This is a genomic window from Frigoribacterium sp. 9N, from assembly GCF_902506305.1.
Taxonomy (GTDB): domain Bacteria; phylum Actinomycetota; class Actinomycetes; order Actinomycetales; family Microbacteriaceae; genus Frigoribacterium.
Map to the genome: position 1 here is coordinate 844489 of NZ_LR733392.1, position 56292 is coordinate 900780.

The following is a 56292-nucleotide window of genomic DNA, read 5'->3' on the forward strand; positions in this document are numbered from 1 at the left end:
GGAGGGGACGGGGACGCGGGCCGCGCCTCCTCGGGGGATGACGGCGACGGGGTCGACGGGACCCGCGCCTCCTCGGCTGACGGGGAGACGGCCGGCGACGTGCTCGACGAGTGGTCGTCGCGGATCGGGTTCCGCACCGTCGAGGTGCGGGTCGAGCCCGACGACATCGGCACGAGCTTCACGGTGGTGGTGAACGGTGAGCCGCTGTGGATCAAGGGGGCGAACTGTATCCCCGACGACGCGTTCCCGCACCGCATCGGACGCGACCGCTACCGGGAGCGCATCGAGCAGGCCGAGTTCGGCAACGTGAACCTGCTGCGGGTGTGGGGTGGCGGCATCTTCGAGTCCGACGACTTCTACGAGCTGTGTGACGAGCGCGGCATGCTCACCTGGCAGGACTTCCTCTTCGCCTGTGCCGCCTACGCGGAGGAGGACCCGCTGCGCGGCGAGGTCGAGGCCGAGGTGCGCGACAACGTGACGCGGCTCATGACCCACCCGAGCCTGGTGCTGTGGACGGGCAACAACGAGAACATCTGGGGCCACGACGAGTGGGGCTGGGAGCGCCGGCTCGACGGGGCGACCTGGGGGCTGGGCTACTACCTCGACCTGCTGCCGGCGCTGGTGGGCGAGCTCGACCCGGGGCGTCCGTACGCAGCGGGCAGCCCCTGGTCGGGCAGCCTCGACGTGGCGCAGAGCGACCCCGACCACGGGTCGGTCCACCTGTGGGAGCAGTGGAACCGCAAGGACTACCCGACGTACCGCGACGTCGTGCCGCGCTTCGTGGCCGAGTTCGGCTGGCAGGGGCCGCCCACCTGGTCGGCGATGACCCGGGCGATCCACGACGAGCCGCTGACGCCCGAGTCGCCCGGCATGATCGTGCACCAGAAGGCCATGCAGGGCAACGACAAGCTGACCGACGGCCTGCTGGCGCACTACCGGCTGCCCGACGAGATCGAGGCGTGGCACTGGGCGATGCAGCTGAACCAGGCGAACGCGGTGCAGGTGGCGCTCGAGCACTTCCGCTCGCACGCCCCGCGGTGCAGGGGAGCCGTGGTGTGGCAGATCAACGACTGCTGGCCGGTGACGTCGTGGGCCGCCGTCGACGGCGACGGGCAGCGCAAGCCGCTGCTCTACGCGATGCGGCACGCGTTCGCCGACCGGCTCGTGACGATCCAGCCCCGGGACGGCGGCCTCGCGGTGGTCGTGGTCAACGACACCGAGGAGGCGCTGGCCGGCCCGCTCACGGTGCGTCGCGTCGCGTACGACGGTCGCGTCCTCGCCTCGGAGCAGGTGTCGCTCACGGTGGCGGCCCGCGACACGGTGACCGTGCCGGTGCCCCCGGCCGTGGCGGCGTTCGGCGCTCCGGAGTCGGAGCTGCTCGTGGCGTCGGTGGACGGGGTGGCCCGCGGGCTGTGGTTCCCGGTCGAGCCGCGGGACTCGGCGCTCGCCGCGGCGTCGCTGTCGACGTCGGTGACCGCGCTGGCCGAGGGATCGGGCTACCGGGTCGAGGTGACGGCGGGTTCGCTCGTACGCGACCTGGCCCTGCTCGTCGACAAGGTCGACCCTGCCGCGACGGTGGACGAGATGCTCGTGACGCTGCTGCCGGGCGAGGCGGCCGTGTTCACGGTGGCGTCCGAGGTGGTGGGCGTGGGGGAGGAGTTCGTCGCGCAACGGGTGTTGCGTACCGCGAACGAGTTGGTCGGGTGAGGGAGGCCGTCGTCCGGGGCGGGGGAGTCCGGCGAGGAATCGTCGGCTCCTTGTTATAGTCAGGTGCGCTGTGGCCGAGATCCGTGACCGAGTGCTAGGGGAGCGAGCCGCATGAGCGACATCTTCACGCTGACGCCGGACGAGGGCGACGGTGGCGAGCCGACGCCGGAGAAGAAGCGCGGGCGGCGTCGTTCGAAGCCGGTCATCGCTCTGATCACGCTGGCGTCGGTGCTGGTGGGGGTCATCGTGATCGTCGGGGTCGTGGGCGGCGTCTACGCGTCCCGGCTGGCGAACTCGTTCAACGACAACGCGACGAAGATCGAGCAGGCCTTCCCCGAGGAGTCGACGCGTCCGGCGCCGGCACCCGACGGGGCGATGAACATCCTGTTGATGGGTTCGGACTCCCGGGCCGACGCGACGACCATCGACGATCCGTCGTCGTCGGACCAGCGGACCGACTCGATGATGCTCGTGCACGTCGACGCCGACCGCGAGAACGTCTACGTGATGTCGATCATGCGCGACCTCTACGTGCCGATCCCCGGCCACGGCTCGAACAAGATCAACGCCGCCTTCGCCTACGGCGGTTCACCCCTGACAGTCCAGACGGTCGAGCAGCTGCTCGGCGTCCGCATCGACCACGTGGCCATCATCGACTTCGAGGGCTTCAAGGGCATGACGACGGCGCTGGGCGGGGTCGACGTGTTCTCGCCGCAGGCGTTCAGCGCGGGTCAGTTCTCGTACGTGGCCGGCGCGAACAAACTTGAGGGTGACGCTGCTCTTGCCTTCGTTCGTGAGCGCTACGCGTTCGCCGACGCCGACTTCACGCGCGTCAAGAACCAGCAGGCGTTTGTCAAGGGTCTGGCGAACACCGTTCTGAGCCGATCGACGTTGACCGACCCGGGCAAGGTGTCGGCCTTCGTGACGGCCATGTCGCCGTACCTGACCGTCGACAAAGAGTTCGACGTCGGCACGATCGCGTCTCTCGGCGCCAGCCTGCGGTCGATCAACCCGTCGAGCCTGCACTTCTTCACCGTCCCGACGGCCGGCACCGGCTCGGTCGGCGGTCAGTCGATCGTTAACGTCGACCAACCCGGCCTCGACGCCGTTAGGGCCGCGCTGGCCAATGACTCGTTGAACACCCTGCCAGTCGCCCAGTAGCGCAAACAGATGTGGGCGCCTCAACCCCGAACGCCTAACCCTCAACCCTCAACCCGCGTCTGCGCAGCTGTACCCGCGTAGCTGCCTCTACAGAGAGCAAACAATCAATGAAGACAGTCGTCGTAGGTCAGGGTTACGTCGGGCTGCCCGTCGCCATGAGGTCCGTAGAGGTCGGCCATGACGTTGTGGGCATCGATCTCGACAGCAACCGCATCGGGCTGCTCAAGTCCGGCTCGTCGTACGTCGACGACATCTCGGACGAAGCCCTCGCTGAGGCGGCTGCAAGCGGTCGGTACCTCGCGACCATGGACTACAGCGACACCGAAGGTTTTGACGTCGCGGTCATCACCGTGCCGACCCCACTGCGCGACTCACTGCCGGACTTGAGCTTCATCGAGCAGTCGGCCGCGTCGTTGGCCCCCTACGTGCGCATTGGGACCACTGTTGTGCTGGAGTCAACCACCTACCCCGGCACAACCGACGAACTGCTCGTGCCGATCCTCGAAGCTGGGTCGGGTCTGACCGCTGGCGTTGATTTTTTCGTGGGCTATAGCCCGGAGCGCATTGACCCCGGCAACAAGACGTGGGGCTTTCGCGAGACGCCCAAGGTCGTCTCGGGCATGGACGCGGCTTCGCTGCTGAGAGTGCAAGGTTTTTACGACGAGCTCGTCGAGACAACAGTGCCTGTATCGGGCACCAAGGAAGCTGAGCTGACGAAGTTGCTCGAGAACACCTTCCGCCATGTCAACATCGCGCTGGTGAACGAGCTCGCGATCTTCGCCCACCAGCTGGGGGTAGACGTCTGGGAAAGTATCGAGGCGGCGTCATCCAAGCCCTTCGGCTTCATGAAGTTCACCCCGGGGCCCGGCGTGGGTGGACACTGCCTGCCTGTGGACCCAAGCTACTTGTCGTGGCAGGTGCGCAAGCAGCTGGGCAAAAGCTTTCGCTTCGTCGAATTGGCGAATGACGTGAACGACCACATGCCCGACTACGTCGTGCAGCGAGCCATGACAATGTTGAATGACCGCTCAAAGGCGGTTCGGGGCGCGCGCATCTCGCTCGTCGGGCTTGCGTACAAACCGAACACGGGTGACATCCGAGAAGCCCCGTCAGCCCGAGTCATTGAATTGCTGGACGAATTGGGCGCTGAAATTCGGGGGCTAGATTCACACGTCGAGGAACACCGCTGGCCGTCCGGAGTGGTCCGTGTGGACTCGCTAGCGGATGCCCAGGATGGTGCGGATCTCGTCATCGTGCTGACAAATCATGCCGATGTCGATCTCGAAGCCTTGACCTCGTCGCACGTGCCCGTCTTCGATGCCCGCCACGTCGTTGCCGGCCGCAACATCGAGACGCTCTGACACATGAAGATCGTTTATCTGCACCAGTATTTCAAGACGCCGAAAGAAAACGGTGGAGTCCGTTCATATCACTTTGCAAGAGCGCTCACGTCGCGCGGTCACGACGTTCATGTCGTCACATCCGACACCGCTCCCGCAGGCCGTCTGGGCACGAGCCATGAGGTCGTTGACGGGATCGACGTTCATAGGATTGCCGTGGCTTACGACAACACCATGGGCGTATCGAGACGCGTCGTCGCCTTCATTCACTTCGCTCTTTCTTCCGCCAAGCTTGCTCGGCGATTGCGGGCCGATGTCGTGGTTGCCACGAGCACGCCGCTGACGATCGCGATACCAGCCATGTGGGCAGTCGCCGGTCGACGACACGCGCGATTTGTATTCGAGGTACGGGATCTCTGGCCCGAGGTACCGATTGCCATGGGCTATTTGAAGAATCCCTTCATGGTTAGGGCGGCCCGTTGGCTCGAGCGACGGACGTACGATCGCGCTGACCGGATCATCGCCCTGTCTCATGGCATGGCCGATGGGGTTGCCCGAGCAGGTGGCGAGCGGCAGAAACTCGCGGTAGTCCCCAACATCGCCGACATCGAGACTTTCCAGGCGGTCGACTCAGCTCAAAAGACGGTCTTGGACGACATTCCAGCCCTAGGCCGACGTCCAATTGCCCTGTATTGCGGTACCTTCGGGCGGGTCAATGGTCTTCACTACATGGTAGATCTCGCGATCGAGGCGGTTCGGCAAGAGTCAGACATCGCATTCGTGGCCGTGGGCACGGGGGTCCAATTTGACGAGGTCATCCAGTACGCGCGTCGCTATGGCGTCCTGAACAAGAGCTTCTTCGCGCTTCCTCCCGTGCCGAAGGCCGCGTTGCCTGGGCTGTTGGCTCGTGCGACCTTTGGCAGTTCGTGGGTGATCGACGTCGAGGCCCTTGAGCACAACAGTGCGAACAAGTTCTTCGACACGTTGGCTTCAGGACGCCCCATGCTGGTGAACCATGGCGGATGGCAAGCAGACGTCCTCCACGAGCGCGGAGCTGGGTGGGAGCTTTCGCGCAACGCCCGTAAGGCGGTCGAACAACTCGATGGAATATTGGAAGATGAAGCTTCGATCAAGCGGGCAGGAGAAGCCGCTTTCAAACTTGCAATCGAAAAATACTCATTGGAAGTTTTATCGCGATCATTCGTTGATATTGTGACAAATCCTTGACGACGGCACAGCCGGTGGTCTTGTCGCGTTCTTGGGCCGGCACCAGCGTGCAAGTGGTGGAGTTGCCGGTCAATGTTCATCCTTAGTGAGGAAACCCTGCTGAGGCTCCTAAATCATCTAGCTTATGAGGATTTAGCCCGCCTACAGGGATGGCGTCCGGGTCCGCATCCTCGATGTAAAACTTTCGGCAGGCCTTTGTTCACCTCGCGCCGAAGCATGATGCGCTGCCCGTTTATTCGCGCGAGAGTTCGGGTTCAGCGCGGGCATGCCGACCAATTGGCTCAAGCGTGCCGGGGGAGAAGAGAATGCGGTGCCTGGTCCGAAGCAGGCCGACGCAGCGGAGCGTCGTGATCCGGAACAGCGCCGTTAGTTGCTTGAGCAGGAGTACGAGCGTCTTCGGTGGGCCCGGAGCTTTCCGCCGGGGAGCCGCCCCAAAATGGTCTACCTGCTGGTTCGGGGCCTTGGCCCTGAGGGGTCCCCGTGAAAGTAGTTTCGGAAACCTCCCGCCAGCGGCTACTGGCAGGGTGATGCGCGCTCAGGTTCCTCGTCCCCGATATACAACACGTCGCGCCGAGTCCCCGACTCGCAATGGGACTCGTACAACACCTGCCTGACAAACCTGGCGTGAAACATCCGTCTTCCGAGTCCGAGCCCGGATACTAGTTGGTGTCCGACGGAATCGCCGACCATCGTGTCACAGCATTTGGGCCACAAATGTGGGTATTCCGTTCGGTTCAGGGACACTATCCCCTGCTTGCCAAAGAGCCCGGGCTGACAAGCAAGACCGGACCGCCAATGCACGACGACCTCGTGCTTCGACCGTTCTCAGTCGACCAGGCCAACCAGCTGTCGCTCGCCCAGATAACTGAGCGTAGGACGGATGATGACAAGCTTTATCTCTCCCGATCAGGGAAAAGTATTCGCGTCGGAGACTTGGCAGGGGTGCAAGAACCTTCCGAGACGCGGACTCCGGTGCTGGCGTAAGCCCGTTCTAGTCGTTGTTTTACCCAGGTTTCTGCCTGAACAGGAATGTCTATTCGTGCGCCTTGGCTTGGTGGTGGTCTCGAGCGAGGCAAGGCGCGCAACTGGCATGGTTCCAGTGTTGGTTCAGCACGCGCCCGCGTCGCTGTTGCCGCACGTTCGGTATTGCTGGGTCACGATGTCGCGAGACGGATGCCGCTGCGAAGACACCGAACGCGATCGCTGCGAGGTGGGACGACATTACGCCGGTGAGTGCGTCCTGGACCGTTCCAGAAACCAAAACGGAGAGCAGAACAAAGAATGCCCAGTTGCTTACGACAGCGATGGTGTCTGGTACGCCTGGCTCTCGAAGTTGTCGAAGGGCTACTACGAGTGCAACTACAAAGACCGTGATGAATAACGGTCCAACTATGAGGCCGTAGTCAGCAACTGCCCTTATATAGATATTATGGGCCTCGATCGGTAAAGGGGCGACGAGTCCGCCAGGTCCGACTCCGAGAAGAGGGTTTTGAAGAGAAGCTCTCCAAGCTACGTCCCAGATGCCGTTGGCGCGAACACCGACGCCGGCCTCAATACCGTTGGCGCTGAGACGACCGGACAAGTGCGGAATGATAAGTAAGGCCCCAACCGCGCCTATGAGTGCGGTGATGGTGACTGCGAAAGGGTTCAAGAGGGCGCGTCCCCGGCCAAGAACGAAAAGTAGCAGCGCCGCCAGTAGAATTGCGCCAAGACTGATGCGGGAGTTGGCAAGGTAGGCTCCCAGGGCACCAACGGCAAGCAGCGCAATGGCCCCAGGACGGTTGCCGGCCCGAACGCGAAGTTGCGCGATGCCAAATGCTGCGACCGCAGCAAAATATTGTCCAGTTCCGAAGGCGGACGGTTCACCAACGAGTTTCGGCCCGTAAGACTCCACAGTTTCACTCACTGCGTTGCCGAGCAACGTCCCGACCGTGCCGGTTGCGAATTGGTATGCCACCCAAATCATGTTCAGTCCTGCACCCACATAAACGGACCGCGATAGTGATGGCAACGCTCGCTCGTCAGCCCGAAGCCACAGGCCAGCGATCGAAGCAGCTATAACGAAGAGCTCCATGCCCCGCCCGTAAAAGGCTACTCGGCGAACTAGCGAAATTTCGGGCATGAGGATGATGGACGCAGCCGTAACCAAGCCGGCGAGGAGAGCGACAACGGGGACAAGCCAACGCGTCACCGCTCTAATAGGGCGAGAAGAGTCTTTGCGCCGGGCGATGAACAGGTACGCCACTACCGGGATAAGGAGCAGGTCTTGGAGACGTATGTCTGCTGTCGTCTCACCGCCAATTAAGCGAATCCTGGGGCTGATGGCAACTACGAGCACAAAGGCGAACAGAAGAAAAGCCGCGGTGCGGCTGCCCGCCGTGCGGTTGCCCGCCATGCGGTATTGGTTTCTATTAGAACCCATAATGTTCATCCTATGAGACGTGATTTAAACTGCCGAATAGTTCATGCATTTGATTTCTGGCTCCGATTGCTGACCTGTGGTAGTCACTGCCCATGATTTCTTGATTCGCGTATTTAGACCGACAGCTACGATGCAGCTGCGGCTTTGAATGGCTCGAACGACGACTTCATTCCACTACCTTTTTCAGTCGACGGCATGGGCGGAGTTAGCCAGCTTTCTCTCTGAGTCGGGTAATCCGTAAAGTTTTATACTTTAATGCTGGCCGCTCGACGAAACGATACGACAGCCACGCGAGGGGAATGGTCAACACGACAGACATAAGGGCAAATAGAAGAGGCTCGTTGATTGATGGCAGAGCGATATGGATCAACTGCTGAACGGGAAAGCCGTAGATGTACGTGCCGTAACTGAGGTCGTTGCGGGCGCCAAGCCACTGGAGCGGCAGCTTGACTCCAGTCCACATGAGCAGCAGCGCCAATGGAAGGGGGGCAAAGATCGCGTCTATTTTGAGTACGATTGTGATTCCGAGGAAGACTGCGACGGGAAGAAGGAGGGGCCAACGCATGGTAATCCTCGACCGGCCTAGGTAGAGGAAGGCGCCGGCAGCGAAGTATGAGCCAAGTTGTAAGCCCTTTATGACGACAACGGGTATGGATATAAGGCCGCCCGAAGCTAGAACTAGGAAGATCGAGCATGCGACGCCAGTCACTATCACCGTAGCAAGTCGCAATTTAGGTGGAATGACCGTGAAAGTTACCCCGATGAGAGCGTAACAGGCCGTTTCGTAAGCGAGGGTCCAGAGGGGATTGTTCCAAGAGTTTGCCACGGGCGAGTCTGTAAGGGTCGACCCGATACCGGGAGTGGTTATGAGCAGTGTCAGGTTTCGCCACACGTAGGTAAAGGAGTCTGTGGCCCGCCAAGGTTCACCCGTGAACACCGTCGAAAGGGGAGCTGCGATAAATGCAACGGCAAGCAAGGCACAGAAAAAACCTGGATATATTCTCAGGAATCGTTTCCATGCGAAGACCCGGAGTTGCGCGGTGGAATCGCGACTGGCGGTTATCAGGTAACCAGATATTGCAAAGAAGCCGCCTACTGCCCAATCGCCCCAATCCTGGCCGCCTAGTAAAGGATCCTCTCCGGCGCCAGTGACGGGCCACGAATGGGACAAAATAACGACCGTTGCCAGGGCCAAACGGATCGCGTTTAGCGAGTTGGCTTTCGGGTTGAAAACCCGAGCCAAGGACCGAGCGTTCAGTTCGCGTTCCATGGGGTCGATCCTTGTCGTTAAGAAACTTAGTGCAATTACGTAGTTGCATAGTGGATATGAAACGAGAGCGTGGATTGCAAGAATCTTATTTTAATTGCCGGCAGCCTTATTTGCATTCTTGGCCGCCTGCAGTGCAAATCGCGTCGCTTCTCCTGACATACGAAGAAGAGACCGGGACCGTCGGATTCCCATCGTGCCGTGCTCGACATGTCTCATTGTTATGGCTGGGATGTGGACGGTCTTGAGGCCGACTTTGCGGGCGTGCTCGGCGATATAGACTTCCTCGCCAAATAGAAAAAGTGGATGACGGAAATCGCCTGATGTTTCGAAAAACCTCCGCGTGAGGTACATAAAGGACCCGTGGGCCGCATATATGGTTCTCGGCTCCTTGGGGGTAGTTCGCGAGGATGGTTTGCGCCGTTTTCTCGCAGATGAAACGAACAGAGCCATTTGAGCGAGCCAAGGCGTGGCCGTTGCCCAGCGTCTTCTAGTTGCTGCCCGCACCGAGGGTCGCGAGACTAGATGCGGATTTTGATCACTGTTCGTCCGATCGCTCATAATGGCAGGTGCTAGCACCCCGACGCTTTGTCGGCTGATCGATTCGTCTCTGAGCTGCCGAAGAACTGTGGGACTCCCGAAGACGATGTCGGTGTTCATTACGACGACGTCCTCCGTCCCCTTCATCCTGTCAAAGGCGTATTGGGCCGCACCGAAGTAGCCGAGGTTGCTACCTGGCGAGACGATCTCGATTCTTCGGTCTCGGCTCGATATAAGCAGCAGGCTTTGCTGTTCGTCGTCACTTCCAGAATTGTCGACAATGAATAGACGCCAGCTGTCGAAGTCCTGAGTGAGAACCGAATCGACAAGGAGTCCCGCATCAGCTGATCCGAAGTAAGAAACGGCGATGATTGAAATAGCAGGGCTAGACAAGCTGGCTCCCTCTCCGAAGGCGAGTACCGAGGCAGTGCGTGGTCAATGTGTATGCCGCCGCGCCAGAGGCGAAGACCGCGGCGGGCCCGACGACGCCTGCCCGGCCCGTAAATAGGACGTTCGCGATGGCGCTAAGCACTGAGATTGAGACGATCAAAATTGCCATGAGCCGGGTCCTGTTCTCGACTTCAAGCTCTTTATGTGTCATCAAACCGAGCTGCCAAAGAGCGGCTCCGACAAGTAGCAATGGAACAAGAAGGGGGTCGTTGATGCGTATTCCTAGGATCAGCTCAAGCAGCACCCGACCGAACGCGCAGCCAGCGACGACGATGATGATTGAAATCCATATCAAATATCGCTTGAAGGTGCGATTAATTTCTATCGCGGTTGCCGCCTCTCCGCGGTTCCAGGCGCCCATGATGAGTGGGTGACTGACCATGGTTAGAGGAAAGCTCACCATGGCGAATCCCCGGACGATTACGTCCGAGGCGGCAGCGTATTCTCCGGCCGCTGAAGCGCCTAGAATCGATCCAATGATGACTCGGTCTTGATACAGCAGAAGCGAAGACGCTGCCAGCCAGATCGCCATGGGCCAGCCGTAGCGCCAGAATGTCGCCAGGGCTACATGGCCTGTTGGGGTCTCCCGCGTGCGAGTCAAACGGGCAGGGGCGGCTGTGCGTCGCCACCTGAGCAGGCCCATTGCGCCCGATGTGCTTAGGCAGAAACCGATCAGAATGGATGTTCCGCCCTCGACACCTCCCGAGGCGTGAATGAGAAGACTGGCTAGAACGGCCACGCCAACCCTGAAGACCTCAGCGAGCGTGTACGTCCCTGAACGGCCTTCTCGCTGGGCTGCCGCCTGGTATACGGTATATGTCGAGTTGATCACCGCGAAAAAAATTGCTGAGATGACGAATGGAGCTGGGTCTCCTACGGTCTGAAGCTGTAGGAAGACGAGAGCGGCGACTGGCAACGATGAAAAGAGGCTCGAAGTCGGGATCGTCCAGCGCGGCAAGGACTGCAGTGTTGCAGCGTCATTGCCCGTATGCCTGAGAAGGGCCTGGCGAATCCACCCAGTGAAAAGGGACCCCGAGAAAAGGGCGACGCTCCAAGCGATTGAATAAAAGCCGTATTGCTCGGATCCGAAAGTTCTGGTCCAAAGGGGAACGGCCAAGAAGAGCAGAATCCCGGGAATGACCTTGCCGGCGCCGTAGGCAACTAGGCTTCGTCGACCAATAGCTGGTGATCGGTCGGTCATCGGGCCGGAACACCCTTTACAGTCACGCCGCTCGGGACGTCGCGGACGACGCAGGCCGATGCACCGACAACGACATCCCGTGCCAAGGACAGTCCCTGGAGGATCGTCGCGTTGGCGCCTACGAGGGTTCGGGGCCCAATGTGCACGTCGCCGCTCACCACAGCGCCGGGATTGATCGAGACCCAGTCTTGCAGGCGGGTGTCATGTCCGATGAGGCTGCCCGCATTGACGTGCGTGTGGCGACCCAAGGTGACGTTGGTCGAGATCTGAGCGCCGGCACAGATCACCGATCCAGGCCCTATACGGCTCATGGAGCCGACCGTTGCGGCGGGATGAATGGCAATGAAGGCATCGCGCTGCGATTTGTCGAGACGTTCCGCGACAGCTGCCCTCACCGGCGGAGAACCAATTCCGATGAGGTACCTGACTTCCTGCGGCTGCGTCATCAATACATCGAGCTTGCCGAGCAGAGGAATGCCTCGAGCAGTCAGAAGCCCGACGTTCTGGTCTGTCGGGGCATCGTCGACAACGCCTAGCAAACGGATTCTGCCGGGCTCGGTAAGTCCAATGGCTTCAACAACGTCAAGGGTTTCACGACCGAAGCCACCAGCCCCTACGACAATGAGGTTCGTCGTCATGATGACCCGAACCCCGAGCCGTGAAACTCGCTCACCGTTGCGGAACCAGCTTCAGTGATGTCTTGACGACGGACAACCTTAATGGCCGTGAGGGCCAGGATGCGCAGGTCGCCGACGAAGGATTTCGTTTGGACGTACTGGACGTCGAGCTCGAGCTTGGCGTCCCACGAGATGGCGTTGCGTCCGCTGATCTGAGCGAGGCCCGTGACGCCCGGGCGCACATCGTGGCGATGCGCTTGCCGGGGCGAGTAACGATCTAGATAGCGAACGAGCAAGGGGCGCGGCCCGACGAGGCTCATGTCGCCCCGCAGGACGTTCCACAACGTGGGCAGTTCGTCGAGGCTCGTCGAGCGCAGGGTGGCTCCGAAAGCGGTCATGCGGTCCTCGTCCGTCACCAGGCCGCGAGACTCGTCGACGGGCAACATGGTGCGGAACTTGACGAGGTGGAATACCTTGGCACCCTTGCCCGGGCGCGCCTGGACGAACAGCACCGGCCGCCCCAGGCGTCGGGCGATGACGGCGGCCAACACGAGTTGGACGGGGGCGGTGACGAGCAGCCCGACACCGGCGACGGCGACGTCGAGCGCCCGCTTGGCGATTCGATCCGCGAGCCCTGCCTTCATGCGGCGTCCAAGAAGGACTGGATGCGGGCGTGGACGCGTTCCCGCTGCCCGGCGTCGAGAGCCGAACCGCTCGGCAACGTCAGCCCGCGCTCGAAAAGTCGCTCTGAGGCGCCCGTCACCCGCGCACGAGCCGACGCGAAGACCGGCTGCAGGTGCATGGGCTTCCACAACGGTCGCGACTCGATCTGCACCACGGCCAACCAGGCCGACAGATCGGCAGGCGCCCATCCGGTGACCGAACGGTCGACGAGGATCGACGTCAGCCAGACGTTGTCGAGTTCGTCTCCGTCGCGACCGAAGATCTCGACACCCTCGACCCCGGCGAAGACCGAGGCGTACAGCTCACGCATCTCGCGGCGCCGGGCGATCATCTCGTCGAGCCGGGTCAGCTGTGCGCGCCCAAGGGCCGCCAAGAGGTTGCTGAGACGGTAGTTGTAGCCGATCTCGGTGTGCTCGTAATGGGCGACGGGCTGTCGGGCCTGCGTCGACAGGTAGCGCACGCGCTGTGCCAGGTCGCCGTCGTCGGTCAGCAACATGCCGCCGCCCGACGTCGTCATGATCTTGTTGCCGTTGAAAGAGACCACGGACGCATCACCGAACGACCCAGCGGCACGTCCTCGATGGGATGCGCCGAGCGACTCCGCTGCGTCGGCGAGCAGTCGGACGCCGTGTCGATCGGTGAGCTCGGTGATGGCGGTGTAGTCGACGGCCTTGCCGAGCAGGTCGACGGGCACGACCGCGCCCACTCGTTCGCCCGAGGCCATGAGCTCGTCGAGAACGCTGGCGAGCAGGCCGGGGTCCATGTTGCCGGTCTCGGGGTCACAGTCGACGAAGTACGGCTCGGCGCCCGTGTATGCGATGGCGTTCGCCGTCGCGGCGAAGGTCATCGACGACGTGGGCACGACGTCGCCCGGCCCCACGCCCCAGGCGACGAGAGCGACGTGCAGGGCCGATGTGCCCGAACTGAGGGCGACGCCGTGCCCGACCCCGACCCGCTCCGCGACGTCGCGCTCGAAGGCGTCGACGTCGGGCCCCAGGGGCGCGATCCAACCGCCCGCCATGGCCGCCAGGACGTATTGCTGTTCGAGCTCGCCCACGTCGGGCGAGCTCATGTAGATCCGTTCGGTCACTCGGGGACTTCCTGTTTCGGGTCGAGGGCGAGCTCCGCCGTCCACGGGCCCACGTGGGCGTGCACGCCCTCGAGCTGCGACGGGTGCAGCGCGGGCACGGTGGTGTGCGAGATCTTCGGGTGCACGGGCCGGTTGTCGCTCTCGCCGAGGCCGACGAGCTCCTCGTGCATCTTCTCGCCCTCGCGCAGGCCCGTGTAGACGATGCCGATGTCCCGGCCCGACATGGCGATCATGCGTTCGGCGATGTCGAGGATGCGCACGGGCTCGCCCATGTCGAGGATGAGCACCTCGCTGGGCGAGCCGATCCCGCCCGCCTGCACCACGAGGTGGCACGCCTCGGGGATGGTCATGAAGAACCGCGTCACGTCGGGGTGCGTGATCGTCAGCGGGCCACCGGCCTCGATCAGCGAGGTGAACACCGGCAGCATCGACCCGCGGCTGCCCAGCACGTTGCCGAACCGCACCGACAGGTAGCGGGCACCGGTCTCGTCGGCGGTCCAGGCCGTGAGCCGTTCGGCCAGGCGCTTCGAGTGCCCGAGCACGCTCGTCGGGTTCGCCGCCTTGTCGGTCGAGATGTTGACGAACGTCGTCACCCCGACGGCCTTGCTCGCGTCGAGCACGTTCTGGGTGCCGAGCACGTTCGTCTTCCACGCCTCGTCGGGGTACTGCTCGAGCATCGGCAGGTGCTTCAGCGCCGCCGCATGGAAGACCACCTCGGGTCGACGGTCCTCGAAGATCGCTCGCAGCGCCTCCGGGTCCCTGATGTCGGCCAGCACGACCTCCTTGGTGTCGAGCAGGCCGTTGCCCGAGATCGACAGCTGCGACTGCTGCAGGCCGGTCTCGTCACGGTCGAGCATGATCAGCTCGGCAGGGCCGAACTTGGCGATCTGACGGCACAACTCGCTGCCGATCGACCCGCCGGCTCCCGTGACGAGGACGCGCTTGCCCGCCAGGTAGCCCGCGATCGACTCGACCTGCGTGTCGACCGGGTGACGGCCGATGATGTCCTCGATGGCGATGTCGCGCACGTCGCCGAGCCGCGACTTGCCCTCGAGGATCTCGTCGAGCAGCGGGAGGACCATCACGCGGAGTCCGGCCTCGGCGGCCCGGTCGGTGACGTCCTGCAGCAGGGGGGCGTCGGCCTTCGCGATGCCGATGATGATCGCCTTCGCCCCGCTCCGCTCGGCGGCGGCGACGAGGTCCTGTCTCGTCCCGAGGACGCGGACGCCCTCGATGCGCAGGCTCGACCGCGTGCGGTCGTCGTCGATCAGGCCGACGGGGAGGTACGGCGAGGCCGGGTCGGTCAGCATGCGGCGGACGAGGTGGTTGGCGAGACGACCCGCTCCGAAGATGAGCGTCGGTTGGGCGCTCTCGCCGGGCCGGTTCTTGGTCTCGACGTAGAGCCGGGCCACGTAGCGCAGGGCACCCATGAAGACGAAGACGACCGGCATGGCGATGAACACGGTGCTGCGCGCCAACATGATCTCCGTGCCGATCGCGAGGACGGGGATGCCGACGATCAGGCCCGTCCCGACGACCACCGCGACGATGGTGCGCACCTCGGCGAAGCTGCCCGGCACGAACCGGCGACGGTAGAGCCCCGTCGCGTAGCCGAGTGCCGCCCCGACGACGACCGTCACGGCGGCGACGCCGAAGACGGCCGACCAGGTGACGTCGCCGTACCAGAAGTCGTAGCGCAGCGACACGGCGAAGAAGATCGCGACGACCCACGAGAGGGCGTCGAGCCCCACCTGCAGGGCGGTCCGTCGCGCCGGCGAGGCCATGAACCGGTCGATCACCAGGTCACCCCGCCGTCCGTCGACACCGACACGACGTCGTCGGCCCAGAGCCAGACCGCCGCCGCCGAGGCCGAGAGCGCGATCGCTCCGGGCGTCTCGGACGACGCCGGCGCGCAGCCCACGGTCGTCGCGGCCGCGCCCGACGCGGTCGGCGGCGTCACGACGGCCGTGCCGTCGCAGTCGGCGGCACCGGTCGAGGCGACGAGGTAGGAGCCCGAGGCGGCGGTGACGGCGACGGCACCGTCGACGACGGTGCCCGCGTCCCAGGTGGTCGCGCCGTCACCGGTGCGGAAGAACGTCCGGTCGCTGCACAGCACACCGGCCTCGGCGTCGCTCACGACCGCGAGGTCGACGACGGTCGGGCACGGGGCCGCACGGTCACCCGAGGGGGAGTGAACGGTGCCGGGCGCGGTCCGGGCGACGTACCACGACGCCGCCAGTCGCTCGGGGTAGTCGCGGTACTCGGCACCCCCGCTGAAGGTCTGGGCGAACGCCGGCGCGCAGTCGTCCCCGGCGGGGCCGACGACGAAGGCCGACGACGCGTCCGTCGCCTGCAGGCGGTCCAGGCCGGCGAGGGAGCCACCGGTCTCGACCGACGTGGCCGACCAGGTGGCGCCTCCCGACGTCGTCTGCTCGACGACGGGCGCCGACGCGACGGTGCCGGGGGTGCAGCTCGCGGCCTGCGCGCGCCACGCGGTGCCCGCGTCGACGACCGACAGGAGGCGCGTCGGCGTCACGGCCTCGGCGGCGGTGGTGGGGGTCGCGGTGGGCGACGGCGTGCTCTCGGTCTCGACCGGGCGAGGCGTCGACGTGGCGGCGGGCTCGGCGTCGGCAGCCAGACCAGACGGTTCGCGGTTCAGGGCCAGGGCGACGAGTCCGAGGTCGACGAGGACGAAGGCCCCGATCCCGATGATGGCCAGGCGGCGGCGGGCGCGTGCTCGCGAGCCCCTCTTGCGGCGTGCGTCGGGCATCAGCGGTCACCCCCGTCGAGGGCGGCGGCGCGGGTCAGCACGTCGACGAGCACGTCGGCCGCGGGCACCAGCTGGCGACCCGACTCGGTGAACGTCTCGTCCGACCGGCGGTAGGGATCGACGACGTCGTCGTCCAGTGCGTCGTCCGGTGCCTCGACCGTGCCACGGCGGGAGGCCAGCAGGGCCACGGTCGCACGCAGTCGGTCGGCCACGGTGGACGCGTCGGCGGGCAGGGCGTCGACCAGCTCGGCGTCGGTCACGTCGCGGGCGAGGCGGGCGGCCTCGCGCAGGGTGAACGTGTATCGGCTGGCGCGGGGGTGCATCGAGACGACGGCCCGGCGGTGTTCGCGGGCGAGCGCCACGACGAGGTCGGCGTCGCGGACGTCGCGCTCGAACAGGAACCGGGCCCGGTGGTCGTCGGGCTCCAGGTCGAAGGACCGGGCGAGGGCCCGGGCCTGGTCGGGCATGACGTCGTCGTCGACGGCCATGGTGCCGGCGCTCGACACGGTCACGTCGTCCCACGACGAGAGACCGCGGCGGAGGTACAGCTCGGCCAGGGGTGACCGGCAGATGTTGCCGGTGCAGACGGTCAGCAGCGAGAAGGTGGTCGAGGTGCGGCGGGGGATCACGAAAGACACGGGGCCGCCTACTTCGCCGAGCGCGAGCTCGTCTTCGGGGCCACGGGCAGGTCACCGACGCCTGCCTCGGGGGCGTCCTGCTCCATGCCGTAGTACGCCCCGTAGTTGCCGTAGCCGTAGGCGTCCGGCCCCTTCGTCGGCAGCATGGTCAGCACGATGCCGTGCACCTTGCTGCCGATGTGCTCGAGGTTGCGCAGCGCGGACTGCAGCTCGTTGCGGGTCGTGCGGCCCGCGGCCGACACGACGATCGCCCCGCCGGTCAGCTTGCTGAGGATGGCCGCGTCGGTCACCGGCAGCAGCGGAGGCGCGTCGATCAGCACGTAGTCGAACGACGTCGTCAGCGATTCGATCAGCGACGACATCGCCTTCGAGCCGAGCAGCTCGCTCGGGTTCGGGGGAACGCGGCCGGCCGGCAGCACGTACATCGTGCCGCGGCCCCAAGGCTGCAGGACGTCCTGGAGGTCGGCCCGACCGATCAACACGTCGGTCAGGCCGACGACGCCCTCGAGCCCGAGGGTGTCGGCCAGGCGCGGCAGGCGGAGGTCGCCGTCGACGACGGCCACCGTGGCACCGGTCTCGGCGAGGGCCACCGCGAGGTTGGCCGTCGTGGTCGTCTTGCCCTCGCCGGGCAGCGACGAGGTGACGACGAAGCAGCGGCTGGCCGACTCGACGTTGACGAACTGCAGGTTGGTCCGCAGGGTGCGGAACGACTCGGCGCGCGGGTTGCGCGGGTCGACGTGCACGATCAGCGGGTGCTTCTTCGCCCCGGGGTCGTAGCTGATGCCACCGACGATCGGTGCGTCGGTGACGAGCTCGACGTCGTGCGAGCCGTGGATGCGGGTGTCGAGGGTGCTGCGCAGCACCGCGGCTCCGACGCCGAGGGCGAGGCCGATCAGGAGGCCCAGGCCGAGGTTCAGCGTGGTGCGCGGGGTCGAGGGGGCCGAGGCGACCGACCCGGGGACGATCGTCGCGATCTTGACCAGGCTCGCGCCTCCACCGGTCGGCGTCTCGAGCTCGTTGACGACGACGTCCGTGAGGGAGGCGCCCACCGCGTTGGCGACGTCGGCCGCGCGCTGGGCGTCGGTGTCGGTGACCGTGATGTTGATCAAGACGGTGTTCAGGGGCGACTCGGCCGTGATCTTCGAGGCGAGGCCCGCGGCCGTGGTGTCGAGGCCGAGTTGGTCGATCACCGGGTCGAGCACCGCGTCGCTCGTCACGACGTCGACGTACGACCGGACCTTCTGCTGGGCCGCGCTGCTGCCCTGCACCGCGTCGACCGTGGTCGACGAGTCCTGCGCCTGCACCGAGACGAACAGCCGGGTCGACGACACGTAGGTCGGCGTGGCCAGGATCGAGCTCAGCGCCCCGGCGGCGAGGCCGACGAGCGTGAGGGCGGCGATGAAGATCCAGCCCTTGCGGAGAATGCGGATGTAGTCACGGAGTTCCACGTGGCTGAGGTCCTGTCCTGATCGGGTGCGGGCACCGCGGCAGGCACCCCGGCAGTCGTCGCACGGACCATGCCTCCCGGCACCCTGATGGCTCCCCGCGACTCTGCGCCGTGACCAATACTCACACACGGGACGGCCAGACGGGGTACATATGTTGCCCGATCCGGCGAAGTGGCCCCCGAACGGGGGTGCACCGGGCCGTACCGCGACACCCGTCGCTGATCGTCCGCCTGAACGCTGGCTGTGATTCGGGCGCACCGCCCGACCCGCGCAATAGCCTGCCGACGACGGGCACGTCCCGTGCTCGCTCGTGATCAAGGAGGATCACCATGGCAACGAATCACGCGGTCGCCTACAAGGGCCCCGGCCAGGTCGAGGTCATCGACGTCGACTACCCGACCTTCGAGCTCAAGGACGGCCCCGGCGTCAACCCGGCCAACGTCGGGCGCAAGGTCAACCACGGCGCGATCCTGCGCACGGTCGCCACCAACATCTGCGGTTCCGACCAGCACATGGTCCGCGGCCGCACCACCGCCCCGACGAACCTCGTGCTCGGCCACGAGATCACCGGCGAGGTCGTCGAGGTCGGCCCCGACGTCGAGTTCATCAAGGTCGGCGACATCGTCTCGGTGCCGTTCAACATCGCCTGCGGCCGGTGCCGCAACTGCAAGGAACGCAAGACCGGCATCTGCCTCAACGTCAACCCCGACCGCCCCGGCAGCGCCTACGGCTACGTCGACATGGGCGGCTGGGTCGGCGGCCAGGCCGAGTACGTGCTCGTGCCCTACGCCGACTGGAACCTCCTCAAGTTCCCCGACGCCGACCAGGCCATGGAGAAGATCCTCGACCTGGCGATGCTGTCCGACATCTTCCCGACCGGCTTCCACGGTGCCGTCACCGCGGGCGTCGAGGTCGGCTCGACCGTCTACGTCGCCGGAGCCGGCCCCGTCGGCCTCGCCGCCGCCACCGGAGCCCTGCTGCTCGGTGCCAGCGTCGTCATCGTCGGCGACATGAACGCCGACCGCCTCGCCCAGGCGCGCAGCTTCGGCTGCGAGACCGTCGACCTGACCAAGGGCGAACCGGGCGAGCAGATCGACCAGATCCTCGGCGAACCCCTCGTCGACTGCGCCGTCGACGCGGTCGGCTTCGAGGCCAAGGGCCACGGAGGCGGTTCGGGCGAAGAAGCACCGGCCACCGTGCTGAACTCGCTGATGGACATCACCGCGGCCGGTGGCGCCATGGGCATCCCGGGGCTCTACGTCACCGGCGACCCGGGCGGCATCGACGCCGCCGCGCAGAAGGGCTCGCTGTCGCTCAGCCTCGGCACCGGCTGGGCCAAGTCGCTGTCGTTCACCACGGGCCAGTGCCCGGTGATGAAGTACAACCGGCAGCTGATGATGGCGATCCTCCACGACCGCACGAGCATCGCGAAGAACGTCCACGCCCAGGCGATCAGCCTCGAGGACGCCCCGCGCGGCTACGCCGAGTTCGACCAGGGCGCGGCCACCAAGTACGTCCTCAACCCGAACGGCCTGATCAAGGCGGCCTGACCGTCGTCGCCACCCGCGCCTCCTCGGCTCTCGGTTCCCCCGACCGACAGAGCCCGGGAGGCGCGGGTCGGCGCCCCCGCGCCCCTCGCGTTCCGCAGGCACCCGCGTCGTTGCAGGCCGTGCACGGTGTATGACGGAACGATCCCATGACGAAGACATCCGACACCCCTGCCCCGGGAGGCGCCGACGCCGCCCGCCCCGCCTCCGGCCGCGCCGCCCGCTCCGACGAAGAACGCCAGAAGTGGCGCGCCTTCGCCGTCTGCGTCGGCGTCGCCGCCCTGACGATCCTCGACCTGTCGAAGGTCAACGTCGGCCTGCCCAGCATCGAGGCGTCGCTCGGCGCCGGCCCCACCGCCCTGCAGCTGATCGTCGCCGGCTACGCGCTCGCCTTCGGCCTCTCGCTCGTGCCGTCCGGCCGACTCGGCGACCTCAAGTCGCGCCGCATGATGTTCGTCATCGGCCTGACCTCGTTCACCGTCGCGAGCCTGCTCTGCGCCCTCGCGCCGACCATCGAGTTGCTCGTCGCCGCGCGCATCCTGCAGGGCGTCGCCGCCGGAATCCAGATGCCGCAGGTGCTCGGGCTCATCCAGCAGCTCTTCCAGGGCAAGGAGCGCGGTCGCGCGTTCGGCTTCTTCGGCGCCATCATCGGCGTCAGCACGGCGTTCGGCCCGACCCTCGGTGGCCTGCTCATCGCGATCGGCGGCCCGGAGGACGGCTGGCGCCTGCTGTTCTGGATGAACATCCCCCTCGGCCTGATCGCCATCTTCTTCGCCCTCAAGCTGCTGCCGAAGACGCGGACGGCCTCCAACGGCCACAACGAGCTCGACCTGTTCGGCATCGTGCTGCTCGGCCTGACGATCTTCACCCTGATGCTGCCGTTCGTGCTGACCACGGGACAGGGCGACGACCCGCTGCGCTGGCTCTTCCTGATCGGCTTCGTCGGTTTCGGCGCCGCCTTCGTCTGGTGGGAGCAGCGCTACAAGGCCCGGGGCAAGTCGCCGGTCGTGCACTTCAGCCTGTTCTCGCTCGCGTCGTACCGCAACGGCACCCTGATCGCGACGGTCTACTTCTGCGCCCTGCCCGCGACCTTCCTGCTGACGACCCTGTACCTGCAGCAGGGGCTCGGCCTCGAACCCGTCTACGCCGGCATGGTCACCATCCCGTTCGCCCTGACCAGTGCCGTCGCGGCGTTCTACGGCGGACGCCTCGTCGACCGGTTCGGCCGCAGCCTGGTCGTCCTCGGGCTGGTCCTGGTCGCGGTGGGCTTCGTCGCCCTGCTGCTCGCGGCCGTGCTCACTCCGCGCGACATCACGCCCTATGCCATGGGCATCGGCATGCTGATCGCCGGCACCGGCGGCGGCTTCGTCATCTCGCCCAACCAGACGCTGACGCTGGCCGAGGTGCCCGTCGAGATGGGCGGCGTCGCCGGTTCGATGGGGCAGGTCGGCCAGCGGGCCGGCACGGCCATCGGCACGGCGGCGGCGGTCTCGACGTTCTACTCGGTCATCGCCGGCTCCGGGGGAGCGGACGGGGCGAACCTCGACGTCTACCACGAGGCGTACCGCAACGGCTTCTTCGTCACGATCGCCCTGGTGTCCGTGGCGCTCGTGCTCGGGCTGATGGACCTGCGCGCCCGCAAGAAGGGGCGCGTGGGCGAGGGGGCCGCGGCCTCGTAGCCGGCGACCGCTGTCGGGGAAGCGACCCGCGCCTCCCGGGGGACGCGCCTCCCGGGTCGTCGAACCGTCGGGCGGCGGATCGTCGGGCGGCGGACCGTCGGGCGTCGAACCGTCGGGTGGCGGTCGGGTCAGAGGCGGGCGAAGGCCTCGACGACGTAGCTCGTGACGTCGACCTGGCGCGTGGTCGGCAGGGCGATCGAGGCGGGGTCGATCGAGCCGGCGACCGTGCTGGTGGTGGCGGAGACGGAGACGGCGGGCGTGACGAACATGATGGGCCTTTCGATCGGCTGTTGACGCGGTCGGTGACGCGGTTGGCGAGGCCCGGCCGCCCGTGCAGGGACACGGGCGGCGGAGCCCCTGACGACCCTGCCCGAGCTGCTCGGTGCCCCTGTGCGGAGCCGGTGACGTCGTGTGATCAGTCAAGCCGTCCGCACGTTGCGTGAACATAAGCGCAGGGCTGAGTCGCCCTCCGTCGCAGGGATGAACCTCGTCCGCCGGTGCCGATCAGGCAGGAGGCGCGGCCACGACCCCGAGGACGCTTTCGTGCAGCAGTCCGTTCGTCGCCATCGCGGTGCCGTGCCAGGGCCCCGGCCGGCCGTCGGCACTGGTGAAGCGTCCGCCGGCCTCCTCGACGACGACCGCCACGGCGGCCATGTCGTAGGGCTGCAGGTCGAACTCGCCCGCGACGTCGAGCGCGCCCTCGGCGACGAGCATGTACGACCAGAAGTCGCCGTAGGCCCTCGTCCGCCAGACGCGGCTCGTCAGGTCGAGCAGCTGTGGCAGGCGCCCGGCGTCGATCCAGTACTCGAGCCCGTTGAAGCTCAGGGACGCGTCGGCCAGGTCGCGCACGCCCGACACCCGCAGCGGCCCGTCATGTTCGGTCGAGAACGCCCCGCCGCCCTGCGTCGCCCACCAGCGCCGGCCGAGCGCGGGAGCACTGACCACGCCCACCACGGGCACCCCGTCGACGACGAGCGAGATCAACGCCGCCCAGACCGGCACCCCGCGCAGGAAGTTCGCCGTGCCGTCGATCGGGTCGACCACCCACTGGCGGTGCGAGGGAGCGTCGTGGCCGTACTCCTCGCCGTAGAAGGTGTCGTCGGGCCGCGCGGCGGCGACCCGGTCGCGGATCGCCCGCTCGACGGCCTGGTCGGCGTCGGTCACGTGCGAGCGGTCGGGCTTGAGCGACACGTGCAGATCGGCCGACCGGTACCGCTCGGTGCTGATCGCGTCGGCCAGGTCGGCCAGCTCGAGCGCGAGCGCCAGGTCGTCCGCCCAGGGCGTCCCGGTGGATCGGTCGGACGAGGAGGCGCGGGTCGGCTCGGCAGCATCGGTCACCCCGTCAGCGTACCCAGCCCGCCCTGCTCGACCCTCCTGCACCGCCGCCCCGGCCCACGCCGCACCGCAAGGCCCCGCGCCGCACCTCACCGCCGCCCCGGTCCGCCCCGGCCCGCCCTGCACCTCACTGCACCGCGTTTCGTGCACGGCATCGCGACTAGTCCAGGTGTGCCGCACGAAACGCGGTGCGATGTCGCGCGGTCGGCACCGGCGCGGATCGGCCGACGCCGAGCGACCGAGTGCGGTGCGACGCGTCGGCGCACTAGCCGAGTTCGTCGCTGCGGGCGTCGTCGGCCGCGGCCGCGAGGTCGCGCGCGCTCACGCCGCCCTTGGACGCGAGCAGTGACTGCAGCGACTCGAGCCGTTCGCGGCCGACGTCGCCGAGCTCGCCGGCCTCGATGCGGTCGACGATCTCCCAGTCGTGGGCCTCGGCCAGCGGGATGCCGTCGACCGGCTCGCCCTCGGCCGGGATCGCGTGCGCCGCGAACGACTTGAGGATGTTCTCGGGGTCGACGTGCCCGAGACCGAACGACCGCACGCCGGGGGTGTCGACGATCCAGCCGCCGGTCGGCACCTTGAACGACACGGTCGACGACGAGGTGTGCCGTCCGCGACCGGTGACCGCGTTGACCACGCCCACCTCGCGACGCGACCCGGTCAGGGCGTTGACGAGGGTCGACTTGCCGACGCCCGAGTGGCCGACCGTGACGGTCACGTGGCCGTCGAGGACGCCGCGCAGCTCGTCGAGCGCGGGGGAGACCTGCCCGCCGGGTGCGACCTCGTCGAACGAGGTCGAGGTCGTCGTGACGATGCGCAGGTCGAAGCACGAGAAGTGCGCCGCGAACGGTGCCGGGTCGGCGAGGTCGGTCTTGGTGATGCAGAGGATCGGTTCGACCCCGGCGTCGAACGCCGCCACCATGTAGCGGTCGACCAGGCGGGGCCGGGGCTCGGGGTCGGCGGCGGCGACGACGATCAGCATCTGGTCGGCGTTGGCGACGATGACGCGCTCGACCGCGTCGCTGTCGTCGGCGCTGCGCCGCAGCAGGGTCGAGCGGTCGTGCACCTTGACGATGCGGGCGAGCGACCCCTCGGAGCCGCTCGTGTCCCCGACGACGCCGACGCGGTCACCGGTCACGACGCTCTTCTTGCCGAGCTCGCGGGCCCGTGCCGTCGTGATCTCGCGTTCGTCGGGGGTGCCGGCGTCCATCAGCACGCCGTAGCGGCCACGGTCGACCGTCCAGACGACGCCCTCCTCGGCGTTCGCGTAGGCCGGGCGCTGCTTGGTGCGCGGCTTGTTGCCCTTGGGGTTCGGGCGCACCCGCACCGAGCTCTCGTCGTACTGGGCGTAGTCGCCCTCGTCCTCGGCGTCGTCGCCGTCGCTCCACCAGCTCATCGTGCCTCGCTCATCGTCGACCGTGCCCCGCTCGTCCTGCGCCGTGCCCCGCTCATCGTCGTCGGCCCGGCGCCTAGAGGAAGCCGAGCAGGTCGATGTCGGCGGGGCTCTGGCGGACGGACCGGCCGAGCATCTCGTCCCACAACTCGACGAACTGCGGCAGCGTCTTGCCGACGACCCGGACGTCGTCGAGCTCGACCCCCTCGACCGCGAGGCCGATGATCGCCGCCGCCGTCGCCATGCGGTGGTCCTCGTAGGTGCGCCACTGGCCCGCGTGCAGCGGGGACGGCTCGATGCGCAGGCCGTCCTCGAGTTCGGTCACCGCGCCTCCGAGGGCGTTGATCTCGGCGGCGAGGGCCGCGAGGCGGTCGGTCTCGTGGCCGCGCAGGTGGCCGATGCCGGTGATCGTGCTCGGGCCCGACGCCAGGGCGGCGAGGGCGACCAGCGCCGGGGCGAGCTCGCCACCGCGGGACAGGTCGACGTCCACGCCGGGCAGCGAGCCGCCGCCGACGAGGCCCACGCCGCCGTCGACGGTGAGGGTGTCGCCGTCGAGCGTGACGGACGCACCCCAGAGCGGCAGCAGGTCGATCAGGTCGGCCCCGACCTGGGTCGTGTCGGCGGGCCAGTGCGGGATGGACACGGTGCCGCCCGCGACCAGGGCGGCCACGAGGAACGGCGCCGCGTTCGACAGGTCGGGTTCGATGACGACCTCGCGCCCTGCGATCGGCGTCGGCGACACGATCCAGGTGCCGACGGCGGGCGAGGCGACCTCGACCCCGCGCTGGGCGAGCGCGTCGATCGTCATCTCGATGTGCGGCAGGCTCGGCAGGCGTTCGCCGGTGTGGGTCAGGGTGAGGCCGCGCTCGAAGCGCGGGGCTGACAGCAGCAGCCCCGAGACGAACTGGCTCGAGGCCGACGCGTCGATCTCGACGTCGCCGCCCTCGACCTCGCCGGTGCCGTAGAGGCTGAAGGGCAGCGCGCCCCGGCCGTCGTCGTTCACCTCGACGCCGAGGGCGCGCAGGGCGTCGATCGTCGTGCGCATGGGGCGCTTGCGGGCTCCGGCGTCGCCGTCGAAGGTGACCGGTCCGAGGGCGAGGGCGGCGACCGGGGGCAGGAAGCGCATGACCGTGCCGGCCAGGCCGCAGTCGATCGTCGCGCCGCCCTGCAGCTCGCCGGGCGTGACGACCAGGTCGGGGCCGAAGGGGGAGTCGTTCGGGAACTCGGCGACCGTCGTGCCCAGGGCCTTGAGCGCCTCGATCATGAGCGCCGTGTCTCGGGAGTGCAGCGGCAGCCGCAGCGTCGACGGCGACGAGGCGAGCGCCGACAGCACGAGTTCGCGGTTCGTCAGGGACTTCGACCCGGGCAGGGACGAGGAGGCGCGCAACGGCCCGGAGGCGGTGGGCGCGACCCAGCGCCCCTCGTCGACCTCGGGAACCTTCCCGTCGCCGTAGGGAGAGAACTCGGGCCCGGAATACCTGTACACCTGCATCGGTTCACCACAGTAATGCAGCAAGAACCTGGAGGACCTGTGCCTGTCGCACTCGCACCGAGGGAAATCACCGTCGCCGAACTAGAATCGGCCCTGATGAGCACCCCCGAGGGCCACGAGCCCACACCGACCGCCGCCGTCGAACCGACCGAGGCCGACGTCGACGCCGCCCTCGAGGCGGTCGACGCCGACGCCGAGAAGCGCGCCCTGTTCGAAGAACAAGCGCTGCCGTTCATGGACCAGCTCTACGCCGCGGGCATGCGCATGACGCGCAACCCGGCCGACGCGAGCGACCTCGTGCAAGAGACGTTCGTCAAGGCCTACGCGGCGTTCGCGCAGTTCCAGCAGGGCACGAACCTGAAGGCCTGGCTCTACCGCATCCAGACCAACACGTTCATCAACACGTACCGCAAGAAGCAGCGCGACCCGTACCAGGGCACGATCGACGAGTTGGAAGACTGGCAGATGGGCGGCGCCGAGTCGGCGACCCGCGCCTCCGGCTCCACCCGCTCGGCCGAGGCCGAGGCGATCGACCACCTCCCCGACAGCGCCGTGAAGGACGCCCTGCAGAAGGTCCCCGAAGACTTCCGCATGGCCGTGTACTTCGCGGACGTCGAGGGCTTCTCGTACCAAGAGATCGCCGACATCATGAAGACCCCCGTGGGCACCGTGATGAGCCGCCTGCACCGCGGCCGTCGCCTGCTCCGTGAACTCCTCGCCGACTACGCACGCGATCGTGGCATCGCCGTTCCCGTCGGCTCGTCGAAGGGCGGAAAGAAATGACCGACTGTGGTTGCACCAAGGCCAAGGCCGAGCTCGAAGATTACCTGCACAACGAGTTGTGCCGCGAGGACGCGGCCGACATCCGCGAGCACATGGCGAACTGCGGCGACTGCTCGGGCGAGCACAAGGTCGGCGTCGTGCTGACCGAGGCCGTCCAGCGGGCCTGCCGCGAGACTGCACCCGAAGACCTGCGTGCCACGGTGCTCGCGCGCCTGCGCGAGCTGCAGTCCGCCCACCGCTAGTCGTCGCGCTCCGTGCCCGGCCGGTCGTCACATGACGAACGGCTGCGCTAGCGTCGTGGCATGACCGCAACGGTGCAGCCCCTCGGCATCCCGACCGCCAGCGACCTCGACGACCTCGTGTCGTTGATCGGCCTGCTCGGTTACACGCTCGACGCGGACGTCCTGTCCGCACGCCTGACCCGGCTCACGGCCGACGCGGGGCACGAGACGTGGGTCGTCCGCGGCGACGACGGGCGCATCACGGCCGTGGCCGGCGGTCACGTCGTGTGGGCGTACAACGACGACGCGCCGACGGCCGAGCTCCTGCTGCTCGTCGTGTCGGCCGAGGCCCGCCGCGACGGCGTCGGTTCGTACCTGCTGGGGCACTTCGAGTCCTGGGCCCGCGGGCACCAGGCGCGCGTTCTCAACGCCGTCTCGGCAGCCGCGACCGACTCGGCCAACCGGTTCTACCGCAAGCGCGGCTACCACGAGGCCGGCGTCCGCTACTCGAAGCTCGTCTGACCGCGGCGGTCCCGTCTCCTCCTGACGCTGGCCGCCCTCCCGGTGCTGGCCGCGCCGTCCCGGTGACGGCCCAGCCCTGAGGCGCGATCCCTCGCCGCGGTGCCGACTCCCTCCGCGGCCAGCGGTGTCGCGGGTGACGCGTCGTGCCTCGTGCGTCGTGCGCCGGTAACTCCTGGCCGGTGTCGTCGTGACGCGGCTGGACTGGGACTGCGCTCGCAGGAGTCCTGAATTGCCGACAGGCGGCACGGGTCCGCTCCCGGGGTCGACCATCGATGCCGATGCCGATGCCGATGCCGATGCCGGTGCCGGTGCCGGTGCCGGTGCCGGTGCTGGTGCTGGTGCCGGTGCGGTTGCCGTTCGTCGCGGGCGTGTGTGTGGGCAATTCCGGAGAACGGTTGCACATCGGGGTGTCTGCGCCCGCTGCGGCAGCAGGAGTCCTGAGTTGCCGACAGCGGGACGCGGACTCGAACCCGGGTGGACCGGGGCCGGTGCAAGCGCCGTCCGTCGGCCCGTCCCGCGGCCCCGAATCGATCCGCGTCGGCACGTCAGGCCTCTTGCCGTCGTTCAGCCCGGGGCCGTCCCCGGCGGGCACGGTTCTCCTGAGTTGCCGACGCGCGAGACGACCGTGGCCGCGCCTCCTGAAGGAGGCGCGGCCACGGTCGGTCGGATAGCCGCCTACAGGTCGAGTGCCTCGGCGATCAGGGTCGCCTGCTGCGCAGCGCTCGCCTTGTTCGAGCCGGCGGCCGGCGAAGCCGACGCGGGACGCGACGCCACGCGGATCTGTCGATCGAGGTGCTTCTGCAGCTCGAGCACGACGAACGGCCAGGCCCCCTGGTTCTCGGGCTCTTCTTGCGCCCAGACGAGTTCGGCGGACGGGTAGCGGTCGAGCACGCGGCGGATCTCGTCGAGGGGCAGCGGGTAGAGCTGCTCGAGGCGGACGAGCGCGACGTCGTTCTGGACGCCTCGCTTGTCGAGCTCGGTCGAGAGGTCGTAGTGGATCTTGCCGCTGTGCAGCACGACGCGCTTGGTCGACTCGGGCTCGGAGACCCGCGTGCAGTCGAGCACCGGCTCGAAGCGACCCGAGGTGAAGGCGTCGACCCCGCTGGTCGCCCCGCGCAGCCGCAGCATGGCCTTCGGGGTGAAGACCACGAGCGGACGACGCGGGCGGGCGTAGGCCTGACGACGCAACAGGTGGAAGTACGACGCGGGTGTCGACGGCCGCGCGATCGTCATGTTGTCCTCGGCGCAGAGCTGCAGGAAGCGTTCCATGCGGGCGGACGAGTGGTCGGGGCCCTGGCCCTCGTAACCGTGCGGCAGCAGCAGGACGACGCTCGAGCGCTGACCCCACTTCTGCTCGGCCGACGAGATGAACTCGTCGATGACCGTCTGGGCGCCGTTGCTGAAGTCGCCGAACTGCGCCTCCCACAGCACGAGCGCGTCGGCCCGCTCGACCGAGTAGCCGTATTCGAACGCCATGGCCGCGTACTCGCTGAGCAGCGAGTCGTAGATCCAGAGCTTCGCCTGGTTGTCGGCGACGTTCTGCAGCGGCAGCCACTCCTGGCCGTTCTCGCGGTCGTGCAGCACCGAGTGCCGCTGCACGAAGGTGCCGCGTCGGCTGTCCTGGCCCGCGAGGCGCACGGGGGTGCCCTCGGTGAGCAGCGAGCCGAAGGCCAGCAGCTCGGCGAAGGCCCAGTCGATGCCGCCGTTGCGGCTCATGTCGACGCGCTTCTTGAGCAGCTGCTGCAGCTTGGGGTGGACGGAGAACCCGGCAGGCGGGTTGTCGTGGGCGTCACCAATGTCGTGGACGAGCTCGAGCGACACCCCGGTGGTCTCGGGTTCGCCCCGGGCGTCGTCCTGCTGGGCCACGGGACGCTCGAGGTCGGCGACGTCGCCGTCGTCGTTCGTCACGACGGGGATCGACCCGGTCTGCGCGGCGTGCGTCTCGGCGAAGGCGCGCTCGAGGCGCTCCTGGAAGTCCCGGTGCGCCCCGTCGTACTCGTCCTGCGTGATGTCGCCCCGGCCGACGAGGGCCTCGGTGTAGAGGGTGCGCACCGAGCGCTTCTGCTCGATGAGGTTGTACATCAGCGGCTGGGTCATCGAGGGGTCGTCGCCCTCGTTGTGACCGCGTCGGCGGTAGCACACGAGGTCGATGACGATGTCGCGCTTGAACTGCTGACGGTACGAGAACGCGAGCTCGGCGACGCGGGCCACGGCCTCGGGGTCGTCGCCGTTCACGTGGAAGATCGGAGCCTGGATCGTCTTGGCGACGTCGGTCGAGTACACCGACGTGCGCGACTCGGACGGCGGGGTGGTGAAGCCCACCTGGTTGTTGATGACGATGTGGATGGTGCCGCCGACGCGGTAACCGCGCAGCTGCGACATCTGCAGCGTCTCGACCACGACGCCCTGCCCGGCCATGGCCGCGTCACCGTGGATCAGTATCGGCAACGTGCTGAAGGCCCCGGGCGTGCCGCGGTCCTGCTTGGCGCGCACGATGCCCTCAAGCACGCCGTCGCCGGCCTCGAGGTGCGACGGGTTCGCCGCCAGGTACACGGGGATGGTCTCGCCGACGGCACTCGTGAACTCGCCCTCGGTGCCGAGGTGGTACTTGACGTCGCCCGAGCCCTGGACCGTCTTCGGGTCTTGCGTGCCCTCGAACTCGCGGAAGATCTGACCGTAGGTCTTGCCGGCGATGTTCGTCAGCACGTTGAGGCGGCCGCGGTGGGCCATGCCGATGGCGACCTCGTCGAGGCCTTCGCGGGCGGCGTGCTGCATGACCGTGTCGAGCAGCGAGATGGTGGACTCGCCGCCCTCGAGGCTGAAGCGCTTCTGGCCGACGTACTTCGTCTGCAGGAAGGTCTCGAAGGCCTCGGCCTCGTTGAGCTTCGCGAGGATGCGCATCTGCTCGTCGTGCGAGGGCTTCGTGTAGGGCACCTCGAGGTGGTCCTGGATCCACCTGCGCTGCGCAGGATCCTGGATGTGCATGTACTCGACGCCGATGGTGCGGCAGTACGAGTCGCGCAGGATGCCGAGGATGTCGCGCAACAGGGCGTGGGTACGGCCGCCCAGGCCACCGGTGACGAACTCGCGGTCGAGGTCCCAGAAGGTGAGCCCGTGGCTCTCGATCGCGAGGTCGGGGTGCGTGCGCTGGCGGTACTCGAGCGGGTCGATGTCGGCCATCAGGTGGCCGCGCACGCGGTAGCTGTTGATCAGCTCTTGGACGCGGGCCGTCTTGCTGACGCGCTCGGCCAGGTTGACGTTGATGTCGGCGTTCCAGTGGATCGGCTCGTAGGGGATGCGCAGCGCCGCGAAGATGTCCTCGTAGAAGCCGCGCTGACCGATCAGCAGCTCGTGCACCTTCTTGAGGAACTCGCCCGAGCCCGCGCCCTGGATGACCCGGTGGTCGTAGGTGCTGGTGAGCGTGATGGTCTTGCCGATGCCCAGCTCGACGAGCGTCTTCGAGGCCGACCCCTGGAACTCGGCCGGGTAGTCGAGTGCACCGGCACCGATGATGGCGCCCGCGCCCTTCATCAGGCGGGGCACGCTGTGGACGGTGCCGATGCCGCCGGGATTGGTCAGCGAGATCGTGTTGCCCTGGAAGTCCGCCGCGGCGAGCTTGTTGTCGCGGGCGCGCTTGACGATGTCCTCGTAGGCGGTCAGGAACTCGCCGAAGTGCATCTCTTCGGCCTTCTTGATGCCGGGAACGAGCAGGGCCCGGGTGCCGTCGGGCTTCGGGATGTCGATCGCGAGGCCGAGGTTGACGTGCGCGGGGGTGACGACCGACGGCTTGCCGTCGACCTCGTCGTAGAAGACGTTCTGGCTGGGGAACTCTTTCAGGGCCTGGACCAGGGCCCAACCGATCAGGTGGGTGAACGACACCTTGCCGCCGCGGGCGCGCTTGAGGTGGTTGTTGATGACGATGCGGTTGTCGATCATCAGCTTCGCCGGGATCGTGCGGACGCTCGTCGCGGTGGGCACGGTGAGGCTGGCGTCCATGTTCGTGGCGAGCGACTTGGCCATGCCCCGCAGCGGCGAGACCACGTTCTCGGCCTCGGGCGTGGGCTGCTCGCCGGCCGAGGCGGGCTTCGCCTTGGCCTTGTCGGGCACCTGGGCCGGGATCGGCTTCGCCGCCGGCTCGATCGAGGTGGTGCGCGCGGCGGCCTTCTGGCCGGCGGTCGCAGCGGCGGCGGGTGCGGTCGCCTCAGCGGCCGGAGCGGCAGCGGACGACGCAGGAGGCGCGGGTGCGGTCTCGACGGACGGTGCGGAGGGCGACGTGGGGGCTGATCCGCCCTCGGGCGGCGTGTAGGCCTCGAGGATCGGCCACCACGACTCGTCGACCGAGTTCTTGTCGACCACCCACTGCTCGTAGAGCTCGTCGACGAGCCACTCGTTGGCCCCGAACTCGGCTGCAGCGCCGTCGTCAGTTGTACCGGTCACGTGGCTTGACACAGCCGATCGCCCACTCTCCGTTGATTGTTGATCAGTGCGTGGGCTGCGACGCCCACCTCCTCCACCTTAAGCGCAAACGGCCGGTCCTCGGCGGGACGACTCACAGGGATTACCGTGGACCCATGCGGTTCTACGAGACGACCCCCACGCACGATCTGACCTACTCCGACGTGTTCCTCGTCCCGAGCCGGTCGTCGATCACCAGCAGGCTCGACGTGTCCCTCTCCCCGGGCGACGGCACCGGTGCCACGATCCCGATCGTGTCGGCCAACATGAACTCGGTCACGGGCCCACGCCTGGCGGCGGCGCTGGCGCGTCGGGGCGGCCTCGGCGTCCTGCCGCAGGACATGCACCTCCAAGACCTCGACGCCGCGATCCGTTGGGTCAAGGACCAGCCCGTCGACTACGACACGCCGTACTCGCTCGACGCGGGGCAGACCGTCGAGCAGGCGCTCTCCGTCGTCCCGGCCGTCGAGGGCCACGGCATCGTCCTGCACGACGGCACGGGGGCGTACCTCGGCTGCATCGCCACCTCGCGCCTGGCGACGGCTCCGCGGGACGCGGTGCTCGGCGACCTGCTGCACGGCGCCCTGACCTCGCTCGACGCGGACGACGTCGACAGCCCCCGCGACGCCTTCGACCGCATGGTCGCGGCCGACATCCACTTCGCGCCCGTGCTGCGGCACGGTCGGGTCGTCGGCACGGTGAGCCGCAAGAGCGCGCTGCGTTCGACGATCTACCAGCCCGCGGTCGACGCCGACGGTCGGCTGCGCGTCGCCGCGGCGGTCGGCATCAACGGCGACGTCGCCGGCAAGGCGAGGGCGCTCGCCGCCGCGGGCGTCGACGTGCTCGTGATCGACACGGCCCACGGCGACCAGGACGGCATGATCCGGGCCGTCCAGGCGGTGTCGGCCCTCGGCCTGGGCCTGCCGATCGTCGCCGGCAACGTGGTCACCGAGGAGGCCGTTCGCCACCTCGTCGCGGCCGGCGCCTCGATCGTCAAGGTCGGCGTCGGGCCGGGCGCCATGTGCACCACCCGCATGATGACCGCCGTCGGCCGTCCCCAGTTCTCGGCCGTGCTCGAGACGGCCGCCACCGCCCGTTCCCTCGGCGCGCACGTCTGGGCCGACGGCGGGGTGCGCTACCCCCGCGACGTCGCGCTCGCCCTCGCGGCGGGTGCGTCGTCGGTGATGATCGGCTCGTGGTTCGCCGGCACCATCGAAGCGCCGGGCGAGCTGGCGAGCGACGAGCGCGGCCTCTACAAAGAGAGCTGGGGCATGGCCTCGACCAAGGCCGTGCGCGGTCGCTTCGAGCGCCTCGACCCCTACGAACTGGCCCGCAAGACGCTCTTCGCCGAGGGCATCTCGTCGTCGAAGATCTACCTCGACCCGCTGCGTCCCGGAGTGGAGGACCTCCTCGACATGATCACCTCGGGCGTCCGCAGCTCGTTCACCTACGCGGGGGCTCGGTCGGTCCCCGAGTTCGCCGAGCGAGCGCTCGTCGGCGTCCAGTCGGCGGCCGGCTACGAAGAGGGCAAGGCGCTCCCCGTCAGCTGGTGAGACGGGGCCGAGGTCGCGCGACGGAAAGCGTGCACGTGCCGTAAGATCTCCCGTCTATGGATGACCCTCCGTCTCAGACGACCGCACCCACGCACCATCGCACGCCGCGCCTCCTGACCTCGGGCGCCATGCCCTCCGAGCGGGGTGACGGAACCCGGTGAACGAGTGGATACTGCTCGCCTTCGGCCTGCTGCTCACCGTGGGCACCGGACTCTTCGTTGCCAGCGAGTTCTCGTTGGTGAACCTCGACCGGTCCGACCTCGAGGCCCGTCAGTCCCGAGGTGAGAAGGGGCTCGCCCCGACCATCGGGGCGCTGCGCATCACGTCGACGCACCTGTCGAGCGCCCAGCTCGGCATCACGCTCACGACCCTCCTGACCGGCTACACGATGGAGCCCGCGATCTCGCGCCTCCTGTCGCCGCCGCTCACCGCGGTCGGCGTGCCCGAGGGGGTCGTCGCGGTCGGTGCCCCGATCGTCTCGATCGTCGTCGCGACCCTGCTGTCGATGATCATCGGCGAGCTCGTGCCCAAGAACTTCGCCCTGGCCCTGCCGCTGAAGACGGCGAAGCTGGTCATCCCGTTCCAGGTCTTGTTCACCACGGTGTTCAAGCCCGCGGTCGCCCTGCTCAACAACACGGCCAACGCCGTGCTGCGCGCCATGGGCATCGAACCGAAAGAAGAGCTGTCGGGTGCCCGGACGGCTGAAGAGCTGTCGTCGCTGGTGCGACGCTCGGCCACGGAGGGCAGCCTCGACCGCGACACGGCGACCCTGCTCGCCCGGACGCTCGTGTTCAGCGACCACACCGCGTCCGACGTCATGACCCCGCGGCCCCGGCTCTCGACCGTCGCGCGCGGCGACTCCGCCGAGACGGTCCTCGAACTGGCGCGACGCACCGGCTACTCACGGTTCCCGGTGACCGACGACGGCATCGACGACGTCGTGGGCCTGGTCCACGTCAAGCAGGCCGTCTCGGTGCCGCGCGAGAAGCGGGTCGACGTGCCCGTGTCCGCCTTGCTGACCGATGCCGTCCGCGTCCCCGAGACGATGACCCTCGACAACCTGCTGGGCGAGGTGCGGGGTCGCGGCTACCAGATGGCCGTCGTCGTCGACGAGTACGGCGGGACCGCCGGCGTCGTCACCCTCGAGGACCTCATCGAGGAGCTGGTCGGCGAGGTCAGCGACGAACACGACCGCAGCCGGGTCGACGTCGTCCGGTCGCGCAACTGGCTGACCTTCCCCGGTCTGCTGCGTCCCGACGAGCTGCTCGAGCGCGCCTCGGTCAAGGTGCCGGAGGACGGCCCCTACGAGACCGTCGGCGGCTGGCTGATGAGCGAGCTGGGCCGCCTGCCCAAGGTCGGCGACGTCGTCGAGACCGACGACGGCGCGTTCCGCGTCGAACGGCTCGACGGGCGGCGCATCGATCGCATCCGCTTCACGCCCACGCCCGACGACGTGGTCGAGGCCACGGCGACCGAGCCGGGCCGCCGCGACGGGCGTGACGAGCGCGACCGGTCGGGCCGACGCGACCCGAAGGTGCTGCCCGAGAAGGTGCGCACGGGCGTCGAGGACGACCGTCGCGCGGTCCGCACGAAAGAGGTGACCCGATGAGCAGCGACTGGTGGGGCATCGTCTGGCTCGTCGTGTTGTTGGCCGGCAACGCGTTCTTCGTGGCCGCCGAGTTCGCCGTCATCTCGGCTCGTCGTTCGCAGATCGAGCCCAAGGCCGAGGCCGGCAGTCGCGCGGCGAAGACCACGCTGTGGGCCATGGAACACGCGACGATGATGCTCGCGACGACGCAGCTCGGCATCACCATCTGCTCTCTGCTGATCCTCAACGTGTCCGAGCCCTCGATCCACCACCTGCTCGAGGGGCCACTCGCCTGGACCGGGCTCAGCCCCGAGCTGGTCAGCGTCGTCGGCTTCGTCATCACGCTCGTGCTCGTGTCGTTCCTGCACGTCGTGTTCGGCGAGATGGTGCCGAAGAACATCTCGTTCTCCCTCCCGGACCGTGCCGCCCTCCTGCTGGCCCCGCCGCTCGTGGCGATCGCGCGCGTCCTGCACGTGGTCGTGCTGGCCCTCAACCACTCGGCCAACGCCGTGCTGCGGGCCTTCAAGGTCGAGCCGAAGGACGAGGCGACCAGCGCCTACACGGTCGACGAGGTCGCGACGATCGTCGCCCAGTCGCAGCGCGAGGGCATGATCACCGACGCGACCGGCACGGTGCGCGCGGCGTTCGAGTTCACCGAGAAGACCGTCGCGCAGACGGCCGTCCCGATGGCCGAGCTCGTCACCCTGCCCGAGGACGCCACGCCGCACGACGTCGAGCGGGCGGTCGCCCAACGCGGCTTCTCGCGGTACGTGCTGGTCGACGACGGCGGCGACCCCACGGGGTACCTGCACCTCAAGGACGTCATCGACCTCGACGAGGACGAGTTCGCCGACCCGGTGCCGCCGAAGCGCATCCGTCAGCTGATCTCGATCTTCCAGGGGACCGAGCTCGAGGACGCCCTGGCGACCATGCGCCGCAGCGGCGTCCACGTCGCCCGCTCGTTCGACGAGACCGGTGCCACGCGCGGCGTGCTGTTCCTCGAGGACATCCTCGAAGAGCTGATCGGCGAGGTCCAGGACGCGACCCGGCGTCGCTGAGCGAGCCCGCGCAGACGACGCGACCCGCGCCTCCTGACCCCGAGGGGTGAGGAGGCGCGGGTCGCGTCGTCCGGGACCGTCACGGCCCCCGGGCGGTCAGCCGTGTTCGGCCGGCCGCGCCCGGTTCAGTGCGCGCGGAAGGGCGCCCGCTGGTACTGCGGCGGCGTGTAGTCGAGCTCGATCCCGAGCTCGGCCGCGGCGCGGAGCGGGAAGTGCGGGTCGCGCAGGAACTCGCGCGCCATCAGCACGACGTCGGCCTGGCCACTGGCCACGACCTCGTTCGCCTGCTCGGCACCGACGATGAGGCCGACGGCCCCGGTCTCGACGCGGCCCTGCGTCCGGACGTGCTCGGCGAAGCGCACCTGGTAGCCGAGGCCCACGGGGATGCTCACGCCGGCGACGAGGCCGCCGGTCGAGATGTCGAACAGGTCGGCGCCGGCATCGTGCGCCCAGGCCGCGACGGTGGCGGTGTCGTCCTCGTCCCAGCCGCCGTCGGCCCAGTCGGTGGCCGAGAAACGGACGAGCAACGGGTACTCGTCGCCGACCTCGGCCCGGACGGCCGCGACGACCTCGAGCAGGAAGCGCGCACGGTTCTCGAGCGACCCGCCGTACTGGTCGTCGCGCGAGTTGCTCAGCGGCGAGAGGAACTGGTGCAGCAGGTAGCCGTGGGCGGCGTGCAGTTCGATCAGTTCGAAGCCGGCGTCGATCGAGCGGCGCGCGGCGACGCTGAACGCCTCGACGAGGTCGCTCACCGCCTCGGTGGTCAACGCGACGGGCTCGTCGTAGCCCTCGAAGGCGACGGCCGACGGGGCGACCGTGGTCCATCCGCCCTGCTCGGCGGGGACGGTGCCCTGCGTCTCGCTCCACGGGCGGAAGGTCGAGGCCTTGCGGCCGGCGTGCGCGAGCTGGACGCCGGGCACGGAACCCTGCGAGCGGATGAAGGCCGTGATCGGGCGGAACGCCTCGACCTGGGCGTCGTTCCAGAGACCGAGGTCCTGCGGCGAGATGCGACCCTCGGGCGTGACCGACGTGGCCTCGGCGATGACCGCACCCGCGCCTCCCCGGGCGAGCGAGCCCAGGTGGACGAGATGCCAGTCGATGGGGACGCCGTCCTCGAGCTCGGCCGAGTACTGGCACATCGGCGCGACCCAGAGGCGGTTGCGGAAGGCTTGGCCGCGCAGGGTGATGGGGTCGAAGAGACCGACGGGGGAGTCGGAGGGNCCGCGAAGCCCGCGACCCCCGCCGCCAAGGCCCCCTCGGCCGGTGCCGCTGCGCAGCCCGCGAGCTCGGCGCCCAAGCCCGGCGGCCCCCGTCCGGCAGCCCCCAAGCCTCCCGTCGCCGAGCCGACGCCCGCCCCCGTGGCGGCTGCCGAGCCCGACGTCGACGCGGCACCCGCACCCGTCGCCCCGCTGACGGTCGCCGAGCGCCAGGCCCAGGCCGAGGCACAGCGTGCCGCAGCAGCCGCCGCAGCCAAGGACGACGCGGCAGCTCCGGCCGACGACGCCGCCAAGCCCGGCGCCGCGGGTCCCAAGCCCGGCGGCCCGCGCCCCGGTGCCCCTCGTCCCGGCAACAACCCCTTCGCCAGCAACCAGGGCATGGGGCGCCCCAGTGCTCCTCGTCCCGGCGGCTCCGGTGCGGCCAGCAGCATGCCCCGTCCCGGCGGCGCCGCGGGCCCGCGCCCGCAGGCTCCCCGTCCCGGTGCTCCTCGTCCGGGCGCTCCGCGTCCCGGCGTCGGTGCCGGCCCCCGTCCCAACGGCTTCGGTCAGCGTCCCGCCGGTGGCGGCGCGGGTCGTCCCGGTGGTGCCGGCGGTGGCTTCCAGCGTCCCGGCGCCGGTGCCCCCGGCGCGGCCGGTGGCTTCCGTCCCGGCTTCAGCGGGCCCCGTCCCTCCGGTGGTGGCGGTCGAGGCCGCGGCCCCGGTGGCGGAACCGCCGGTGCGTTCGGTCGTGGTGGCGGCAAGAGCAAGGCACGCAAGTCGAAGCGGACGAAGAGGGCCGAGTTCGAGATGCGGTCGGCCCCGTCGCTGGGTGGCGTCAGCGTCCCCCGCGGCGACGGCAACACGATCGTCCGTCTGCGTCGTGGTGCGTCCATCAGCGACTTCGCCGACAAGATCGACGCGAGCCCCGGCAACCTGGTGACCGTCCTGTTCCACCTCGGTGAGATGGCGACGGCGACCGAGTCGCTCGACGAGGCCACCTTCCAGGTCCTCGGCGAAGAGCTGGGCTACAACATCCAGGTCGTCTCGCCCGAGGACGAAGACAAAGAGCTCCTCGAGGGCTTCGACATCGACCTCGAGCAAGAGCTCGAGGACGAGGACGAGTCCGTCCTGCAGATCCGCCCCCCGGTCGTCACGGTCATGGGCCACGTCGACCACGGAAAGACGCGTCTGCTCGACGCGATCCGCAACGCCAACGTGGTCGCCGGCGAGGCCGGTGGCATCACGCAGCACATCGGCGCCTACCAGGTGTGGGCTCCGCACGAGGGCGTCGAGCGCGCCATCACCTTCATCGACACCCCCGGTCACGAGGCGTTCACCGCCATGCGTGCCCGTGGTGCCCAGGTGACCGACATCGCGATCCTCGTGGTCGCGGCGGACGACGGCATCATGCCGCAGACCGTCGAGGCGTTGAACCACGCCCAGGCGGCCGGCGTGCCGATCGTCGTCGCGGTCAACAAGATCGACAAAGAGGGCGCGAACCCGGCGAAGGTGCGTCAGCAGCTCACCGAATACGGCCTCGTCGCCGAGGAGTACGGCGGAGACGTCATGTTCGTCGACGTGTCGGCCCGTGACAACAAGAACATCGACGCCCTCCTCGAGGCCGTCCTGCTCACGGCCGACGCCGGTCTCGACCTGCGCGCCAACCCCGACAAGGACGCCCGCGGCGTCGCCATCGAGGCCCGTCTCGACAAGGGTCGCGGTGCCGTCGCGACGGTCCTGATCCAGTCGGGCACGCTGCGCGTCGGTGACGCCATCGTCGCCGGTACGGCCTACGGCCGCGTCCGCGCCATGGTCGACGAGAACGGCGACTCGGTCGACGAGGCCTACCCGAGCCGGCCCGTGCTGGTCCAGGGTCTGTCGAGCGTTCCCCGGGCCGGTGACACCTTCCTCGTCACCGAGGAGGACCGCACCGCCCGTCAGATCGCCGAGAAGCGCGAAGCCGTCGAGCGCAACGCCTCGCTGGCCAAGGCCCGCAAGCGCATCTCGCTCGAGGACTTCACCCGTGCTCTCGAAGAGGGCAAGGTCGAAGCCCTCAACATCATCATCAAGGGTGACGTGTCCGGTGCCGTCGAGGCGCTGGAAGAATCGTTGCTCAAGATCGAGGTGGACGACAGCGTGCAGCTGCGCATCATCCACCGCGGTGTGGGTGCCGTCACCGAGAGCGACGTCAACCTCGCCACGGTCGACAACGCGGTCATCATCGGGTTCAACGTCCGTCCCGACACGAAGGCTCGTGAGCGCGCTGCTCGCGAGGGCGTCGACGTCCGGTTCTACTCGGTCATCTACGCGGCCCTCGAGGACATCGAGAACTCGCTCAAGGGCATGCTCAAGCCCGAGTTCGAGGAGAAGCAGTCCGGTGTCGCCGAGATCCGCGAGATCTTCCGCTCGTCGAAGGTCGGCAACATCGCCGGTGTCATCGTGCGCTCGGGAACGATCACCCGCAACGCTCGTGCCCGCGTGATCCGCGAGGGCGTCGTCGTCGGCGACAACCTGGCGATCGACTCGCTGCGTCGCTTCAAGGACGACGTCACCGAGGTGCGGACGGACTTCGAGGCCGGCATCGGTCTCGGCAAGTTCAACGACATCCAGATCGGCGACGAGATCGAGACCATCGAGATGGTCGAGAAGCCCCGGGGCTGACCCGGCGTCGTCGCAGTACACGAGGCCCCGCTCCGACTACGGTCGGGGCGGGGCCTCACCCCTCTCGCCACGGCGGCGAGCAGCACGAACAGGAGTGAACAATGGTTGACGCGCAACGCGCCCGCAAGATGGCCGACCGCATCCACGAGATCATCGCGCGGCGTCTCGAACGCGGCATCAAGGACCCTCGACTCGGGTTCGTGACGATCACCGACGTCAAGGTGACGGGAGACCTGCAGCACGCCTCGGTCTTCTACACGGTCTACGGCACCGACGAGGAACGGCGCGACACGGGTGCCGCCCTCAAGTCGGCGACCGGCATGTTGCGCAGCGAGGTGGGCAAGAACATCACCGCGCGGCTCACCCCGAGCCTCGAGTTCATCCTCGACGCACTCCCCGAGAACGCGGCCTCGATCGACCGTCTGCTGCAAGAAGCTCGCCAGCGCGACCACGAGAGCCAGACCATGGCCTCGTCGGCCGAGTACGCCGGCGACGCCGACCCGTACGTCAAGCCCCGCGACCTCGACGCGGACGACGACCTCGACGCGGACGACGAACTCGACGACGACCTGGCGATGGACGACGAGCTCGAGGCACCCGCCGCAGGCGAGTCGACCGAGCCCGACGGCTCGACCCGCTAGCCAGAGCACCCGTCAGGACGCCCCCGCCTCAGTCGGGCAGGCGATAGCCCTCGTCGGGCGACCCCGTGGCCAGACCGTCACGGAGCAGCCCGGCGAGGGCTCTCGCGCATTGCACGTCGTCCGGCCAGACGGTCGCGATCTCGGCCGCCGTGACGGGGACGTCGCTGGCCCGCAGCTCGGCCAGGATCAATCCGCGCACCTGGCGGTCCGATCCCTCGAAGCGGGCCTGGGTCCGGAGGCGCGGCCCGGTGTGTGCAGGACGACCCGCCAGCACCCACGCGCATCGGTCGACCAGCGGGCAGACGTCGCACTTCGGTGACCGCGCCGTGCAGACCAGGGCACCCAACTCCATGACGCCCGCGTTCGTGACCCGCGCCTCCTCGAGGTCGTCGGGCAGCTGCGACTCCATCAGGGGGAGGTCGCGCGAGGCCTTCGGCGCCCACGGTTCGGCGAGTCCCTCGACCGCACGGGCCAGGACCCGGCGGACGTTCGTGTCGACGACGGGGTGCCGGTGGCCGTAGGCGAAGACCGCGACGGCCCGTGCGGTGTAGTCGCCGATGCCGGGCAGTGCCAGGAGCGAGGGGACGTCCTCCGGCACGACCCCGTGGTGTCGCTCGGTGATGGCCACGGCGGCGGCGTGGAGGGCCAGGGCCCGACGCGGGTAGCCGAGGCGTTCCCAGGCGCGCACGGCCTCGGAGGCCGGTGACGCCGCCAGGTCGCGTGGTGTGGGCCAGCGGTCGAGCCACTGCTCGAGTCGTGGCACGACGCGGGCCACGGGGGTCTGCTGGAGCATGATCTCGCTGACCAGCGTGCCCCAGGCCGTGAAGCCGGGACGCCGCCACGGGAGGTCGCGACCGTTCTCGCGGAACCAGGCGGCCACGGCGGGGGAGATGCTCACCGTACGAGCCTACGGCTCGTCGAGGGCGTGCCCGGCGAGGTCCCGGCCGTCGGGCGTACGGTGGCCTCATGACCACCCGATGGGCCCCTGCCAAGAAGGACACGCTGCGCGAACTCGCCACCGAGATCGTGCACAACTACGGGCGCGGACGCGTGCTCGTCGCGATCGACAGCGATGGAGGCGCGGGTGCGGCTGGTCTCGCCGACGACCTCCTCGAGGCCTTCCGCGAGCAGGGCCACGCGGCGTTCCGTGCCTCGCTCGCCGGCTTCGAGAAACGGCCCGCAGGGGCATCTCGTGACTCCGCTCCGGTCCTCGACGAGAGCCTCTTCCGACGGGTGCTCGTCGAGCCGTTCCGGATGGGCGGCAGCACGGGCTGGGTCGACCGGGCCTGGGACGCCGACGCCGACCGTGCGGTCGAGTCCGCCTGGGTCACGGGCCCCGCCGACGCGGTGCTGCTCGTCGACGGCACCGACCTCGCCCGCCCCGGCCTCGCGGGGCTGTGGCACTACCGGGTGTGGGTCACGGCCGACGACTCGCGACTCGACGCCCGGGCCAGGGCCTCGGCCGTCGTCGACAACTCCGACCGCGAGCACCCCCGTCGACGTTTCGACGACGCGTGCTGAGCGCGTCCCCGGCTTGGTCGCGGTCCTGCTGCGCTAACGTCGTCGGGTGAACAGCGGTCTCCTCCTCGTCGACAAGCCGCAGGGCATCACCAGCCACGACGTGGTCTCCCGTGTGCGGAAGGCCGCGGGCACGCGCAAGGTCGGCCACGCCGGCACGCTCGACCCGCTGGCCACGGGGTTGCTGGTCTTGGGCCTGAACTCGTCGACGCGCCTCCTGACCTTCCTGGTCGGCCTCGACAAGGGCTACGACGCCACCATCCGCCTCGGCGTCTCCACCACCAGCGACGACAGCGACGGCGAGGTCGTCTCGACGACCGCGGCCGGAGACGTCACCGACGACGCCGTCGACGCCGGCATCGCGCGACTGACCGGGCCGATCAGCCAGGTGCCCACCACGGTCAGCGCGATCAAGGTCGACGGCCGTCGCGCCTACGACCTCGCCCGTGCCGGGGTCGAGGTCGAGTTGAAGGCCCGCGACGTGACGATCTCCGAGTTCACCGTGCTCGAGCGGCGCGACACCGTCGTCGACGGTGTGCCCGTGCGCGACCTCGACGTGCGGGTCTCGTGTTCGTCCGGCACCTACGTCCGGGCCCTCGCCCGCGACCTCGGAGCCGACCTCGGCGTCGGGGGACACCTGACCGCACTGCGTCGGACGCGGGTCGGGCCGTTCGACGTGACCCGCGCCTCCGTCCTCGAGGGCATCGACGTCGCCCCGGCGCTGCTCCCTCCCGTCGACGTCGCCCGCACCCTCTTCCCCGAGTGGTCGATGACCGCTGCCGAGGCCGTCGACCTCGGGCACGGCAAGCGCGTGGCCGTCGATCTGGCCGACACCCCGGGGCCCGTCGCCGCGGTCACCCCGACGGGCGCCCTCGCCGGCCTGGTCTCGGTGCGGGGCGGGGCCGCGAAGCCCATCGTGAACTTCCCGACCGACGAGGTGCAGGCATGATCGAGTGGTTCACCTGGGTGCAGGTCGTGGTGGCCGTCATGGCCGGCATCGTCTGCGTGGTCGCCTGCTTCGCCAAGCGTCAGCCCGACGACATCACCGTCGGCACGGGTGCCGTCGTGCTGCTGCTCCTGCTGGTGCAGCTGGTCGTCGCGATCGTCGCTCCCTTCGTCGGCAACGCACCGACGGGCAACCTCGTGGAGTTCTACATCTACCTGGTCTCGGCCATCCTCCTGCCGCCCCTCGCGACGGTCTGGGCGCTCGTCGACCGGACGCGCTGGAGCAACCTCGTGCTGGCGACCTCGTCGTTCGCGATCGCGGTGATGGTCTACCGGATGTTCCAGATCTGGACCGTCCAGGGCCTCTGACCCACCCGGTCGGCGGTGGAGGCGTCGGAGTCCTATCCTTGACGAGATGGTCACTCAGAAGTCAACGCGCGCGGTCGGCCTCGGCCGGGTCCTCATCGCCGTGTACGCCCTCCTCGCCCTCGCCGCCACCGGTCGGTCGGTCTTCCAGATCGCGACCCAGTTCTCCGAGGCTCCGCTGGCCTACACCCTGAGCGCGTTGTCGGCCGTCGTCTACATCGTCGCCACCGTGGCGCTCATCGGCCGTGGCCAGGGGTGGTACGCCGTCGCCTGGGCGACCATCAGCTTCGAGCTCGCCGGCGTCCTGATCATCGGTCTCGTGACCGTGCTCGACCCCGAACTCTTCCCGCACGACACCGTGTGGTCGTTCTTCGGTCGCGGGTACGGCTTCGTGCCGCTCGTCCTGCCCGTGCTCGGCATCCTGTGGCTGCGCCGGCAGGGCCGCGTGGCCCGGGCCGTCGACGCCTCGGGGGTCGACGGGGCGGGTGCCGACGGCGTGGGGGCCGGTGGGGTCCCTCGCGACCCGGGCACGACGAGGTAGCGCGCGTGCAGTTCTACGACCTGGTCGGCGACGTGCCGCCCGACTTCGGGCCGAGCGCCGTCACCATCGGCAAGTTCGACGGGGTCCACGTCGGGCACCGCGCCGTGATCGACATGCTCGAGGGGGTGGCGCGCGACGAGGGTCTCGTGTCCACCGTGGTCACGTTCGACCGGCACCCGTTGGCGGTCCTGCGACCCGACGACGTGCCGACGGCTCTCGTCAGCAACCGTCAGAAGCGCGAGCTGCTCGACGAGGCCGGGGTCGCCGCGACCCTCATGCTCACCTTCGACGCCGAGCTGCGGGCGCTGACGCCCGACGAGTTCGTTGACCGCATCCTCGTCGGGGCCCTGCACGCCCGCGTCGTGTTCGTGGGTGACGACTTCCGGTTCGGCGTGCGCGGCAGCGGCACGGTCGACACCCTGCGCGGCCTCGGTGCCTCGCGCGGGTTCCGGGTCGTGTCGATCGACGACGTGAGACCGAGTGGCGGCCGCCGAGCGTCGTCCACCTGGATCCGCGAGCTGATGGACGCGGGTGACGTCCGTGAGGCCGGCGTCCTGCTCGGCCGCGAGCCGTCGGTGCGCGGCATCGTCGTCCACGGAGAACAGCGGGGCCGCGAGCTGGGCTTCCCGACGGCCAACCTGGCCCGCGACAGCGAGGGGTTCGTCCCGGCCGACGGCGTCTACGCCGCCCGGGTCTCGGTCGGCGACACGCTCTACCCGGCGGCCGTGTCGGTCGGCAACAACCCGACGTTCGAGGGGGTGCCGGCCAAGCAGGTCGAGGCGCACCTGCTCGACGTCTCGCTCGACCTCTACGGGCTCGAGGTCACCGTCCACTTCGTCGACTGGGTGCGCGGCAACGTGCGCTTCGAGGGGCTCGACGCCCTGATCGCGCACATCAGGGCCGACGTCGTCCGCACGCGCGAGATCCTGGGGCTGCCGACCGCCTGAGGCGTCTCGCGTCGAGCGCCGTGAGTCGATCGTCCGGAGCACGTCGACGGCGGGACGCCGAGCCGTGCGAGGGCGCGGCCCGACGGCCCCGAGGAGGCGCGGGTCACGTCGTCGACGTCACCCGCGCCTCCTCGGCTCGTCAGTACGACGTCGTGTCGTCGCCCGCGCCCGAGGCACGGCCCGTCTCGAGGCGGTGCGCCAGGTCGGCGAGGATCGTGCCGCTGGCGCTCGTGCCGAAGCGCGTGACGCCGAGGTCGAGCATCTCGAGCACGGTGTCGAGGCCGCGCACGCCGCCCGAGGCCTTGACCTGCACCGAGTCGGAGACCGCCTCGCGCATGAGGCGCAGGTGCGGGAGCGTCGCCCCGCCCCCCGCGAAGCCGGTGGACGTCTTGACGAAGGCGGCCCCGGCGCGCTCGGCGGCCGTCGAACCCGCGACGATCTGGTCGTCGTCCAGGTAGGCCGTCTCGAGGATGACCTTGACGAGCGTGTCGCCCGCCGCCTCGACCACGCCGCGCACGTCGGCCTCGACCTCGTCGGTCATGCCGCTGCGCAGCCAGCCGATGTTGACGACCATGTCGAGTTCGGCGGCGCCGTCGGCGATCGCCTGGCGCGACTCGGCGGCCTTGGCGGCCGTCGAGGTCGTGCCGTGGGGGAAGCCGATGACGGTGCCGACGAGCACGCCGGTGCCCTCGAGGCGCTCGACGGCGTGCGCGATGTCGGAGGGCCGGACGCAGACGCTGAAGACGTGGTTCGCGGCGGCGTCGTCGAGGGCCGCGTCGACCTCGGCGCGGGTGAGCTCGGGCTTGAGGATCGCGTGGTCGATCATGCCGGCGACGGCGGAGACGGTGGGGAGCTGCTGGGTAGTCATGATGGGGTCCAGCGTAGCTTGGGCCCATGTCAGCGAACACTCCCGACGCCGAGCCGTCGAGCGCCCCCGTCACGAGCGACACCGACCACGCCGTGGCCTCCCGCCGGGTGCTGGTGACCGGGGCGACCGGGTACATCGGCGGGCGGTTGACGCCGCGGCTCGTGGCCGCCGGGGCGGACGTGCGGGTGCTGGTGCGATCGCCCGAGAAGCTGCGCGACGTGCCCTGGTCCGGCGACGTCGAGGTCGTCCAGGGCGACCTGACCGACCCCGAGACGGTGCGTCCGGCCATGGAGGGCGTCGACGTCGTCTACTACCTCGCCCACGCGATGGGTGGCAAGGGCGACTTCGAGCGCGCGGAGGCCGATGCGGCGCACACCGTCGCCGATGCGGCGCGCGACGCGGGTGTCCGCCGGATCGTCTACCTCGGCGGACTGCACCCCGAGGGCGACCTGTCGAAGCACCTGCAGTCGCGCAAGGACGTCGGCGACGTCCTGCTGGCGAGCGGGGTCCCGACCGTCGCCCTGCAGGCCGGCGTCGTCATCGGGTCGGGCAGCGCCTCGTTCGAGATGGTGCGCCACCTGACGGACGTGCTGCCCTACATGCCGGCACCGAAGTGGGTCCGCAACTTCATCCAGCCGATCGCCGTCCGCGACGTGCTGCACTACCTGCTCGGGGCGGCCGACGTGCCCGACGACGTCAACCGCACCTTCGACATCGGCGGTCCCGACGTGCTCCGGTACGGGCAGATGATGAACGGGTACGCCCTCGAGGCCGGCCTCAAGCAGCGGCCGATCGCGTCCCTCCCCGTCTTCACCCCGTGGCTCGCCTCGCAGTGGGTCAACCTCGTCACCCCCGTGCCCCGCGCCCTCGCCGTGCCGATCATCGCGTCGCTGCAGTACGACTGCGTCGTGCGCGAGCACGACATCGACGCCGTCGTGCCCCCGCCCGCCGAGGGGCTGCTGCCCTACCGTCGCGCCGTCCGCCTCGCCCTCCAGCGTGAACAGGACGGCGACGTCGAGACCAGCTGGCAGGACTCGTCGGTCGCCGGCGCGCCGAGCGACCTGTTGCCGAGCGACCCCGACTGGTCCGGGCACATCGTCTACACCGACGACCGGCAGACCGACACCTCCGCTCCGGCCGCCGAGCTCTGGAAGGTGCTCGAGAGCATCGGCGGAGAGAACGGGTGGTACTCGTTCCCGCTGGCGTGGTCGGCCCGCGGCTGGATGGACCGACTGGTCGGGGGAGTGGGCCTCCGTCGCGGCCGCCGCAGTGCGACCACCCTGCGCGTCGGTGACGCCCTCGACTGGTGGCGGGTCGAGAAGCTCGATCGCGGCCACCTGCTGCGGCTCCGGGCCGAGATGAAGGTCCCCGGAGGCGCGTGGCTGGAACTTACGGTCGAGCCGCGTCCCGACGGCGGCTCGCACTACCGCCAACGCGCGGTGTTCTTCCCGCAGGGACTCGGCGGGCGCCTCTACTGGTTCGCGATCCTGCCGTTCCACGGCGTGATCTTCTCGGGCATGCTGCGGCGCATCACGGCGACGGCCGAGCGGGAGGCGGCCGCCCGGGCGACCGAGCGGGTGGCCGGTGCCGCGGGCGGGGCCACGACCGACGCGACGGCCGTGGCGTGACCGACCCGCGCCTCCTCGTCCTGACGTCGTCGCCGGTGCCGCTGTACCCGGCGGGCGACGAGGCCATGTCGCCCGTGCCGTTGTGGCTCGGGGTGCTGTTCGGGGTGCTCGTCGTCGTGTCGTCGTTCGTGGTGCTGCTGCCGCGCGTCCGCCACGCGCTCGACCGCGTCTGGTCGAAGAGGCCGCGGCGCTTCCGACAGTGAGGTCGGGGCGGCGCGCACGCGCGCGCCGGTTCGCGGCTCCCAGCGGGTGATGGCACGATGGGGGCACTTCAGCAGACCACCAGGAGGTCGTGATGACACACCGAGAGACCGTCGCCTTCGTCGGCGACAGCTTGACCGAGAACGGCGACTGGGCGGCGTGGTTGCCCGACGAGCAGGTCGTCAACCTGGGCGTCGGGGGCGACACGGTCGCCGGCCTGACGGAACGGCTCCACGACGTCGTGGCCGCGAACCCCGACTCCGTCGTGCTCATGATCGGCACCAACGACTTCACCGCGCGACGCTCGGTCGAACAGGTGGTGCGCGGCATCGAGAACCTCATGGTGGCGATGCGTCGTGAACTGCCCGGGACGCGTCTGCTGCTGCAGTCGATCGCGCCACGGGGGGCGGAGTTCGCACCCCGCCTCAAGGACGCCAACCGCCACCTCCGTCAGTTCTCCTCGACGGTCCGGGCGCAGTGGCTCGACCTCTGGCCCGCCCTCGCCGACGAGTCCGGTGACGCGCTGCGACCCGAGTTCGCCGCCGACCACGTCCACCTCAGCGACGCCGGCTACCAGGCCTGGTTGGGCGAACTGCAGCCGGCCCTCGAGCGCCTGCGTGACGAGCCGCCGATGAGCCGTCCGATCAGCGTCCTCGACGTCGCCTACGACATCGAGTAGGCGGTGCCCACCCCCACCGCCCCCGCGTTCACTCGTCCGGCCCTGGCGCCCGGCCTGATCGCGGCCATCGCCCTGCTGGCCGGCACCGCGTTGCTCGGCTCGGACGTCTTCACGGTGTTCCGGTACGTGGTGTCGATCTTCGCCCTCATCGTCCTCGTCTTCGCCTACCGGGGGCGTGCCTGGTGGGCGCTGCCCCTGCTCGCCGCCGTGGCCGTCCTCTGGAACCCGGTGTTCGTGGTGCCCGTCCAGCCCGACCTCTGGCAGGGGCTGCAGTTCGTGGCCGCGGCGCTCATGATCGCCGTCGGGGTGCTCGTGAAGGTGCCGACCGCCGCCGCGACGACCACGGGGGCGGCCCCGGTCCGAGGCCGCCGCTGACCGTCGTGGGCGGCGGATCCGCCGAGGTGCCTCCGACCCCGTAAAATGCCGAGGGTGCGTCCGCCCGCCCGAGGCCCGCACGGAAGGTTGAGTCTGCATGGCCACGGAGATCCCCGGTACGTCAGAGATGGTCGGCACGTCCGAGAGCCCTCTCCTGACCCCTCGTCACCGAGCCGGTGGTCTCGACCGAGAGGACGTCGTGGTCCGCAAGGGCCAGTTCACGCTCCTCAACGGTCACCTCACGCCCCAGCAGTCGATGATCGAGGACCTGCTCTACATCCGGCGGGTGCTCGACGCCGCCCAGGTGCCCTTCCTGCTCGTGCGCGGCAATGACGTCCGCCCGGTGATCGCCGTCGACACCGTCCACCGTGACCGCTTCACCGCCGCCATGGTCGCGGCTTCGGCCACCGAGCCCTTCTACGCCAAGCCCCGCAAGGGTCAGGCGTCCCTCGTCGTCGAGGGCGGGCTCGAGCTCGAGACGGAGCGGGTCTTCCGTGTCTACCGGCCCCGCGTCGAACCCATCGGCCGCCTCCGCTACGGCGCGGGCACGGCCGTGCAGGTCGAGTTCTGGATCATCACCGACGACGAGATCCTCGCCCCGACCGAGAACGCACTCATGCGCACCGAACTGCCCCGTACCGAGGCCGTCGAACAGACCGTCGAGCGGTACGGCATCGAGTGGCCCACCCTCGAGCACATGTTCGACGACCACGCCACCGACATCACCTTCGACATCGACATCGTCTTCTCGTGGGTCGACGGGAACTCCATCGAGTACCAACGTGCCCGGGCCGCCCAGGCAAAACGTCACGTGGTCGGCGAGGGCGACGACTCGGCGGCCCGGTTCCGTCAGATCGACGAGCTCAAGTACGCCCTGCGGTCGGTCTACATGTTCGCCCCGTGGGTCCGGAACATCTACATCGCGACCGACTCGCCCGTGCCCGAGTGGTTGGGCGAGCACCCCCGCGTCCGCGTCGTGCGCAGCGAGGAGTTCTTCAGCGACCTCTCGATGCTCCCGACGCACAACTCGCAGGCCGTCGAGTCGCAGCTGCACCACATCGAGGGTCTCAGCGAGCACTTCCTGTACTCGAACGACGACATGTTCTTCGGGCGACCCGTCGCGCCGAGCATGTTCTTCTCTCCGGGCTCCGTCACCAAGTTCATCGAGGCCGACACCCGCATCGGGCTCGGGCACAACAACATCGACCGCAGCGGGTTCGAGAACGCCGCGCGGGTCAACCGCCGCCTGCTGCAGCAGCGCTTCGGCCGCGTCCTCACCCGCCACCTCGAGCACACGGCCGCGCCGCTGCGCCGCAGCGTCCTGTTCGAGATGGAGCACGAGTTCGCCGACGAGTTCGCCGCCACCGCCGGCAGCCCCTTCCGTGCGAAGGAGAACATCTCGGTCACGAACTCGCTCTACCACTACTACTCGCTGATGACGGGTCGGGCGATCGTGCAGGAGAACGCGAAGGTCAGCTACATCGACACCACGATGGTGTCGGGCCTGGCGTCGTTGTCCGAGGTGCTGAAGAAACGCGCGTTCGACTTCTTCTGCCTCAACGACGGCAGCTTCCCCGAGGTCACCGACGACGAGCGGACCGCGACGGTCACGGACTTCCTCGAGCGGTACTACCCGTTCCCCGCACCGTGGGAGAAGGACGAGATGCAGCGCGTCGCCCTCGAGAACGCCGAGCAGGACAGGCGGGCACTCGGAGCCGAGGCGGCGCAGTCGGGCGAGGCGACCGGATCGTCGTCCCGGCGGGGGCTCGAAGGGTCGGACTGACGCCGGTCGTACCCGCGTCGCGAGTGTGACGGGCGTCACCGGTCACCGGTCACCGGTCGCCGGTCACCGGCGCGGTGGCCGTCACCGTCGTCCGGACGGCCGCTCAGCTCGACGAGGTGCCGAAGCGGGCGGCCTGTTCGCCCGCGAGTGCGGCGTCGAGACGAGAGAGCATGTCTGGGCCCATGGGCGGCAGGGCGTCCAGCCGGAACCACCGGGCCTCGGTGTTCTCGCCGTCCGCGGGGGAGGGCTCGCCCGAGACGTAGCGCATCACGAAGGTGTGGTCGAGGTACTGCGCGCGGTCGCCGTTCGGATAGACGACCTCGTCGGTCACTCCGATCGAGGCCAGCCGTTCGGGGACGACGTTCAGGTCGGCTTCCTCGAGGGTCTCGCGGACGGCGGCGTCGGCGGGGTGCTCGCCCGGGTCGACGATGCCCGTCACCGGCGTCCAGGCGCCGGTGTCGGCTCGGCGCACCAGCAACGTCTCGTCACCTCGCACCACGACCGCGGTGACGCCGGCGAGCCACAGCGGTGCCGTGCCGATCTTCTCGCGCAGGGACAGGACGAAGTCGGGGGTGGCCATGTCAGCACCCTACCGACGGCCCGCCGTAGGCTGACCGCATGCGACTGCCCTGGACCCTTCACGGCTCGGACGTGCGGCGCATCTCCGACATGGCGGGCGAGTCGTTGCTCCTGGCCGGTGGGGGCAGGGCGATCCTGCTGCAACTCGCGAACCCCGGGGTGGGGCACGGCGTCGCCGAGCACAGCGACTTCGTCGAGCGCCCGTTGTCGCGGCTGCACGGCACCATGACGTACCTCTACGCCATCGTCTTCGGCACCCCGTCCGAGGTGGCCCACGTCCGCCGGGTCGTCGGGCGGGCGCACCGTCCGGTGCACGACGGCGGGTCCTCGCCGGTGCGGTACGACGCGTTCGACCCTGGTCTGCAGCTCTGGGTCGCAGCCACGCTCTACGACTCGGCCGTGCAGCTGTTCGAGCGGGTGCACGGGCCGATCGACCCGGCCCACGCCGAGACCGTCTACCAGGACTACGCCCTCGTCGGCACGTCGCTGCAGATGCCGCGCGAGCTGTGGCCGGCCGATGCGGCGTCGTTCCGGCGCTACTGGGACGACGCCGTCGCGCACCTCGTGGTGGACGACGTCACGCGTCGGGTCGCCCACGAGTTGTTGCACCCGACGACGGGGCCGTGGTGGCTGAGGGCGGTGATGCCGCTCGCCCGGCTCGTCACCGCAGGGTCGTTGCCGGGTCGAGTCCGTGACGACTTCGGCTTGCCCTGGTCGCCGGCCATCCAACGCCGCTACGACCGGGTGATGCGCGTCACGGCTGCGGTCGTCCCGCATCTGCCACCGCGCCTCCGTCACGTCCTCCGCGACGGGTACCTGCGTCGGCTGCGCGCAGTCATGGCCGCCGAGGCCCGCACCCCCGCCCACGGCTGACCCGGTCCGCCCGTCGCCGGCATCCGGGTCGGCACCGCCCGCCTCCTGTCACGGTGCCCTCGTCCCTCGTCGGCAACTCCTGACTCCCGTCACGGCGATCGCAGGCGGGGGCGTGTCGGCGTCGTTCGAGCGACGTGAAGCAGGAATTGCCGACTCGCGCGGGCCGTGTTCGGGGCGGTCGGTCGTCGTCGGCGTGGCTGCGTCGGGAGGGGCGGGGTCGACGGCACCGAGCGGGTCGGCAACTCCTGCTCCGTGCTGCACGACGGGCCAGGGAAGGGGGCGTACGAGGTCGCACGGAGCAGGAAGCAAGAATTAGCCGCCGGTGCTCGAAGCCGGCCGCGGCGGGCGGGACCTTAACGGCGGGCGGCACCTGGACGGCCGGCAGAACCTCCACGGCGGGCGGCACCTACCCAGCGGGCGAGTGCAGCGCGGCAGGTTCGGGGCGGTGGCGGGCGGGCCGGCCCGGTCAGAGCGTGTCGATCGGCCCCGTCAGTGCGAGGTCACGCGGCACCACGGGCACCGGTGCCGTGTCCGTCGCGCGGTGGCGGGGGGCGGCGGGGGCGATGCGCACGCCGGCGACGGCGAGCCGCTCGGCCACCACGTCGGCGGGCACGTACTCGCCCACGGTCTCGTAGGTGCCGATCGGCACGACCGAGTGCACGACGGTGCCCTCGTAGACGTGGACCAGGTTGAACGCCTGGGCACCGTCGCGGCCCCGCGTGCCGCCGCCGGCGACGTTGAGGTCCTGCGTGTAGCAGGTGGCCGACGCGACCGAGACGGGGACGCCCGCGAAGGTGGCGTTGGTCGAGTAGTGCAGGTGCCCCGCGATGATGGAGCGGACGTCGCTGCCCTCGATCACCTCGGCGAGGGCCGCCTGGTCACGCAGCTCGACGAGGGCCGTCAGGTCTTGCACGCTCGGGACCGGCGGGTGGTGCATGGCGATGATGGTGCCGTCGGGGGCATCGGTCGAGAGCTCCTCGGCGAGCCAGTCGAGCTGGTCTCCCGAGAGCCGGCCGAAGTGGTGGCCGGGCACGGTCGTGTCGAGGGTGATGACGCGCAGGCCGTTGACGTCGTAGACGAGATCGACGGGTCGCTGCGACGGCAGCTGCCCGAAGAGCTCGGACCGGAACGCGCTGCGGTCGTCGTGGTTGCCCATGGCCCAGATGACCTGGGCGCCGAGTCGCTCGGCGACGGGCTCGATCAGGGCGCGGAGCTTGCGGTAGGCCTCCGGCTCGCCCTTGTCGGCGAGGTCGCCCGTGAAGACGATGGCCTCGGGCCGCCCGTCGGACGCCTCGATCTCGTCCATGATCTGACGGAGCCGGGCCTCGCTGTCGACGGCGCCGTAGAGGTCGCGGTCACCGCCGACGAGGTGCGTGTCGCTGAGGTGCAGGATGAAGTGGTTCGGCCTGGGGTGTTCGGCCGTCCGGAGATCCATGGTTCTCTCAATCGATGTCGCCGACGTGGGCTCGGGACGAGACCCTCGTTGTTGATTCGTCACCAGTCCATCACCCGATTGCCATGAGTGGGGTGAACGTGCGCGCGCGTTTCGGTGAACGGTCGTCGAACAGGCCGCATTCCCGAGCGACGACGCTAGCCCGCCCCACGGGACGACGCGACCCCCAGGAGGCGGGGGTCGCGTCGTCGAGGTCTCTGACGTGTCGAGGCGTCAGGGCTTGAGGACGACCTTGATGCAGCCGTCCTCCTTGTTCTTGAAGACGTCGTACATGGCGGCGGCATCGGAGAGCGGCACCGGGTGGGTGACGAGGTCCTCGGTGCCGAGCGGGTCGGTCGGGTCCTCGACGAGGGGCATCAGGGTGTCCATCCACTTCTGGACGTTGCACTGGCCCATCTTGATGGTGATCTGCTTGTCGAAGAGCGTGAGGAAGGGCGTGGGGTCGGCCGTGCCGCCGTAGACCCCGCTGAGCGAGACGGTGCCGCCACGGCGGACGATCTCGAAGGCGAGGTGCATGGCGCCGAGGCTGTCGATGCCGGCCTTCTGCATGACGGCCTGGCCGATCGCGTCGGGCAGGGCGGCGGCGAACTTCTGCACGAGGCCGATGCCGGCGTGCTCGTGTGCCTCCATGCCGACGGCGTCGACGACGGAGTCGGGTCCGCGGTCGTCGGTCATGCCCTTGACGACGTCGGCGACGTCCTTCGTCAGGTCGAGGACCTCGACGCCGTGGCGCTCGGCCATGGCGCGACGCTCGGGCACGGGGTCGATGCCGATGACGCGGTAGCCGCGGTACTTGCCGATGCGCGACGCGAACTGGCCGACCGGGCCGAGGCCCAGGACGACCAGGGTGCCGCCTTCGGGCACCTGGGCGTACTCGACGCCCTGCCAGGCGGTCGGCAGGATGTCGCTGAGGAAGAGGTAGCGCTCGTCGGGCAGGTCGGCGCCGACCTTCACGAGGTTGGCGTCGGCACGCGCGATCCGCAGCTGCTCGGCCTGGCCACCGGGCACCTGGCCGTAGAGCTTGCTGAAGCCGTAGAGGGTGGCGCCCGAGTCGTACTCGGTGACCTGGGTGGTCTCGCACTGCGAGAAGAGCCCGCGGTCGCACATGAAGCAGTGGCCGCACGCGATGACGAAGGGGACGACGACGCGGTCGCCGACCTCGATGCGGCTGACCTCGGAACCGACCTGGGTGACGATGCCCATGGTCTCGTGGCCGAGCACGTCGCCCTTGTCGAGGAACGCGCCCAGGGCGTCGTACAGGTGCAGGTCGCTTCCGCAGATCGCGGCCGACGTGACCTTGATGACCGCGTCGCTCGGGTCGATGATCGTGGGATCGGGGACGTCCTCGACGGAGACGTTGGTGACGGACTGGTACGTGAGTGCCTTCATCGTTCCCGTCTACGCGTCCTCACCCCGTGCCGCCTGGACGAGGGGTACAGCGGGCACGGAAACGCCCCGGGGCGGCCGGGCCTGGGCCCGACCGCCCCGAGGCGGATGACGCGTGTGCTGTCGCCTAGGCGACGGCCGTCGCGGAGGCGACGATGTTGACGACCTTGCGGCCGCCCTTGTTGCCGAACTCGACCGAGCCGGGGGCGAGGGCGAAGAGGGTGTCGTCGCCGCCGCGGCCGACGTTGACGCCGGGGTGGAAGTGGGTGCCGCGCTGGCGGACGATGATCTCGCCGGCGAGGACGACCTGGCCGCCGAAGCGCTTCACGCCGAGGCGCTGTGCGTTCGAGTCACGACCGTTGCGGGTGGACGATGCGCCCTTTTTGTGTGCCATGTGGTGTCAGCCCCTTAGTTGGTGGTGATCGAGGTGATCTTGACGCGGGTCAGGTCGGCACGGAAGCCCATGCGACGCTTGTAGCCGGTCTTGTTCTTGTAGTTCTGGATGACGATCTTCGGGCCGCGCAGGTCGTTCAGGACCTCGCCCTCGACGGTGACCTTGGCCAGGTCGTCGCCCGACAGGATGGTGTCGCCGTCGACGTGCAGGACGGGGACGAACGAGACGGTGTCGGCGGTCGCGGCCTTGAGGCGGTCGACGGTCAGGATCGTGCCGACCTCGACCTTCTCCTGACGGCCACCGGCGCGCACGATTGCGAAAGCCATGGGAACTCCAAAAAAGTGGGGGATGTGACGCCCGGACTGCCGGACGACGTCGTGGTGCCACGAAGGCAACTTGGATAGTCTTTCACAAATGTCACGACCGATCAAACTTCGCCGCCCGCCGCAGTTCACGGCCGAGATCGTCGACGACGCCCGCCGGCGACTCCTCGACCTGCTGGACGACCTCGAGACGCTCACCACCGACCACGCGGACGACATCGAGGTCTGGGGTTCGGCCGTGACGACCGCCGGCTGGGAGATCGCGAGCCTCGGCCAGTGGCTCGGCCTCGAGGGCGAGGCGGTGCTGCTGCTCGGCGGCGCGTCGTACCCCGAGATCGCCGAGCACCAGGGCACCAGTGCCTCGGCCGTGTACGCGCGCGTCGGCCGGTCGCTCACCCTCGCGCCCTACGCGCACGCCTCCGGTGCCGACGGTGCGACCACCCGGGTCTCGGCCGAGGGCCTCGACCAGGCCCGGGCCGAGTACGACCAGGAGGCGCGGGCCGGCGACCCGACGGACGTCGCCCCGGCGACCGCGCCCGTCGGCGACTCCCTGGCCGACCGCGTGCCCGAGGTGCTGCGGAACGGCGCCCGGCGCACCACCGAGATCGTCGCCGCCCTGCCCGACTACCGCCGGAGCAGCGTGCTGTCGACGCTGAGCGTCCTCGCCCGGCAGGGCGTGGTCGACCGGGTGGGGCACGGCGTCTACGCCCTGCCCCACCCGCCGACCGACTGAGTCCCCGGGCGGCG

48 protein-coding genes and 2 pseudogenes are annotated in these 56292 nt (G+C 69.0%); 26 read left to right on the forward strand and 24 right to left on the reverse strand.

All coding sequences use genetic code 11. The features are described from left to right. The 4 genes and pseudogenes from ARTHRO9V_RS07045 to ARTHRO9V_RS07060 form a co-directional block, all read left to right on the forward strand. Nucleotides 1-1707 (forward strand): annotated as a pseudogene (locus ARTHRO9V_RS07045) (glycoside hydrolase family 2 protein); the annotation flags it as partial. 111 nt (nt 1708-1818) lie between these two features. Further along, nucleotides 1819-2868, forward strand: a complete 1050-nt coding sequence (locus ARTHRO9V_RS07050) for an LCP family protein (protein ID WP_159826355.1) — start codon at nt 1819-1821, stop codon at nt 2866-2868. Nucleotides 2869-2975: 107 nt separating this feature from the next. Beyond that, nucleotides 2976-4229, forward strand: a complete 1254-nt coding sequence (locus ARTHRO9V_RS07055; RefSeq protein WP_159826357.1) for a nucleotide sugar dehydrogenase — start codon at nt 2976-2978, stop codon at nt 4227-4229. A 3-nt stretch (nt 4230-4232) separates the two neighbouring features. Beyond that, the gene (locus tag ARTHRO9V_RS07060) at nt 4233-5435 is read left to right on the forward strand and encodes a glycosyltransferase family 4 protein (RefSeq protein ID WP_159826359.1); all 1203 of its coding nucleotides are present in this window, start codon (nt 4233-4235) and stop codon (nt 5433-5435) included. A gap of 1033 nt (nt 5436-6468) precedes the next feature. Here the strand turns inward: ARTHRO9V_RS07060 and ARTHRO9V_RS07065 are convergent. The 11 genes from ARTHRO9V_RS07065 to ARTHRO9V_RS07115 form a co-directional block, all read right to left on the reverse strand. Then, nucleotides 6469-7830 (reverse strand): hypothetical protein, encoded by a 1362-nt coding sequence (locus ARTHRO9V_RS07065; RefSeq protein WP_159826361.1) that lies wholly within the window; start codon nt 7828-7830, stop codon nt 6469-6471. A gap of 232 nt (nt 7831-8062) precedes the next feature. Continuing rightward, nucleotides 8063-9127 (reverse strand): acyltransferase, encoded by a 1065-nt coding sequence (locus ARTHRO9V_RS07070; protein ID WP_159826363.1) that lies wholly within the window; start codon nt 9125-9127, stop codon nt 8063-8065. A gap of 90 nt (nt 9128-9217) precedes the next feature. Beyond that, nucleotides 9218-10057 (reverse strand): glycosyltransferase family 2 protein, encoded by an 840-nt coding sequence (locus ARTHRO9V_RS15990; protein ID WP_159826365.1) that lies wholly within the window; start codon nt 10055-10057, stop codon nt 9218-9220. After that, nucleotides 10050-11315, reverse strand: coding sequence for a lipopolysaccharide biosynthesis protein (locus ARTHRO9V_RS07080; protein WP_159826367.1), 1266 nt, complete (start codon nt 11313-11315; stop codon nt 10050-10052). The genes ARTHRO9V_RS15990 and ARTHRO9V_RS07080 overlap by 8 nt, the downstream gene beginning before the upstream one ends. After that, complete coding sequence (locus ARTHRO9V_RS07085; RefSeq protein WP_159826369.1) at nt 11312-11953, reverse strand: acetyltransferase; 642 nt, start codon at nt 11951-11953, stop codon at nt 11312-11314. The genes ARTHRO9V_RS07080 and ARTHRO9V_RS07085 overlap by 4 nt, the downstream gene beginning before the upstream one ends. Then, complete coding sequence (locus ARTHRO9V_RS07090; RefSeq protein ID WP_159826371.1) at nt 11950-12576, reverse strand: sugar transferase; 627 nt, start codon at nt 12574-12576, stop codon at nt 11950-11952. Before ARTHRO9V_RS07090 ends, ARTHRO9V_RS07085 begins: the two co-directional genes overlap by 4 nt. Beyond that, nucleotides 12573-13706 carry a DegT/DnrJ/EryC1/StrS aminotransferase family protein gene (locus ARTHRO9V_RS07095; RefSeq protein WP_201298922.1) on the reverse strand — a complete coding sequence of 378 codons (1134 nt, stop codon included), beginning with the start codon at nt 13704-13706 and terminating at the stop codon, nt 12573-12575. Before ARTHRO9V_RS07095 ends, ARTHRO9V_RS07090 begins: the two co-directional genes overlap by 4 nt. Next, nucleotides 13703-15505, reverse strand: a complete 1803-nt coding sequence (locus ARTHRO9V_RS07100; protein ID WP_236556960.1) for a nucleoside-diphosphate sugar epimerase/dehydratase — start codon at nt 15503-15505, stop codon at nt 13703-13705. Before ARTHRO9V_RS07100 ends, ARTHRO9V_RS07095 begins: the two co-directional genes overlap by 4 nt. Next, the gene (locus tag ARTHRO9V_RS07105) at nt 15502-16476 is read right to left on the reverse strand and encodes a hypothetical protein (protein ID WP_056046061.1); all 975 of its coding nucleotides are present in this window, start codon (nt 16474-16476) and stop codon (nt 15502-15504) included. Before ARTHRO9V_RS07105 ends, ARTHRO9V_RS07100 begins: the two co-directional genes overlap by 4 nt. After that, a complete protein-coding gene (locus ARTHRO9V_RS07110; protein WP_159826373.1) occupies nt 16476-17114 on the reverse strand; it encodes a low molecular weight phosphatase family protein in 639 nt (212 codons plus the stop codon). Before ARTHRO9V_RS07110 ends, ARTHRO9V_RS07105 begins: the two co-directional genes overlap by 1 nt. A gap of 8 nt (nt 17115-17122) precedes the next feature. Continuing rightward, nucleotides 17123-18562: a polysaccharide biosynthesis tyrosine autokinase gene (locus ARTHRO9V_RS07115; protein WP_056046057.1), complete on the reverse strand. Its 1440-nt coding sequence runs from the start codon at nt 18560-18562 to the stop codon at nt 17123-17125. 329 nt (nt 18563-18891) lie between these two features. Here ARTHRO9V_RS07115 and fdhA point away from each other — a divergent pair, with 329 nt between their 5' ends. Together fdhA and ARTHRO9V_RS07125 are read left to right on the forward strand one after the other, a co-directional pair. Then, nucleotides 18892-20112: a formaldehyde dehydrogenase, glutathione-independent gene (gene fdhA, locus ARTHRO9V_RS07120; protein WP_056046055.1), complete on the forward strand. Its 1221-nt coding sequence runs from the start codon at nt 18892-18894 to the stop codon at nt 20110-20112. A gap of 146 nt (nt 20113-20258) precedes the next feature. Continuing rightward, nucleotides 20259-21788, forward strand: a complete 1530-nt coding sequence (locus ARTHRO9V_RS07125) for an MFS transporter (RefSeq protein ID WP_159826375.1) — start codon at nt 20259-20261, stop codon at nt 21786-21788. 128 nt (nt 21789-21916) lie between these two features. Here ARTHRO9V_RS07125 and ARTHRO9V_RS07130 read toward each other — a convergent pair whose 3' ends face one another. The 4 genes from ARTHRO9V_RS07130 to aroA all read right to left on the reverse strand — a co-directional run bounded on the left by ARTHRO9V_RS07130 (nt 21917) and on the right by aroA (nt 26008). Beyond that, nucleotides 21917-22057, reverse strand: coding sequence for a hypothetical protein (locus tag ARTHRO9V_RS07130; RefSeq protein WP_157485316.1), 141 nt, complete (start codon nt 22055-22057; stop codon nt 21917-21919). Between the two features lie 235 nt (nt 22058-22292). Further along, nucleotides 22293-23054, reverse strand: a complete 762-nt coding sequence (locus ARTHRO9V_RS07135) for an inositol monophosphatase family protein (RefSeq protein WP_207114183.1) — start codon at nt 23052-23054, stop codon at nt 22293-22295. Between the two features lie 334 nt (nt 23055-23388). Beyond that, nucleotides 23389-24519 carry a ribosome small subunit-dependent GTPase A gene (gene rsgA / locus ARTHRO9V_RS07140; RefSeq protein WP_123570299.1) on the reverse strand — a complete coding sequence of 377 codons (1131 nt, stop codon included), beginning with the start codon at nt 24517-24519 and terminating at the stop codon, nt 23389-23391. A 73-nt stretch (nt 24520-24592) separates the two neighbouring features. After that, entirely contained in the window at nt 24593-26008 is a 1416-nt protein-coding gene (gene aroA / locus ARTHRO9V_RS07145) for a 3-phosphoshikimate 1-carboxyvinyltransferase (RefSeq protein ID WP_159826377.1), read from the reverse strand. A gap of 96 nt (nt 26009-26104) precedes the next feature. Between aroA and ARTHRO9V_RS07150 the strand changes: the two genes are divergently transcribed. From ARTHRO9V_RS07150 to ARTHRO9V_RS07160, 3 genes are read left to right on the forward strand one after another with little or no spacing between them, the layout of a single operon-like run. After that, nucleotides 26105-26791: a sigma-70 family RNA polymerase sigma factor gene (locus ARTHRO9V_RS07150; RefSeq protein ID WP_082460271.1), complete on the forward strand. Its 687-nt coding sequence runs from the start codon at nt 26105-26107 to the stop codon at nt 26789-26791. Further along, the gene (locus ARTHRO9V_RS07155) at nt 26788-27033 is read left to right on the forward strand and encodes a zf-HC2 domain-containing protein (RefSeq protein WP_043593711.1); all 246 of its coding nucleotides are present in this window, start codon (nt 26788-26790) and stop codon (nt 27031-27033) included. Before ARTHRO9V_RS07150 ends, ARTHRO9V_RS07155 begins: the two co-directional genes overlap by 4 nt. A 60-nt stretch (nt 27034-27093) precedes the next feature. Further along, a complete protein-coding gene (locus tag ARTHRO9V_RS07160; RefSeq protein WP_056046047.1) occupies nt 27094-27534 on the forward strand; it encodes a GNAT family N-acetyltransferase in 441 nt (146 codons plus the stop codon). Nucleotides 27535-28209: 675 nt separating this feature from the next. Here the strand turns inward: ARTHRO9V_RS07160 and ARTHRO9V_RS07165 are convergent. Next, a complete protein-coding gene (locus ARTHRO9V_RS07165) occupies nt 28210-31983 on the reverse strand; it encodes a multifunctional oxoglutarate decarboxylase/oxoglutarate dehydrogenase thiamine pyrophosphate-binding subunit/dihydrolipoyllysine-residue succinyltransferase subunit (RefSeq protein ID WP_159826379.1) in 3774 nt (1257 codons plus the stop codon). 122 nt (nt 31984-32105) lie between these two features. On the opposite strand from ARTHRO9V_RS07165, the gene ARTHRO9V_RS07170 reads away from it, so the two are divergent. The 3 genes from ARTHRO9V_RS07170 (at nt 32106) to ARTHRO9V_RS07180 (ending at nt 36188) form a co-directional block, all read left to right on the forward strand. Next, entirely contained in the window at nt 32106-33542 is a 1437-nt protein-coding gene (locus ARTHRO9V_RS07170) for a GuaB1 family IMP dehydrogenase-related protein (protein WP_159826381.1), read from the forward strand. Nucleotides 33543-33699: 157 nt separating this feature from the next. After that, complete coding sequence (locus tag ARTHRO9V_RS07175; protein WP_159826391.1) at nt 33700-35151, forward strand: hemolysin family protein; 1452 nt, start codon at nt 33700-33702, stop codon at nt 35149-35151. Beyond that, a complete protein-coding gene (locus ARTHRO9V_RS07180) occupies nt 35148-36188 on the forward strand; it encodes a hemolysin family protein (RefSeq protein WP_056046041.1) in 1041 nt (346 codons plus the stop codon). The genes ARTHRO9V_RS07175 and ARTHRO9V_RS07180 overlap by 4 nt, the downstream gene beginning before the upstream one ends. Before the next feature lie 125 nt (nt 36189-36313). Here the strand turns inward: ARTHRO9V_RS07180 and ARTHRO9V_RS07185 are convergent, their stop codons facing one another. Further along, the gene (locus ARTHRO9V_RS07185; RefSeq protein ID WP_159828525.1) at nt 36314-37375 is read right to left on the reverse strand and encodes an NADH:flavin oxidoreductase/NADH oxidase; all 1062 of its coding nucleotides are present in this window, start codon (nt 37373-37375) and stop codon (nt 36314-36316) included. Between the two features lie 34 nt (nt 37376-37409). Between ARTHRO9V_RS07185 and infB the strand changes: the two are divergent. Both infB and rbfA read left to right on the forward strand, forming a co-directional pair. Next, nucleotides 37410-40045 (forward strand): annotated as a pseudogene (gene infB / locus ARTHRO9V_RS07190) (translation initiation factor IF-2); the annotation flags it as partial. 101 nt (nt 40046-40146) lie between these two features. Then, nucleotides 40147-40686: a 30S ribosome-binding factor RbfA gene (gene rbfA / locus ARTHRO9V_RS07195; protein WP_159826395.1), complete on the forward strand. Its 540-nt coding sequence runs from the start codon at nt 40147-40149 to the stop codon at nt 40684-40686. Between the two features lie 28 nt (nt 40687-40714). Here rbfA and ARTHRO9V_RS07200 read toward each other — a convergent pair whose 3' ends face one another. After that, a complete protein-coding gene (locus tag ARTHRO9V_RS07200; RefSeq protein WP_236556961.1) occupies nt 40715-41584 on the reverse strand; it encodes an A/G-specific adenine glycosylase in 870 nt (289 codons plus the stop codon). Nucleotides 41585-41652: 68 nt separating this feature from the next. Between ARTHRO9V_RS07200 and ARTHRO9V_RS07205 the strand changes: the two genes are divergently transcribed. Genes ARTHRO9V_RS07205 through ARTHRO9V_RS07225 form a run of 5 tightly spaced genes read left to right on the forward strand, consistent with a single transcriptional unit; the run spans nt 41653 to nt 45003 of the window. After that, entirely contained in the window at nt 41653-42207 is a 555-nt protein-coding gene (locus ARTHRO9V_RS07205) for a hypothetical protein (protein WP_159826397.1), read from the forward strand. Nucleotides 42208-42253: 46 nt separating this feature from the next. Next, nucleotides 42254-43153, forward strand: a complete 900-nt coding sequence (truB, locus tag ARTHRO9V_RS07210; protein WP_159826399.1) for a tRNA pseudouridine(55) synthase TruB — start codon at nt 42254-42256, stop codon at nt 43151-43153. Beyond that, nucleotides 43150-43518 carry a hypothetical protein gene (locus ARTHRO9V_RS07215; protein WP_159826401.1) on the forward strand — a complete coding sequence of 123 codons (369 nt, stop codon included), beginning with the start codon at nt 43150-43152 and terminating at the stop codon, nt 43516-43518. Before truB ends, ARTHRO9V_RS07215 begins: the two co-directional genes overlap by 4 nt. 46 nt (nt 43519-43564) lie before the next feature. Then, nucleotides 43565-44056 (forward strand): hypothetical protein, encoded by a 492-nt coding sequence (locus ARTHRO9V_RS07220; RefSeq protein ID WP_082460257.1) that lies wholly within the window; start codon nt 43565-43567, stop codon nt 44054-44056. 5 nt (nt 44057-44061) lie between these two features. Continuing rightward, complete coding sequence (locus ARTHRO9V_RS07225) at nt 44062-45003, forward strand: bifunctional riboflavin kinase/FAD synthetase (protein ID WP_056045804.1); 942 nt, start codon at nt 44062-44064, stop codon at nt 45001-45003. A 139-nt stretch (nt 45004-45142) separates the two neighbouring features. Here ARTHRO9V_RS07225 and deoC read toward each other — a convergent pair whose 3' ends face one another. Next, a complete protein-coding gene (gene deoC / locus ARTHRO9V_RS07230) occupies nt 45143-45871 on the reverse strand; it encodes a deoxyribose-phosphate aldolase (protein ID WP_123570215.1) in 729 nt (242 codons plus the stop codon). 26 nt (nt 45872-45897) lie between these two features. Here deoC and ARTHRO9V_RS07235 point away from each other — a divergent pair, with 26 nt between their 5' ends. The 5 genes from ARTHRO9V_RS07235 (at nt 45898) to ARTHRO9V_RS07255 (ending at nt 50537) form a co-directional block, all read left to right on the forward strand. Continuing rightward, on the forward strand, nt 45898-47499 hold the full coding sequence (locus ARTHRO9V_RS07235; protein ID WP_159826403.1) for an SDR family oxidoreductase: 1602 nt from the start codon (nt 45898-45900) through the stop codon (nt 47497-47499). Then, entirely contained in the window at nt 47496-47702 is a 207-nt protein-coding gene (locus ARTHRO9V_RS07240; RefSeq protein WP_159826405.1) for a hypothetical protein, read from the forward strand. The genes ARTHRO9V_RS07235 and ARTHRO9V_RS07240 overlap by 4 nt, the downstream gene beginning before the upstream one ends. A gap of 92 nt (nt 47703-47794) precedes the next feature. Beyond that, nucleotides 47795-48379, forward strand: coding sequence for a GDSL-type esterase/lipase family protein (locus tag ARTHRO9V_RS07245; protein WP_056045795.1), 585 nt, complete (start codon nt 47795-47797; stop codon nt 48377-48379). Between the two features lie 3 nt (nt 48380-48382). After that, nucleotides 48383-48754 (forward strand): DUF6804 family protein, encoded by a 372-nt coding sequence (locus ARTHRO9V_RS07250; protein WP_056045790.1) that lies wholly within the window; start codon nt 48383-48385, stop codon nt 48752-48754. A gap of 127 nt (nt 48755-48881) precedes the next feature. Next, complete coding sequence (locus ARTHRO9V_RS07255; RefSeq protein WP_236557083.1) at nt 48882-50537, forward strand: stealth conserved region 3 domain-containing protein; 1656 nt, start codon at nt 48882-48884, stop codon at nt 50535-50537. Between the two features lie 103 nt (nt 50538-50640). Here ARTHRO9V_RS07255 and ARTHRO9V_RS07260 read toward each other — a convergent pair whose 3' ends face one another. After that, a complete protein-coding gene (locus ARTHRO9V_RS07260) occupies nt 50641-51117 on the reverse strand; it encodes an NUDIX domain-containing protein (protein WP_159826409.1) in 477 nt (158 codons plus the stop codon). Nucleotides 51118-51155: 38 nt separating this feature from the next. On the opposite strand from ARTHRO9V_RS07260, the gene ARTHRO9V_RS07265 reads away from it, so the two are divergent. Next, nucleotides 51156-51989 (forward strand): oxygenase MpaB family protein, encoded by an 834-nt coding sequence (locus ARTHRO9V_RS07265; protein ID WP_159826411.1) that lies wholly within the window; start codon nt 51156-51158, stop codon nt 51987-51989. Nucleotides 51990-52455: 466 nt separating this feature from the next. On the opposite strand, the gene ARTHRO9V_RS07270 is transcribed toward ARTHRO9V_RS07265, so the two are convergent. From ARTHRO9V_RS07270 to rplU, 4 genes are all read right to left on the reverse strand, one after another. Continuing rightward, on the reverse strand, nt 52456-53424 hold the full coding sequence (locus ARTHRO9V_RS07270; RefSeq protein ID WP_159826413.1) for a phosphodiesterase: 969 nt from the start codon (nt 53422-53424) through the stop codon (nt 52456-52458). 231 nt (nt 53425-53655) lie between these two features. Next, nucleotides 53656-54831, reverse strand: a complete 1176-nt coding sequence (locus ARTHRO9V_RS07275) for an alcohol dehydrogenase catalytic domain-containing protein (protein WP_159826415.1) — start codon at nt 54829-54831, stop codon at nt 53656-53658. Between the two features lie 124 nt (nt 54832-54955). Further along, complete coding sequence (gene rpmA / locus ARTHRO9V_RS07280; RefSeq protein ID WP_043596143.1) at nt 54956-55222, reverse strand: 50S ribosomal protein L27; 267 nt, start codon at nt 55220-55222, stop codon at nt 54956-54958. A gap of 14 nt (nt 55223-55236) precedes the next feature. Further along, complete coding sequence (gene rplU, locus ARTHRO9V_RS07285) at nt 55237-55548, reverse strand: 50S ribosomal protein L21 (protein ID WP_054144935.1); 312 nt, start codon at nt 55546-55548, stop codon at nt 55237-55239. 88 nt (nt 55549-55636) lie between these two features. On the opposite strand from rplU, the gene ARTHRO9V_RS07290 reads away from it, so the two are divergent. Further along, nucleotides 55637-56278 (forward strand): hypothetical protein, encoded by a 642-nt coding sequence (locus ARTHRO9V_RS07290; RefSeq protein WP_159826417.1) that lies wholly within the window; start codon nt 55637-55639, stop codon nt 56276-56278. Nucleotides 56279-56292 lie beyond the last annotated feature (14 nt).

Excerpts from the sequence above, each read along its gene's own strand:
- ARTHRO9V_RS07050 (WP_159826355.1), top strand. The coding sequence starts at position 1,819 with ATGAGCGACATCTTCACGCTGACGCCGGACGAGGGCGACGGTGGCGAG.
- ARTHRO9V_RS07055 (WP_159826357.1), top strand. The coding sequence starts at position 2,976 with ATGAAGACAGTCGTCGTAGGTCAGGGTTACGTCGGGCTGCCCGTCGCC.
- ARTHRO9V_RS07060 (WP_159826359.1), top strand. The coding sequence starts at position 4,233 with ATGAAGATCGTTTATCTGCACCAGTATTTCAAGACGCCGAAAGAAAAC.
- ARTHRO9V_RS07065 (WP_159826361.1), bottom strand. The coding sequence starts at position 7,830 with ATGGCGGGCAACCGCACGGCGGGCAGCCGCACCGCGGCTTTTCTTCTG.
- ARTHRO9V_RS07070 (WP_159826363.1), bottom strand. The coding sequence starts at position 9,127 with ATGGAACGCGAACTGAACGCTCGGTCCTTGGCTCGGGTTTTCAACCCG.
- ARTHRO9V_RS07080 (WP_159826367.1), bottom strand. The coding sequence starts at position 11,315 with ATGACCGACCGATCACCAGCTATTGGTCGACGAAGCCTAGTTGCCTAC.
- ARTHRO9V_RS07085 (WP_159826369.1), bottom strand. The coding sequence starts at position 11,953 with ATGACGACGAACCTCATTGTCGTAGGGGCTGGTGGCTTCGGTCGTGAA.
- ARTHRO9V_RS07090 (WP_159826371.1), bottom strand. The coding sequence starts at position 12,576 with ATGAAGGCAGGGCTCGCGGATCGAATCGCCAAGCGGGCGCTCGACGTC.
- ARTHRO9V_RS07105 (WP_056046061.1), bottom strand. The coding sequence starts at position 16,476 with ATGCCCGACGCACGCCGCAAGAGGGGCTCGCGAGCACGCGCCCGCCGC.
- fdhA (WP_056046055.1), top strand. The coding sequence starts at position 18,892 with ATGGCAACGAATCACGCGGTCGCCTACAAGGGCCCCGGCCAGGTCGAG.
- ARTHRO9V_RS07125 (WP_159826375.1), top strand. The coding sequence starts at position 20,259 with ATGACGAAGACATCCGACACCCCTGCCCCGGGAGGCGCCGACGCCGCC.
- ARTHRO9V_RS07130 (WP_157485316.1), bottom strand. The coding sequence starts at position 22,057 with ATGTTCGTCACGCCCGCCGTCTCCGTCTCCGCCACCACCAGCACGGTC.
- rsgA (WP_123570299.1), bottom strand. The coding sequence starts at position 24,519 with ATGAGCTGGTGGAGCGACGGCGACGACGCCGAGGACGAGGGCGACTAC.
- aroA (WP_159826377.1), bottom strand. The coding sequence starts at position 26,008 with ATGCAGGTGTACAGGTATTCCGGGCCCGAGTTCTCTCCCTACGGCGAC.
- ARTHRO9V_RS07150 (WP_082460271.1), top strand. The coding sequence starts at position 26,105 with ATGAGCACCCCCGAGGGCCACGAGCCCACACCGACCGCCGCCGTCGAA.
- ARTHRO9V_RS07155 (WP_043593711.1), top strand. The coding sequence starts at position 26,788 with ATGACCGACTGTGGTTGCACCAAGGCCAAGGCCGAGCTCGAAGATTAC.
- ARTHRO9V_RS07160 (WP_056046047.1), top strand. The coding sequence starts at position 27,094 with ATGACCGCAACGGTGCAGCCCCTCGGCATCCCGACCGCCAGCGACCTC.
- ARTHRO9V_RS07170 (WP_159826381.1), top strand. The coding sequence starts at position 32,106 with ATGCGGTTCTACGAGACGACCCCCACGCACGATCTGACCTACTCCGAC.
- ARTHRO9V_RS07180 (WP_056046041.1), top strand. The coding sequence starts at position 35,148 with ATGAGCAGCGACTGGTGGGGCATCGTCTGGCTCGTCGTGTTGTTGGCC.
- rbfA (WP_159826395.1), top strand. The coding sequence starts at position 40,147 with ATGGTTGACGCGCAACGCGCCCGCAAGATGGCCGACCGCATCCACGAG.
- ARTHRO9V_RS07205 (WP_159826397.1), top strand. The coding sequence starts at position 41,653 with ATGACCACCCGATGGGCCCCTGCCAAGAAGGACACGCTGCGCGAACTC.
- ARTHRO9V_RS07215 (WP_159826401.1), top strand. The coding sequence starts at position 43,150 with ATGATCGAGTGGTTCACCTGGGTGCAGGTCGTGGTGGCCGTCATGGCC.
- ARTHRO9V_RS07220 (WP_082460257.1), top strand. The coding sequence starts at position 43,565 with ATGGTCACTCAGAAGTCAACGCGCGCGGTCGGCCTCGGCCGGGTCCTC.
- deoC (WP_123570215.1), bottom strand. The coding sequence starts at position 45,871 with ATGACTACCCAGCAGCTCCCCACCGTCTCCGCCGTCGCCGGCATGATC.
- ARTHRO9V_RS07235 (WP_159826403.1), top strand. The coding sequence starts at position 45,898 with ATGTCAGCGAACACTCCCGACGCCGAGCCGTCGAGCGCCCCCGTCACG.
- ARTHRO9V_RS07245 (WP_056045795.1), top strand. The coding sequence starts at position 47,795 with ATGACACACCGAGAGACCGTCGCCTTCGTCGGCGACAGCTTGACCGAG.
- ARTHRO9V_RS07255 (WP_236557083.1), top strand. The coding sequence starts at position 48,882 with ATGGTCGGCACGTCCGAGAGCCCTCTCCTGACCCCTCGTCACCGAGCC.
- ARTHRO9V_RS07260 (WP_159826409.1), bottom strand. The coding sequence starts at position 51,117 with ATGGCCACCCCCGACTTCGTCCTGTCCCTGCGCGAGAAGATCGGCACG.
- ARTHRO9V_RS07265 (WP_159826411.1), top strand. The coding sequence starts at position 51,156 with ATGCGACTGCCCTGGACCCTTCACGGCTCGGACGTGCGGCGCATCTCC.
- ARTHRO9V_RS07270 (WP_159826413.1), bottom strand. The coding sequence starts at position 53,424 with ATGGATCTCCGGACGGCCGAACACCCCAGGCCGAACCACTTCATCCTG.
- ARTHRO9V_RS07275 (WP_159826415.1), bottom strand. The coding sequence starts at position 54,831 with ATGAAGGCACTCACGTACCAGTCCGTCACCAACGTCTCCGTCGAGGAC.
- rpmA (WP_043596143.1), bottom strand. The coding sequence starts at position 55,222 with ATGGCACACAAAAAGGGCGCATCGTCCACCCGCAACGGTCGTGACTCG.
- rplU (WP_054144935.1), bottom strand. The coding sequence starts at position 55,548 with ATGGCTTTCGCAATCGTGCGCGCCGGTGGCCGTCAGGAGAAGGTCGAG.
- ARTHRO9V_RS07290 (WP_159826417.1), top strand. The coding sequence starts at position 55,637 with ATGTCACGACCGATCAAACTTCGCCGCCCGCCGCAGTTCACGGCCGAG.